At 71.6% G+C, this 56,230-nt stretch carries 51 protein-coding genes and 4 pseudogenes (2 of these 55 cut by a window edge); 24 read left to right on the forward strand and 31 right to left on the reverse strand.

Going from position 1 to position 56,230, the window contains the following annotated elements; translation table 11 throughout:
• The 7 genes from ACXKR8_RS04770 to ACXKR8_RS04800 form a co-directional block, all read left to right on the forward strand.
• Window positions 1-180: the end of a radical SAM protein gene (locus ACXKR8_RS04770; RefSeq protein WP_458271644.1), read on the forward strand. 837 nt of this gene lie to the left of the window's left edge; the window shows 180 of its 1,017 coding nt (coding positions 838-1,017); its start codon lies beyond the left edge, outside the window; it ends in the stop codon at window positions 178-180.
• On the forward strand, window positions 168-1,124 hold the full coding sequence (locus ACXKR8_RS04775) for a hypothetical protein (RefSeq protein WP_458271645.1): 957 nt from the start codon (window positions 168-170) through the stop codon (window positions 1,122-1,124). The genes ACXKR8_RS04770 and ACXKR8_RS04775 overlap by 13 nt, the downstream gene beginning before the upstream one ends.
• The gene (locus ACXKR8_RS04780; RefSeq protein WP_458271646.1) at window positions 1,121-1,837 is read left to right on the forward strand and encodes an iron-containing redox enzyme family protein; all 717 of its coding nucleotides are present in this window, start codon (window positions 1,121-1,123) and stop codon (window positions 1,835-1,837) included. Before ACXKR8_RS04775 ends, ACXKR8_RS04780 begins: the two co-directional genes overlap by 4 nt.
• Complete coding sequence (locus tag ACXKR8_RS04785) at window positions 1,827-2,027, forward strand: aroma-sacti cluster domain-containing protein (protein ID WP_458271647.1); 201 nt, start codon at window positions 1,827-1,829, stop codon at window positions 2,025-2,027. Before ACXKR8_RS04780 ends, ACXKR8_RS04785 begins: the two co-directional genes overlap by 11 nt.
• Before the next feature lie 46 nt (window positions 2,028-2,073).
• Window positions 2,074-5,202 carry an adenylate/guanylate cyclase domain-containing protein gene (locus ACXKR8_RS04790; RefSeq protein WP_458271648.1) on the forward strand — a complete coding sequence of 1,043 codons (3,129 nt, stop codon included), beginning with the start codon at window positions 2,074-2,076 and terminating at the stop codon, window positions 5,200-5,202.
• Between the two features lie 72 nt (window positions 5,203-5,274).
• Complete coding sequence (locus ACXKR8_RS04795) at window positions 5,275-6,033, forward strand: S8 family peptidase (RefSeq protein ID WP_458274899.1); 759 nt, start codon at window positions 5,275-5,277, stop codon at window positions 6,031-6,033.
• On the forward strand, window positions 6,030-6,689 hold the full coding sequence (locus ACXKR8_RS04800) for a GAF domain-containing protein (RefSeq protein ID WP_458271649.1): 660 nt from the start codon (window positions 6,030-6,032) through the stop codon (window positions 6,687-6,689). The genes ACXKR8_RS04795 and ACXKR8_RS04800 overlap by 4 nt, the downstream gene beginning before the upstream one ends.
• Before the next feature lie 66 nt (window positions 6,690-6,755).
• On the opposite strand, the gene ACXKR8_RS04805 is transcribed toward ACXKR8_RS04800, so the two are convergent.
• From ACXKR8_RS04805 to ACXKR8_RS04815, 3 genes are all read right to left on the reverse strand, one after another.
• Window positions 6,756-8,528, reverse strand: coding sequence for an AfsR/SARP family transcriptional regulator (locus ACXKR8_RS04805; RefSeq protein WP_458271650.1), 1,773 nt, complete (start codon window positions 8,526-8,528; stop codon window positions 6,756-6,758).
• Between the two features lie 342 nt (window positions 8,529-8,870).
• Entirely contained in the window at window positions 8,871-10,946 is a 2,076-nt protein-coding gene (locus ACXKR8_RS04810; protein ID WP_458271651.1) for a hypothetical protein, read from the reverse strand.
• A 97-nt stretch (window positions 10,947-11,043) separates the two neighbouring features.
• Window positions 11,044-11,418, reverse strand: a complete 375-nt coding sequence (locus tag ACXKR8_RS04815; protein WP_458271652.1) for a hypothetical protein — start codon at window positions 11,416-11,418, stop codon at window positions 11,044-11,046.
• A 397-nt stretch (window positions 11,419-11,815) separates the two neighbouring features.
• Between ACXKR8_RS04815 and ACXKR8_RS04820 the strand changes: the two genes are divergently transcribed.
• The 9 genes and pseudogenes from ACXKR8_RS04820 to ACXKR8_RS04860 all read left to right on the forward strand — a co-directional run bounded on the left by ACXKR8_RS04820 (window position 11,816) and on the right by ACXKR8_RS04860 (window position 16,772).
• On the forward strand, window positions 11,816-12,142 hold the full coding sequence (locus tag ACXKR8_RS04820; RefSeq protein WP_458271653.1) for a hypothetical protein: 327 nt from the start codon (window positions 11,816-11,818) through the stop codon (window positions 12,140-12,142).
• Between the two features lie 78 nt (window positions 12,143-12,220).
• A pseudogene (locus tag ACXKR8_RS04825) lies at window positions 12,221-12,349 on the forward strand (DUF4331 family protein); the annotation flags it as partial.
• Window positions 12,307-12,963 (forward strand): annotated as a pseudogene (locus tag ACXKR8_RS04830) (DUF4331 domain-containing protein); the annotation flags it as partial. The pseudogenes ACXKR8_RS04825 and ACXKR8_RS04830, both read left to right, overlap by 43 nt.
• Window positions 12,964-13,030: 67 nt before the next feature.
• A complete protein-coding gene (locus ACXKR8_RS04835) occupies window positions 13,031-13,618 on the forward strand; it encodes a DUF4331 family protein (protein WP_462100330.1) in 588 nt (195 codons plus the stop codon).
• 138 nt (window positions 13,619-13,756) lie between these two features.
• Window positions 13,757-14,113, forward strand: coding sequence for a hypothetical protein (locus ACXKR8_RS04840; RefSeq protein WP_462100331.1), 357 nt, complete (start codon window positions 13,757-13,759; stop codon window positions 14,111-14,113).
• Window positions 14,114-14,144: 31 nt separating this feature from the next.
• The gene (locus ACXKR8_RS04845) at window positions 14,145-14,867 is read left to right on the forward strand and encodes an alpha/beta fold hydrolase (protein WP_458271656.1); all 723 of its coding nucleotides are present in this window, start codon (window positions 14,145-14,147) and stop codon (window positions 14,865-14,867) included.
• A 35-nt stretch (window positions 14,868-14,902) separates the two neighbouring features.
• A complete protein-coding gene (locus ACXKR8_RS04850; RefSeq protein ID WP_458271657.1) occupies window positions 14,903-15,682 on the forward strand; it encodes an NRDE family protein in 780 nt (259 codons plus the stop codon).
• Window positions 15,683-15,733: 51 nt separating this feature from the next.
• Window positions 15,734-16,321: an alpha/beta fold hydrolase gene (locus ACXKR8_RS04855; protein WP_458271658.1), complete on the forward strand. Its 588-nt coding sequence runs from the start codon at window positions 15,734-15,736 to the stop codon at window positions 16,319-16,321.
• Window positions 16,322-16,430: 109 nt separating this feature from the next.
• The gene (locus tag ACXKR8_RS04860) at window positions 16,431-16,772 is read left to right on the forward strand and encodes a hypothetical protein (protein ID WP_458271659.1); all 342 of its coding nucleotides are present in this window, start codon (window positions 16,431-16,433) and stop codon (window positions 16,770-16,772) included.
• 26 nt (window positions 16,773-16,798) lie between these two features.
• Here ACXKR8_RS04860 and ACXKR8_RS04865 read toward each other — a convergent pair whose 3' ends face one another.
• From ACXKR8_RS04865 to ACXKR8_RS04920, 12 genes are all read right to left on the reverse strand, one after another.
• Window positions 16,799-18,163: a cryptochrome/photolyase family protein gene (locus ACXKR8_RS04865; protein WP_458271660.1), complete on the reverse strand. Its 1,365-nt coding sequence runs from the start codon at window positions 18,161-18,163 to the stop codon at window positions 16,799-16,801.
• Window positions 18,164-18,225: 62 nt separating this feature from the next.
• Window positions 18,226-19,041 (reverse strand): DUF1295 domain-containing protein, encoded by an 816-nt coding sequence (locus ACXKR8_RS04870; protein ID WP_458271661.1) that lies wholly within the window; start codon window positions 19,039-19,041, stop codon window positions 18,226-18,228.
• Window positions 19,038-20,408, reverse strand: a complete 1,371-nt coding sequence (locus ACXKR8_RS04875; protein ID WP_458271662.1) for a class I SAM-dependent methyltransferase — start codon at window positions 20,406-20,408, stop codon at window positions 19,038-19,040. Before ACXKR8_RS04875 ends, ACXKR8_RS04870 begins: the two co-directional genes overlap by 4 nt.
• The gene (locus ACXKR8_RS04880) at window positions 20,405-21,751 is read right to left on the reverse strand and encodes a class I SAM-dependent methyltransferase (protein WP_458271663.1); all 1,347 of its coding nucleotides are present in this window, start codon (window positions 21,749-21,751) and stop codon (window positions 20,405-20,407) included. Before ACXKR8_RS04880 ends, ACXKR8_RS04875 begins: the two co-directional genes overlap by 4 nt.
• Window positions 21,748-22,524, reverse strand: coding sequence for a DUF1365 domain-containing protein (locus ACXKR8_RS04885; protein ID WP_458274900.1), 777 nt, complete (start codon window positions 22,522-22,524; stop codon window positions 21,748-21,750). The genes ACXKR8_RS04880 and ACXKR8_RS04885 overlap by 4 nt, the downstream gene beginning before the upstream one ends.
• 32 nt (window positions 22,525-22,556) lie before the next feature.
• Window positions 22,557-23,915 carry an NAD(P)/FAD-dependent oxidoreductase gene (locus ACXKR8_RS04890; RefSeq protein ID WP_458271664.1) on the reverse strand — a complete coding sequence of 453 codons (1,359 nt, stop codon included), beginning with the start codon at window positions 23,913-23,915 and terminating at the stop codon, window positions 22,557-22,559.
• Window positions 23,916-24,197: 282 nt separating this feature from the next.
• Window positions 24,198-25,058, reverse strand: a complete 861-nt coding sequence (locus ACXKR8_RS04895) for a trypsin-like serine peptidase (protein ID WP_458271665.1) — start codon at window positions 25,056-25,058, stop codon at window positions 24,198-24,200.
• A 128-nt stretch (window positions 25,059-25,186) separates the two neighbouring features.
• Entirely contained in the window at window positions 25,187-26,026 is an 840-nt protein-coding gene (locus ACXKR8_RS04900) for a class I SAM-dependent methyltransferase (protein ID WP_458271666.1), read from the reverse strand.
• Between the two features lie 55 nt (window positions 26,027-26,081).
• Window positions 26,082-27,221 (reverse strand): ABC transporter ATP-binding protein, encoded by a 1,140-nt coding sequence (locus ACXKR8_RS04905; RefSeq protein ID WP_458271667.1) that lies wholly within the window; start codon window positions 27,219-27,221, stop codon window positions 26,082-26,084.
• A complete protein-coding gene (locus ACXKR8_RS04910) occupies window positions 27,218-28,087 on the reverse strand; it encodes an ABC transporter permease (RefSeq protein ID WP_458271668.1) in 870 nt (289 codons plus the stop codon). Before ACXKR8_RS04910 ends, ACXKR8_RS04905 begins: the two co-directional genes overlap by 4 nt.
• 11 nt (window positions 28,088-28,098) lie before the next feature.
• On the reverse strand, window positions 28,099-28,938 hold the full coding sequence (gene modA, locus ACXKR8_RS04915; protein ID WP_458271669.1) for a molybdate ABC transporter substrate-binding protein: 840 nt from the start codon (window positions 28,936-28,938) through the stop codon (window positions 28,099-28,101).
• A 32-nt stretch (window positions 28,939-28,970) separates the two neighbouring features.
• Complete coding sequence (locus tag ACXKR8_RS04920; protein WP_462100659.1) at window positions 28,971-29,351, reverse strand: TOBE domain-containing protein; 381 nt, start codon at window positions 29,349-29,351, stop codon at window positions 28,971-28,973.
• A 179-nt stretch (window positions 29,352-29,530) separates the two neighbouring features.
• Between ACXKR8_RS04920 and ACXKR8_RS04925 the strand changes: the two genes are divergently transcribed.
• From ACXKR8_RS04925 to ACXKR8_RS04950, 6 genes are all read left to right on the forward strand, one after another.
• Window positions 29,531-30,721, forward strand: coding sequence for an MFS transporter (locus tag ACXKR8_RS04925; protein WP_458271671.1), 1,191 nt, complete (start codon window positions 29,531-29,533; stop codon window positions 30,719-30,721).
• A gap of 467 nt (window positions 30,722-31,188) precedes the next feature.
• Window positions 31,189-31,608, forward strand: coding sequence for a cell division protein SepF (locus tag ACXKR8_RS04930; RefSeq protein WP_462100332.1), 420 nt, complete (start codon window positions 31,189-31,191; stop codon window positions 31,606-31,608).
• Window positions 31,609-31,682: 74 nt separating this feature from the next.
• Window positions 31,683-34,955: a DEAD/DEAH box helicase gene (locus ACXKR8_RS04935; protein WP_458271673.1), complete on the forward strand. Its 3,273-nt coding sequence runs from the start codon at window positions 31,683-31,685 to the stop codon at window positions 34,953-34,955.
• On the forward strand, window positions 34,952-35,584 hold the full coding sequence (locus ACXKR8_RS04940) for a hypothetical protein (RefSeq protein WP_462100333.1): 633 nt from the start codon (window positions 34,952-34,954) through the stop codon (window positions 35,582-35,584). Before ACXKR8_RS04935 ends, ACXKR8_RS04940 begins: the two co-directional genes overlap by 4 nt.
• A 177-nt stretch (window positions 35,585-35,761) precedes the next feature.
• Window positions 35,762-36,313 carry a TetR/AcrR family transcriptional regulator gene (locus ACXKR8_RS04945; RefSeq protein WP_458271675.1) on the forward strand — a complete coding sequence of 184 codons (552 nt, stop codon included), beginning with the start codon at window positions 35,762-35,764 and terminating at the stop codon, window positions 36,311-36,313.
• Entirely contained in the window at window positions 36,313-37,887 is a 1,575-nt protein-coding gene (locus tag ACXKR8_RS04950; RefSeq protein WP_458271676.1) for an MFS transporter, read from the forward strand. The genes ACXKR8_RS04945 and ACXKR8_RS04950 overlap by 1 nt, the downstream gene beginning before the upstream one ends.
• 28 nt (window positions 37,888-37,915) lie before the next feature.
• Here ACXKR8_RS04950 and ACXKR8_RS04955 read toward each other — a convergent pair whose 3' ends face one another.
• From ACXKR8_RS04955 to ACXKR8_RS04970, 4 genes are all read right to left on the reverse strand, one after another.
• Window positions 37,916-38,710 (reverse strand): PIG-L deacetylase family protein, encoded by a 795-nt coding sequence (locus ACXKR8_RS04955; RefSeq protein ID WP_458271677.1) that lies wholly within the window; start codon window positions 38,708-38,710, stop codon window positions 37,916-37,918.
• A 130-nt stretch (window positions 38,711-38,840) separates the two neighbouring features.
• On the reverse strand, window positions 38,841-40,175 hold the full coding sequence (dacB, locus tag ACXKR8_RS04960) for a D-alanyl-D-alanine carboxypeptidase/D-alanyl-D-alanine endopeptidase (RefSeq protein WP_458271678.1): 1,335 nt from the start codon (window positions 40,173-40,175) through the stop codon (window positions 38,841-38,843).
• Window positions 40,176-40,233: 58 nt separating this feature from the next.
• Window positions 40,234-41,130 (reverse strand): Gfo/Idh/MocA family protein, encoded by an 897-nt coding sequence (locus ACXKR8_RS04965; RefSeq protein WP_458274901.1) that lies wholly within the window; start codon window positions 41,128-41,130, stop codon window positions 40,234-40,236.
• Between the two features lie 8 nt (window positions 41,131-41,138).
• Window positions 41,139-41,756, reverse strand: coding sequence for a flavin reductase family protein (locus ACXKR8_RS04970; protein ID WP_458274902.1), 618 nt, complete (start codon window positions 41,754-41,756; stop codon window positions 41,139-41,141).
• A 124-nt stretch (window positions 41,757-41,880) separates the two neighbouring features.
• On the opposite strand from ACXKR8_RS04970, the gene ACXKR8_RS04975 reads away from it, so the two are divergent.
• On the forward strand, window positions 41,881-43,482 hold the full coding sequence (locus tag ACXKR8_RS04975) for a recombinase family protein (RefSeq protein ID WP_458271679.1): 1,602 nt from the start codon (window positions 41,881-41,883) through the stop codon (window positions 43,480-43,482).
• 481 nt (window positions 43,483-43,963) lie between these two features.
• On the opposite strand, the pseudogene ACXKR8_RS04980 reads toward ACXKR8_RS04975, so the two are convergent.
• The 3 genes and pseudogenes from ACXKR8_RS04980 to ACXKR8_RS04990 form a co-directional block, all read right to left on the reverse strand.
• A pseudogene (locus tag ACXKR8_RS04980) lies at window positions 43,964-44,089 on the reverse strand (IS701 family transposase); the annotation flags it as partial.
• 302 nt (window positions 44,090-44,391) lie between these two features.
• Window positions 44,392-44,730: a P-II family nitrogen regulator gene (locus tag ACXKR8_RS04985; RefSeq protein WP_380518281.1), complete on the reverse strand. Its 339-nt coding sequence runs from the start codon at window positions 44,728-44,730 to the stop codon at window positions 44,392-44,394.
• Window positions 44,727-46,086, reverse strand: a pseudogene (locus ACXKR8_RS04990) (ammonium transporter). The gene ACXKR8_RS04985 and the pseudogene ACXKR8_RS04990 overlap by 4 nt, the downstream one beginning before the upstream one ends.
• 456 nt (window positions 46,087-46,542) lie before the next feature.
• Here ACXKR8_RS04990 and ACXKR8_RS04995 point away from each other — a divergent pair.
• A complete protein-coding gene (locus ACXKR8_RS04995; protein ID WP_458271681.1) occupies window positions 46,543-47,943 on the forward strand; it encodes an IS1380 family transposase in 1,401 nt (466 codons plus the stop codon).
• A gap of 200 nt (window positions 47,944-48,143) precedes the next feature.
• On the opposite strand, the gene ACXKR8_RS05000 is transcribed toward ACXKR8_RS04995, so the two are convergent.
• From ACXKR8_RS05000 to ACXKR8_RS05040, 9 genes are all read right to left on the reverse strand, one after another.
• The gene (locus tag ACXKR8_RS05000; RefSeq protein ID WP_458271682.1) at window positions 48,144-48,566 is read right to left on the reverse strand and encodes a helix-turn-helix domain-containing protein; all 423 of its coding nucleotides are present in this window, start codon (window positions 48,564-48,566) and stop codon (window positions 48,144-48,146) included.
• A 124-nt stretch (window positions 48,567-48,690) separates the two neighbouring features.
• Complete coding sequence (locus tag ACXKR8_RS05005; protein ID WP_458271683.1) at window positions 48,691-49,149, reverse strand: DUF1877 family protein; 459 nt, start codon at window positions 49,147-49,149, stop codon at window positions 48,691-48,693.
• Between the two features lie 425 nt (window positions 49,150-49,574).
• The gene (locus tag ACXKR8_RS05010) at window positions 49,575-50,948 is read right to left on the reverse strand and encodes a M1 family metallopeptidase (RefSeq protein WP_458271684.1); all 1,374 of its coding nucleotides are present in this window, start codon (window positions 50,946-50,948) and stop codon (window positions 49,575-49,577) included.
• Window positions 50,945-52,333: a M1 family metallopeptidase gene (locus tag ACXKR8_RS05015; protein WP_458271685.1), complete on the reverse strand. Its 1,389-nt coding sequence runs from the start codon at window positions 52,331-52,333 to the stop codon at window positions 50,945-50,947. The genes ACXKR8_RS05010 and ACXKR8_RS05015 overlap by 4 nt, the downstream gene beginning before the upstream one ends.
• Window positions 52,334-52,396: 63 nt before the next feature.
• A complete protein-coding gene (locus tag ACXKR8_RS05020) occupies window positions 52,397-52,627 on the reverse strand; it encodes a hypothetical protein (RefSeq protein ID WP_458271686.1) in 231 nt (76 codons plus the stop codon).
• 35 nt (window positions 52,628-52,662) lie between these two features.
• On the reverse strand, window positions 52,663-53,073 hold the full coding sequence (locus ACXKR8_RS05025) for a VOC family protein (RefSeq protein ID WP_458271687.1): 411 nt from the start codon (window positions 53,071-53,073) through the stop codon (window positions 52,663-52,665).
• Between the two features lie 146 nt (window positions 53,074-53,219).
• On the reverse strand, window positions 53,220-54,242 hold the full coding sequence (gene glnII / locus ACXKR8_RS05030) for a glutamine synthetase GlnII (protein WP_458271688.1): 1,023 nt from the start codon (window positions 54,240-54,242) through the stop codon (window positions 53,220-53,222).
• 63 nt (window positions 54,243-54,305) lie between these two features.
• Window positions 54,306-55,796, reverse strand: coding sequence for a glutaminase A (gene glsA, locus ACXKR8_RS05035; protein ID WP_458271689.1), 1,491 nt, complete (start codon window positions 55,794-55,796; stop codon window positions 54,306-54,308).
• 123 nt (window positions 55,797-55,919) lie between these two features.
• Window positions 55,920-56,230, reverse strand: the 3' end of a protein-coding gene (locus ACXKR8_RS05040) for an ISAs1 family transposase (protein ID WP_458266617.1). The gene runs 784 nt beyond the window's last position; the window shows 311 of its 1,095 coding nt (coding positions 785-1,095); the start codon falls outside the window, past its right edge; the stop codon is at window positions 55,920-55,922.

Genomic DNA, 56,230 nt, shown 5'->3' on the forward strand with positions numbered 1-56,230 from the left:
CACGGCTGCCGGGCCCTGCGCAGCGAACCGGGTCCGCGGTTGCTGGCCACCGTGGCCGCACTGGAGGCCCCCGTGGCACTGCTCCAGGCGCAGGCCGGCGCCACCGGTTTCGCCCGTCGCTACGGCTCCGCACCGCACGCCGAGCTGGTCACGCTGGGGAGGGCCGCGTGCGACAGCTGACACTGACCGAGATCGACGGCTACCGGCAGGCCCGTGGCCGCTCTGCCCTGCTCTACCTCACCGACCGCTGCCCAGTGGGCTGCGACCACTGCTCGGTGGACGCCCGGCCGCTGGGGCCGAGGATCACCGACCGGGCCCAGTTCGCCCGCGTGCTCGACCTGCTCTGCGGGACGGCGGCGCTGACGGTCGTCGGCATCTCCGGCGGCGAGCCCTTCATCGAACGGCAGGGGCTGGTCCTCGCCGCCCGCCGCCTCACCGCAGCGGGAAAGCTCATCGTGCCCTACACCAGCGGCAGTTGGGGCAGGAATCCGCCCGCCTGGATCGACGAGATACTCCGGCTCAGCAGTTGCATCGTTCTCAGCACCGACGCCTTCCACGCCGCCCGGCTGCCCACGGCGAGTGTCATCAACGCCGCCCGGACCATCGCCGCGGCGGGCGTCTGGATCGGCTGCCAGGTCCTGGCCGGTGAGCACCAACAAGCCGCTGCCACCGCACTGTTGGTGGAAGCCTTCGGCCCCGACTGGACCTCGTACGCGGAGCTCCGCCCGATCCCGCTGCTCCCCCACGGCCGGGCCGCCGGGCGTGCCGCCGCCCCACCGACCGCACGGGGCCGCTGCACCGTGGCCGGCACACCAGTCGTCCGCTACGACGGTCATATCAGCGCCTGCTGCAACGAGGTCGTCGCCACCGGCGGCGGACCGGCCGGACTCCGCCACCATGCCGACACCCCAGGGGTGTTGGAACACCTGGCGGCCGACCCGTACCTCACCGCGCTCGGCACCGCCGGAGCAACCGCGCTCACCCGGCTGCCCGAGTACCGCGATCTGGCGCAGACCCCGGTCAGCGACCTCTGCGCCCTCTGCTGGCGCATGGTCGAACGGGGCACGACCGGACCAGCCCTCCAAGCCCTCGTCCACCTCATGGCCCCGGGGCCCCGCGCATGACCGGCCACGCGGCCGCGCTGCGGGTCCGTACCGAGGCCGGTCTGCCGCTGCTGCTGCGCGCCACCGGCCGGGTCTGGCAGGGCCTGGCCCAGGATCCCGACCCGGCCGGCCGCTACGGCGAGTACCTGTGCCTGATGCACGCGATCGTCCGGTCCGGCGTCCCGCTGATGGACCTCGCTGTCGCACGCTGCGCCACGCTCGGCGCGGCCGACCCTGAGGCCCGCGCCCTGACCGAACCGCTGGCCGCCTACCTGGACGCGCACACCGCCGAGGAGCGCGACCACGACCTCTGGCTGCTGGAGGACCTCCGGGCGATCGGCTGGGACCGGGACGAGCCGCTGCGGCGGATCCCGCCGCCGGTGGTGGCCGACCTGGTCGGCGCGCAGTACTACTGGCTGCTGCACCACCACCCGGTCGGCCTGCTCGGCTATATCGCGGTGCTGGAGGAGCAGCCGGGACCACCGGGGCTGCCGGACCGGCTGGCCCGGCTGACCGGCCTGCCCTCCGCTGGCTTCGGCACCCTCCGCGCCCATGTCGACGCCGACCCGGACCACCGCACCGCGCTGGACCGGGTCCTGGACGGCCTGCCGCTGGCGCCCGAGCACACGGCCCTGGTCGGCCTCAGTGCCCTGCACACGATTTCCGCCGCGACCCGGCTCTTCGAATGGCTGGCTGACCGCCGGCCGGTTGGGGTGAACGCCCATGCATGGTGACGACACATTGGACGCGCTGGAACGGGCCGGCTTCCCGGTCCCCGAGCTGTCCGAGGAGCAGCGGGACGTGCTGCGCGCGCTGACGCCCGCCGAGGCCGAACTGCTGCTGGACGTCCGACAGCGGCTGAACGAGGCGGAGCCCGAGGTGACCGCGCACGAGGCCGGCCTCATCGGCGGCCTGTTCTTCTGACCAGCTGCTGACCCCTGCCCGATCCGACCCCGTGGAAGGAGTAGCCGTGAGGCAAACCGAGGTGACCTGCGAACGCTGCGCGGCAAGCGTCCCGGCCCTGGCCCGGTTCTGCCCGGCCTGCGGCACCCCGACCGCCGCGGACGGGGTGCCCGCGCTCGAGGCGCGCAAGCTGGTCACCGTGGTGTTCTGCGACCTGACCGGCTCGACCGAGCTGTCCGGACGGCTGGACGCCGAGTCGCTGCGCACCGCGACCCTGCGCTACTTCGCCCTGATGCGGGACCGCCTGGAGCGGCACGGCGGCACGGTCGAGAAGTTCATCGGCGACGCGGTGATGGCCGTCTTCGGCGTGCCGGTGCTGCACGAGGACGACGCCCAGCGGGCGGTCAGGGCCGGACTGGACATGCTGACCGCCCTGGACGGGCTGAACGAGGAGCTGCAGCGCACCCACGGGGTCAGGCTGAGGGTCAGGATCGGCATCAACACGGGTGAGGTAGTAGCCACCGGCGACCCCTTCGCCCAGCAGGTGCTGGTGTCCGGCGAGGTGGTGAACGTGGCCGCCCGGCTGGAGCAGAACGCCCGCCCCGGCGAGATCCTGATCGGCCCGCAGACCTTCCGCTCGGTGGAGCGGCTTGTGGTCACCGAGGTGGTCGGCCCGTTGCAGCTCAAGGGCAAGACCGACACCGTGCTGGCCCGGCGGCTGATCGACCTCCGCGGCGACGACCCGGCCGTGCTGCGCCGCTTCGACTCGGCCTTCGTCGGCCGGCACAGCGAACTGCGGGAGATGCAGCTGACCGCCGACCGCGCCGTCCAGCAGCGGCAGTGCCAGCTGCTGACCCTGTTCGGCGAGGCCGGCATCGGCAAGACCCGCCTGGCCCGGCAGTGGCTGGCCCAGACCGCGGCCTCCGGCATGCTGGTCGGCACCGGACGCTGTCGCCCCTACGGCGAGGGCGGCTCGCTGCTCCCGCTGGCGGACGCGCTGCGCCCGATCATCGCCGAGGCCGCGGCCGGCCCACCCGACTCCGACTCGGACCTCTCCGATGCGCTGGCCGTGCTGCAGGCCGGACTCCTGCTGGACGGAGCCCCCAGCCCGTCCCTGGAGGACACCTGCTGGGCCGTCACCTGCCTGCTGGAGGCCGTAGGCACCCGCCGGCCGCTGGTGCTCACCATCGACGACTGCCAGTGGGCCTCCGACCCGCTCTTCGAGGTGCTCGACCATATCGTCGCGGATCTGCACGACACCCCGGCCGTGCTGCTCTGCACCGCCCGTCCCGACCTGCTGGACCGCCGCCCCGGCTGGGGCAGCGGAGTGCTCAACGCCGGCGCGCTGGTCGTCCCACCGCTGCTGCCGGAGGAGGCGCGGCTGCTCGCCGGAAGCCTGGACGAGGTGGCGGCGCACTCCGCGGACCACAGCGGCGTGCTGGACCGCGCCGAGGGCAATCCCCTCTACCTGGAGCAGCTGCTGGCGATGCTGGCCGAGGCGCCGGACGGTCCCGGGGTCCGCGACCCGGCCGAGCTGCCGCCCACCATGCACGCGCTGATCGCCGCCAGGATCGAGGCGCTGAACCCGGGGCAGCGGGCCGCGCTGGACGTGGCGGCCATCGCCGGCCGGGACTTCACCCTGGACGAGGTCGGCGCCACCCTGCCGCCCGAACCGGACCGGGATCCGTTGGAGCCACTGGTCCACTCGTTGGTGCGGCGCCGGCTGGTCGAGCCCTCGCGCTCGTCCCGGCGCGGCCGGGGCACCCCGTACCGCTTCGCCAGCGCGCTGATCCGCGAGGTGGCCTACGGCGGGATGGCCAAACGCACCCGCGCCGAACGCCATGAGCGCCTGGCCGACCACCTGCTGCAACGCGGAAGTGACGACGAGTCGGTCGGCGCCCACCTGGAACGCGCCTTCCGGCACCGCTCCGAGCTGGGCCCGCTGGACGAGGCCGCCGAGCGGCTGCGCTCCCGCACCGCGCGGCATCTGGGCGCAGCCGGGGTGACCGCGATGGAGCGCTGCGACCTGGTCCGGGCGGCCGACCTGCTGGAACGCACGGTCACCCTGCACGGGACCGACTCCGCGGCCGGCCTTCCGGTGGCGCAGCGCCTGGGCGAGGTCCTGTTCGCCCTCGGCCGGGCCGAGCAGGGGCGGCAGCTACTGGACGAGGTCCGCGCGACCGCGCTGCGGACCGGCGCGGTACGGATCGCCGCCCACGCGGAGCTGTATCTGGCCTGTATGGACCCCACCGCCGGGTTTGCTGCCTCGGTCACCACGGCCCGAGCCACCGCCCCGGTGTTCGAGGCGGCCGGGGACGCGCTGGGGCTGGCCAGGGTGGAGCTGCGACTGGGGCAGTTCGAGCAGCTCAGCGGCCATTTCGCAGTCAGCCGGGACCTGCTCGAACGCGCGCTGGCCCACGCCGCATCGGTGGCTGCCGGGCCGGAGTGCGCGACCGCGCTGGGGGCGCTGGCGGTGTCGCTGTGGCTGGGGCCGACCGAGGCCGGCACCGCGATCGGCCTGTGCCGAGGGCTGCTCGCGGAGCACGCCGAACGCCGGGCGGTTCGAGCCACCGTCAGCTACCCGCTGGCGGTGCTGCACGCCCTGCGCGGGGAGGAGCCGCAGGCCCGTGCCTGTCTGGCGCTGGCCGACCCGATCATGCGCGAGCTGGGCATCGGCCACGCGGCGGCGTTCACCCCGCTGTTCACGGCCGCCGTGGACGCCCTGGCCGGACGCCCGGAGGCTGCCGCCAAGAACCTGCGCGAGGCGCATACCGCCGCCACCGGCCTCGGCGACTCCGCACTCGCGTCCACCGCCGCGCTCAGCCTCAGCCGCGTTCTACTGACCCTCCGTCACTTCGATTCAGCAGCAAGCGAACTGGACCGCCTGGATGCCACACCGGCCGGCTCCCCGGTCGACGACGCCGAACGGGACGGGGTGCGGGCCCGGGTGCTGGCCGCGACCGGCCGCGCCGAGGCCGCGCTGCCGCCGGCGGACCGGGCGGTGGCCTCGGCCCAACTGGCCGACTGCACCGCAGGACTGGCCACCGCCCACCTGGACCGGGCCCATGTCCTGCGCGCCCTGGGCCGACCGCACGAGGCCCGCGCAGCCGCAACCGAGGCCCGGGCGGGCTTCCTCCGCAAGGACCACCGCGTCGGCCGCAGCTGGGCCGACACCTTCCTCAGCGACTCGGAGTGATGCACGGTGCCCGAATCAGCTCAGAAACCCCTGACCTGGAGCCTCCTCACCCGCGGCAACACCGCCGCGACCATCGCGGCGACCGGTGCGTCCGCGGTCACCCCGGAGTGGGCCTGGGGCGGCTCGACCGGCCGGGGCGTCCGGGTCTGCGTCGTGGACAGCGGCGTGGAACGCGACCATCCGCAGGTGGGCCGGGTCGACAGCTCCCATGTGGTGACCATGGTCGACGGCGAGATCCAGGTGGTCGAGACCGACACCGGCGACGTCTGCGGCCATGGCACCGCCTGCGCCGGCATCGTCCGCTCGGTCGCCCCCGACTGCGAACTGCACAGCGTCCGGGTGCTCGGCGAGAGCTTCGGCGGGGCCGGTGACGTCTTTGTGGCCGGGCTGCGCTGGGCGGTCGAGCAGGGCTTCGACGTGATCAACCTCAGCCTGTCCACGGCTCGCCCCAAATTCACCCAACCGCTGCGCGAACTCGCCGACGACGCCTTCTTCGGACGCAGCGTCATCGTCGCCTCTGCTCACAACCAGCGGGTGGAGAGCTTCCCCTGGCGCTTCTCCTCGGTGATCTCGGTCGGCAGCCACGACGTCGAGAACCCCGACCTGCTGCTCTACAACCCGCGTCCGCCGGTCGAATTCTTCGCTCAGGGGCAGAACGTCGAAGTCGCTTGGCTGCGGGGGGCGTTGACCCGCAGCACCGGCAACAGCTTCGCCACGCCCCATGTCGCGGGACTGTGTGCGCGGATCCTCAGCAAGCATCCGCAGCTGACCGCGTTCCAGCTCAAGAACATCCTCTACCTGACCGCAGCGAACGTCCGAGGAGTGTCATGACCCACAGCAACGTACTCGCAGCGGTGTCCGCGGCGATGGCGGACTCCGGCGCGGAGAGCCGCCGGCTTCTGCAGTCGATCGTGGACGCCGCCCGCGCCATCTTCGGGGCCGAGGCCAGCTCGATCTTCCTGCTGGACGACGAGAACGGCACCGGTGGTGAGCTGGTCTTCGAGGCCGTCGCCGGGCAGGGCGAGGAGTTCCTGGTGGGCCGCCGGTTCCCGAGCGACCGGGGCATCGCCGGCTGGGTGGCCAGCACCGGCGAGGCGCTGGTGATCGACGATCTGACGACCAGTTCGGCCTTCGCCCGGGACATCGCCGAGTCGACCCGCTATGTGCCGCAGTCGCTGATGGCGGTGCCGCTGAGCTACGACGGCCAGGTGCTCGGGGTTTTGGAGGTCCTCGACCCCAGCCCGCAGGCGCGGTCCAGCCTGGCCGAGCTGGAGCTGCTGGGGCTGTTCGCCAACCAGGCCGGCGTGGCGCTGCAGATCGTGTCACGGACCCGGGCCGCCCGCAGCGCGCTGATCGGCTCGGGCGAGGACTACACCGAACTGGTCGGCCTGGTGCAGACCCTGCAACGGCTGGACGGGGACCGCCGCGACTCGGGCTTCCGGCTGATCGACTCGCTCCGCGACGTGCTCGACCCGATGGCCCGCTGAATCGGTCCCGAATCGGCGGGGGCGGCCGGGGGACAGCTCCCCCGGCCGCCCCCGCCTCCGCTCCGCTCACACCGCCGCTTCCAACTCCCCCGCCCTGGCCCGTTCCCGCGCGTAGGCGCGTATCGGCAGCGGCAGCCGGTAGCACGCGCCCTCGCTGCCGCCGTTGCCAGCGGCCACCAGCACCAGATGCGCCGCGATCAGCCGCTCCACGGCCTTCTCCGCCCTCGGCAGCCCGACGCCCAGGGCCTCCGCCGCCTCGGGCAGGCCGAACTCCGCGTCGGCCAGCGAGCCGATGCCGCAGAGCGTGGCCCGGTCGGCCACCGAGAGGTCCTGGTAGGAGCTGTCCAGCAGCGGGCGCACCTGCAGGTCGCCGGCCACCAGCTCGTCCAGCAGCTGGCGTTCGTCGTCCAGCCGGTCCGCGTAGTGGCTGAGCGTCAGATGGCGCAGTCCCGCCAGATTGGCGCCGACGATGCGGATCGGCAGCGGGAGCAGGCCGCAGGTCTCCACGAGTCTTCGGGCGGTGCCCGGTTCGGCGGCGACCCGGTCCGGACCGATCAGCCGGGACAGCAGGTCGGTCGCGTCCCCCGGTGTCATCGGGCGCAGCACCACATGTTCGGCGGCTTCCAGGCCGGCCAGGTGCCGTCGGCTGGTCACCAGCACCCGGCTCTCCCCCGCGCCCGGGAACAGCGGTCTGACCTGGGTCTCGTCCACCGCGCCGTCGAGGATGACCAGCATTCTGCGGTCGGCCAGCTGGGCCCGGTGCAGCGCGCCGCGCTCGTCCAGGCCGCGTGGCAGCGGGCCGGTGAAGCCGGTGCCCCTCAGCAGTTCCGCGAGCACCTCGGCGGCCGCTCTGGGCCGGTCGGCCGGGGTGCGCAGCCGCACCAGGATCCGGCCGTCCGGGAACTGCTCCCCCAACTGGTGGGCGCAGTGCACGGCGAGTGCGGTCTTCCCGGCGCCGGGCAGGCCGCTGACCACCGCCGTCCGGTGCGCGGCACCGCCCCCGCCCGCACCCCCCACCGCGCCGCCGTCGAGGGCGCCGAGGAGTTGCCCGACCTCGGCCGAGCGGCCGGTGAAGTCGGCCACGTCGCGCGGGAGTTGGGTGCGGTCGACATGGATGACGACCGGGGCGGCCCGGGCCGCCGGTCGCGGGTCCAGGGCCGGGTCCCCGGCCAGGATGGCCTCGTAGAGGCGGCCGAGCACGGGACTGGGGCGCATCCCGAGCTCCCGCACCAGTAACTGCCGCATGGACTCGAACTGGGCCAGCGCCTCGGCCTGCCGGCCCGACTGGTAGAGCGCCAGCATCTGGGCGTGGCGCAGGCGTTCGCGGTAGGGGTGGCGGCGGGCCAGCTCGTCGATGTCGTCGACCCGCTGGGCGTGGTGGCCGAGGGCCAACTCGGCCTCGCTCCAGTCCTCGTAGACGGTGAGGTAGCGGTCCTCCAGCTGTTCGGCCTCCCCGGCCAGGGCCGGGACCGAGGCCAGGTCGGACAGGGCCGGGCCGCGCCACATGCCGACCGCCGAGCCGAGCAGGTGCGCCGCCTGGGTGCTGTCGCCGTTGCGCGCGGCGAGCCGTCCGCCGCGGGCGAGCTCCTCGAACCGCAGCACGTCCAGCTGCTCGGCCTGCACGTGCATCAGATAGCCGGGCGGGCGGCGGACCAGGACCTGCGACGGGGAGCAGCCGCCCGAGCCGAGTGCCTTGCGCAGGGCCGAGACATAGACCTGGAGGTTCTTGTGCGCGGTGCGGGGCGGCCGGTCGGACCACAGCGCCTCGCAGAAGGCGTCCACCGAGACGATCCGGTTGGCCCGACAGAGCAGCAGTCCGAGGACGATGCGCTGCTTCAACGGGCCCAGCTGCAAGGGGTGTTCCGCGGTGTGAGCTTCCAGTGCCCCGAGTATTCCGAAACGCAGGTCCGTCCCGGCCAAGGGGAGATCCTGAACAGTCCGATCACCCACTGACCCTCCTGAGGTGTGCCGCCGGTTCAGGTACAAACAGGGTTTCCACCCGCATGTTGGCACCTTGTAGCCACCCGGGTCCACAGCGTGTTCTGCGTCAGCGGTCGATGCACAACCATTAATTAACAAATCCACAAGGCCTGGCCGCGGGGTCGTCGCAGCCACGGCCCGGTGTCCGCCGCGCGGACCCCTGGTTCCGCGCGGCGTCACTTTGGCCGGATTGTCATTGCCTCACTTCAGCGTCCGCGCCGTCTGCCCGGTGTCCAGCGTGCCGGTGACGGTGACGGCAGAGCGCGGCCGGGCTGCCGCAAGGGTCAGTGTCTGCTTCGGGGTGGCCCTGGACGGGGTGTCGAGCCCGCCCTGGGTGCCCAGCTGGGTGACATGGCGGCTGCCGGCCGCGAGCAGGTAGCCGTGGCCGCTGCCGGGGGCCTGCCACCAGGTGCCGGCCACCACGTACTGCTCGTAGCGGCTGCAGGCACGGCCCTGCGGCTGGACCGCGGTGGTCAGCGCCGGAGTGGTGGGGTCCTTGGCCGGGGCCAGGAACTGGGTGGCGGCCGATCCTGACCCGTCCCAGCGGTCGGCCCTGGTGCAGGTCCAGATCGCGGTGCCCTGGTTCTCGGGCAGCGGCTGCTGGGCGAACTCCCAGGCGTTCACCGACTTCACGTCCTGGCCGCGCAGCGCGGGCAGTCCGCAGCCGAGCCGGGCCCAGGCCAGCAGGGCGTCCGTGCCGGTGGCCTCCCTCGGGTAGTTGGCGGGGCCGGTGCTGGGCGGCGGGGTGAAGGTGAGGTGGGCGGCGGTGATCCCGCCGAGGTCGGTCAGCAGATAGGCGTGGTGCTCGGCGATCACCGAGGAGGACCGCAGCTGCAGCACCGGCCAGCTGGCGCAGCCACTGCGCGGCGGCGCCGGCACGGCGGCGGTCACTCCGCCGCTCGGGACCAGGTCCCGGGCCGGGGTGTCCGGGGCGCGCAGGTCGCGGAGAGCCACGGTGTCGACCCAGGGCGCCAGCAGGAAGCGGTCACCCGCCTGGCTGGTGCGCAGCAGCACCGCGCCCGCCGTGGTGACATCGGACTCGTCGCTGCGGGTCAGTTCGAGCTGCTCGGGGTCGGCGGCGTCGGGCCGGTCCGGACGGGTGTAGCGGGCCAGGTCGGCGCCGTCGTCGAGCAGCACCACGTCGGCGCCGTCCAGGTGTCCGGACCAGAGCAGCCGCGGCGCCTGGGCCGGCGGGGCCGGCACGGTGCCGGGGGTGGCGCTGACCAGGTCGGCGCCGACCGGGGCGGCGGACCGCTGCCCGGCCGTGGACCAGAGTGTCAGCGCCCGGGTGAGCAGCGCCTGGTCGGTGAGCCGGTCGCCCCGCGCGGGCCAGGCGGTGAAGTCGATCCTGGCGGTGTGCCGCCAGGTGTCCGCGGGCACTTTGACCAGGTCGGCCGCGGTGAACGCGGTCGCGGCGGCGGCCACGGACGACGACTCCGGGGTGGGCGCGACCGTCGCCGCGGCCGAGGTCCCGGGCCCGGAACCGGGCAGCGCCAGCAGCACCACGGCGGCGACCGCCAGCGCGGCGACCGAGGCGCCGGCGATCCGGCTGCGCCGGCGGCGGCGCAGCAGGTCGGTGGGGCGGGCGTGCACGGTGCAGGGGTCGAAGTCGGCCGCGGCGAGGGCGTTCGCCGGGTGCTGGCTGCCCAGCCGCGCGGCCCGGCGCAGAGCCGGTCCGGGGTTGCCGACGCCGACCGCGACCAGCAGTTGGCCGGCCGCCTCCGGGGACAGCCCCTCCAGGGCGAGCAGCGCGTAGGCGGCGCGCTCGGGGGCGTCCAGGTCGATCAGCGCCCGCTCCAGGGCGAGGCTCTCCGGGCCGCCGCTGGAGGGGAAGAGGGTGAGCCCCCAGGTGCGGGGCAGCAGTCCGGAACGCCGCTTGGCGCTGCTGCGCAGGGCCGCGGTCAGCACGGCGGCCCGCAGGTGCACATAGGCGGGGTCGACCGGCGCGGGGGTGACCGCCGCCGCCGCCTCCGGCGAGCGCCGGGGCACCGGGACGGCGGGGTGGCTGCTCACCAGCAGGTCCGGCAGCCGGCTCGGCAGCGACTGCTGCACCAGGGCGTGCGCGGCGAGCACCCGCCGGTGCCGGTCCAGGGTGCCGGGCAGGACCGTGTAGGCGAGGCGGGCCAGCCGGGTGTAGTGCAGGACCAGGACCGCTTCGGCGGTGGCGACCTGGGGGCGTCCGTGCCGGGCGGGCGGGCGCCGCTCGTCGGAACCGCGGGGGGCGGTGGAGGTGCTGCCGGATCGACCGTTCCTTGGCTGGGGGGTTTCACGGGCCATGCGCTGCACTTCCTCGTCGGCTTGTCGGCGTGATCGAGGCGCCGCCGGGGCAACCCGGTGACGCGGCACTCCGCTCAACGAGTGATTGATGCGATGGTCACTCTTTCCGATCCGGGGCCAGCAGCCCGGCGATCGACAGCGCACCCCAACCCACGGACACCGCAACGGCCTTGATCCTGGTACTGCGGCCGGGCAGGGTGGCGCCGAGGAGGACCGCGTCACCGAGGTCGGCGGCGATCCGGAGCAGGGCCGCGGTGGCCAGCGGGGCGCCGGTCGGCGCGGTCATCATCGCGATCCCGCTGGCGGCGTCGCGCCAGCCGAGCGGGCGCAGCGAGACCGCGGTGGCGGGCGCGGTACGGCCGTCCGGGTCCACCAGGCCGGAGGGCCGGGCGAGCAGGGCGGGGCGGGCGGCGACCAGGAGGCCGTAGACAGCGGTGGCGGCACCCACACCGCGAAGCAGGTCGACCCGCACAGGGAATCTCCGATCGTCGTATTAATTCGTATAGAAAGGAATTCCATCGACACTACCCCGCCGCAGACCTTTCAATTGGGTATTCGGAGCCGACGGCCCCTTGGATTGGTCGCCCCGCTGGAAAACTGAATTTTCCACCGTATGGATCAATGACGGGCCCGTGAGCTGCACTTATTCCATTCGGATGGCAACCGCGGGGGATGACCCACGGTGCGGTGCCTTGACGTGGGGCAGTGACGGCGATTCACTTCCCTTGGCCGCATTACCTCTGCTCGAATTCCCTGAACCCGGTGACATCAGCCGCACTGCGACGCATTGTGTCGCGTCCCGCTGCGAATCCCGTCGGACAGGTTCGGGCCCAGCGGCTCCCATCCCCACTTTCGGCCAAGGAGCACACATGTCCCTCGACACCTCCCTCCCCGACTCCGAATCCGACACCCCGTCAGGGATGTCACGGCGTGGCCTGATCCGGAACGCGGCGGGCGCCGGCGCGGCCACGCTGGCCGCCGGAGCACTGCTCTCCGCCGCCACCGGCATCGCTGCGGCGGCCGAGCCCAGCAGCACGGCCGCCGCCGAGCACCACGCTCCGGCGAGCGCCGAGGAGACGCTGATCGTCCATGTGCGGAACGCGCGGACCGGGGAGATCGACATCTTCCACGGCCACCACCACCGCACCGTCAAGGACCGCGCCCTGACCGCGGCCCTGCTGCGCGCAGCCAACTGAGCGACTGCCCTTCCCCGTAACGCGTACCGCGCTCCACCCCTCCTGCCCCACCCGTGACAGCACTTGTGAGGACCCTTCATGTCGTCCCACCGCGAAGCCCCCGAGATCTCCAAGGACCCGGTGGCGGACAGCACCGACGTCTACGCCTTCGTCAGCCCCGACGCCTGCGACACCGTCACCCTGATCGCCAACTACATCCCGCTCCAGGGTGCGGCGTCCGGAGACCGAACTTCTTCGAGTTCGGCGACGACGTGCGCTACGAGATCCACATCGACAACAACGGCGACGGCCGCCCCGATGTCACCTACCAGTTCGACTTCACCACTCACGTGCGGAACCCGGACACCTTCCTCTACAACACCGGGCCGATCACCTCGCTGGACTCCACCAGCTGGAACCGGCACCAGACCTACACCCTGACCCGGGTGGAGGCCGGTGGCCGCAGCACCGTCCTGGGGAAGAACCTGGCCAGCCCGCCCTGCAACATCGGGCCGCTGTCCACCCCCGACTACGACGCGCTCGCGGTCGCCGCGGTGCACACGGTCGGCAAGGGCCGCAAGGTCTTCGCGGGCCAGCGCGCCGAGGGCTTCTACGTCGACCTGGGGTCGATCTTCGACCTGGGCAACCTGCGCCCGTTCCAGGAGCTGCACAACCAGTTCGGCATGAGCGCGTTCACCCAGAACGCCCCCGGGGTCAACTCCACCAACGAGTTGAACGTGCACAGCCTGGCCATCCAGGTGCCGATCACCGAGCTGACCCACCGCGGCTGGCACGGCACCGACGTCAACAACGCCGCGGCCACCATCGGCGTGTGGACCACCGCCAGCCGCCGCCAGGCCCGCGTCATCGCGCCGCGCACCGGGCAACGACCACGAGTCCGGCCCGTACGTGCAGGTCTCCCGACTGGGCAACCCGCTGTTCAACGAGGTCCTGGTGCCGATGGCCAAGAAGGACCTGTGGAACTCGCTCACCCCGGCGGACGACAAGCAGTTCGCCAAGTACGTCTCCAAGCCTGAGCTGGCGAACCTGCTGCCGGTGCTCTACCCGGGCGTCTTCCCCAAGCTGGACGCGCTCAACAAGTCCGGCAAGGCCCGCGCCGACCTGGTGGCGATCCTGCTCACCGGCCTCCCGGCGGGAATCGTGCCCGGCTTCCAGAACCACACCGGCTCGGTCCAGGCGGACATGCTGCGCCTGAACGTGGCCGTACCGCCGGCCACCAGCCCCAACATCCTGGGCCTGGTCGGCGGCGACCCGGCCGGCTTCCCGAACGGGCGCCGGGTGTACGACGACGTGGTGACGGTGGAGCTGCGGGCGCTGGCCGGGGCCACCTACGGCCTGGTCGACAGCACCTTCACCGCCGACGCCGCCTCCGGGGCGATCACCGACGGGCTCACCCCCGCCGACGTCAAGAACCCCTACCTGGACCACTTCCCGTACCTGGGCGTGCCCTACGACGGCTACCACAACCCGTCCTGACCCCAGCGGTCGCGCGGTCCGGCCGTTCGATCGGCCGGGCCGCGCGGTCCCGTCCCCCCTGCGGAAAGAAACCCGGAGGTCCACCCATGTCCCAGACACACGCCCACCCGCACCCGCACCCCCACCCGCACCCCCACCATGAGCACCCCCACGACGAGCCGCACGCCCACCAGGAAGCGCCGCTGCCCGCGCCCCTCCCGCGAGGGCAGCGTGGTGCTGGAGATCGGCGGCGACCTCGGCGCGCTGATCCTGCACACCGGCCCGGAGCAGGACGGCCTGGAGATCGAGGTCAGCCTCGTCGGCGCGGTCGACGACGGCACGGTCCGCCGCACCCACGCCGCCGTCCGCCCCCGGCACCTGGCAGGACGTACGGTGTACTGCGCGGTGATCTCGCCGCTGCCGGCCGGCCAGTACACGGTGTGGCGCGACGCCACCACCCCGGACGCGACCGTGCAGGTCCCGGCGGGCGGCGTGGCCGAGCACCGCTGGGCCTAGCGCCTGGCCGACTTTGGGGAGGGAACAACGCATGCTGGACACGCAGGTCGCCGACCGGGCGGCGATCCACTGGCGCGGGACGCCGGAGCAGCCGCGGGCCGCGGTGCTGGTGCTGCACGGGGGCCGGTCGCAGGGGCAGGGGCGGCTGCCGCGCTGGAGCCTGGCCCGGCTGCGGATGCGCCCGTTCGTCTCGGCCCTGGTCGGAGCCACCCGCGGCGAGGGGATCGCCGTCGGCGAGGTCGCCTACCGGGTCCGCGGCTGGAACGGCGACCGCGCGGACGCGGCGGTGGACGCCGCAGCGGCGATCGCCCAGGTCAAGCAGGCGTACGGGCCGGTCCCGGTGGTGCTGGTGGGCCACTCGATGGGCGGCCGGGCCGCGCTGCGGGTCGCGGGCGCGGCCGAGGTCACCGGCGTGGTGGCGCTGGCCCCCTGGTGCGAACCGGGCGAGCCGTACGCCCAGCTGGCCGGCAAGCAGCTGGTGACCCTCCATGACGTCTCCGACCGGGTGACCAGCCCGGCCGGCACCCGTGCCCTGGCCGCCAACGCCCGCCGGGTGGGCGCGCAGGTCTGCGGCTTCGCGGTCCGCGGCAGCAACCACGCGATGCTGGGCCGCACCCGCGACTGGCACGCCGCCGCCACCGGCCTGGCCACCGCGATGCTCGGGCTGCGCCCGTTCCCGGCCCCGGTCGCCGCCGCGCTGGCCCGCACCGGCGACGACCCGCACGGCCTGGACCTGGAACTGCCGCCCCGGTGATCGACTGTGGACCCCGCTGATGCTGTAATCGGGCCATGTGCACTGCCGTGATCAGCGTCGACCCGGCCGCCTCGTGCCCCGTGCTGCTGGTGGGGATCCGCGACGAGTTCCACGACCGGAGCTGGCTGCCGCCGGGGCGGCACTGGCCCGACCGGCCGAACGTCGTCGGCGGCCAGGACCTGCTGGCCGGCGGCACCTGGCTGGCGGTCGATCCGGGCGAACCACGGGCCGCGGCGGTGCTCAACAGCACGCCGACGGGTCGTCGGACCGACCACGGGCCGACGGTCCCGGACGACGTCCGGCTGTCCCGCGGCGACCTCCCGCTCCGCTTCGCCGCGGACGGCCGGCTCGGCGCCCTCGACACCGCGCGCTACGAGCCCTTCTACCTCGTCTGCGCCACGCTCGACGAGGTGCGCATGGTCGGTTGGGACGGGGAGACGCTCACGGACCGGGCCCTGGGTCCTGGCCTGCACATCGTCACCAACCTCGGGCTGGCGGGCCCGGAGCTGCGGCAGGGGCCCGGCATGGAGGAGATCAACGCCAGGATCGCCCACTTCCAGCCCCGCCTCGCCGCGGCCCAGCGTCCCACCCCGGGAGCCGGGACCACCGCGGCCGCCTGGGGCGACTGGCTCCCGCTGGTCGAGGGTGACGGGCTCGACCCGAGCGACCCGCGCGCACTCCTGCTCCGCCAGGACGTCGACGGCCGCGCGGCGGGCACCACGTCCATGACCATGGTCGCCCTGGGCCGCGACACGCTCCGCTACGACTTCCACGGCACGCCGGTGACGTCCGGCCCATGGGCGAACATCCTGTAGAAGACCTGCGGTTGGGCCCCCGAATGTTCCTCCCGGAGCCATACTGCCGGGATGCGCATAGCTGTTGATGAGGTGAACCTCTACTTCGACGTGGACGGTTGCGGCCTGGTGGCCCGGGGCGAGGCGATGGTGCCGCAGCCGACCCTGGTGCTGCTGCACGGCGGCCCGGGTGCGGACCACAGCCTGTTCAAGCCGGAGTTCGAGCGCCGGGGTGGGCCGGTGGCCCGCGAGGCCGCCGCCCGCTTTCTGGGCGGGGACACCAGCCCGGCCGCGGCCGAGGCCTGGGCGGAGCACGGGCTGCCGCTCTATGCCGGGGCCAAGGACGGCGGCATGGCCGCGCGCCGCGCCCGGGCCCTGATCAACGAGGAGGTGCAGACGCACTTCCGCGCGGCCGGATGCGGCCCGGCAGAGATCACCGAAGCCCAAGCAGCGTCCGTGGTCTCGCCGACGCTGATCCTGGCCGGCGAGGACGATCCGGTCTCCCCCGCCGCCGGCGCCCGCCGCCTGGCCGCAGCCCTGACCGGCGCCGCCGTCCAGTTGGAGATCCTGCCCGGCGTGGGCCACGGAGTCTTCCGACAGGCACCACAAGAAGCGTTCACCCTGCTGCGCGCCTTCCTCTCCGGGACAGGTCCGGGCTGACGTCCTTTCGTCTTTTCCGTCCGTGGGGGATGCTGGGACGGGGAGGGGTCTGATGATGTGGGTCGGTCCGAGCAGTGCCGAGAGAGTCGAGGTCCCCGACCTCGTGGGGTTGGCTGTTTCCGTCGCGCGGGACGTCGCCTGGGATGCGGGCCTGGTGATCGCCTCGGCGGACCCGGACGGGCCACCGCTGGGCGCCTTGACCTGGCCCGGCGTCTGGATCGTCACCGCCCAACACCCCGTACCCGGCACGGCCATGCGCCGACGGGGATCGGTCGTGGTCGACTTCGAGGAGCGGGGTCGCGGTGGCGACGACGGGGACCGGGAGCCCCGGAACCCACTGCCCCCTCTGGACGCCCTCCACGCCGAACGAGACCCCGACGAGGAAACGGACCCCGACCCCGACCCGGTGAACGTCGAACACCGGGGCACCGAGGGAAAACCCAGCGCCTGACGGTGCGTCGGCGCCCTCGCCGTTCGTCAGAGTTCGCGGGCGAGGCGGAAGCGGGCCAGGCCGTCGTTGAGGTCGACGATCGGTTCCGGGTAGTCGAGTTCGGCGCGGACGGCCTCCGGGAGGAGCCAGGGGCGGTGGACGGCGGAGCCTTCGACCGTGGCCAGTTCGGGCACCCAGCGGCGGACGTACGCGCCGTCCGGGTCGAAGCGCTGGGCCTGGCGCAGCGGGTTGAGGACCCGGTTGGGGCGGGTGTCGGTGCCGGTGCCGGCCACCCACTGCCAGTTGAGCTGGTTGTTGGCCACGTCCGCGTCCAGCAGGTGCTGGTTGAAGTGGGCGGCGCCGACCCGCCAGTCCTGGTAGAGGGTCTTCGTGAGGAAGCTGGCGGTGAACATCCGGGCCCGGTTGTGCATCCAGCCCTGGTGCAGCAGTTGGCGCATGCCCGCGTCGACGATCGGGTAGCCGGTGCGGCCCCGGCGCCAGGCCTCCAGTTCCGCCTCGTCGTGGCGCCAGTGGTCGCCGCGGGTGCGGTAGTCGTGGACGGCGGCGTCGGGGCGGGCGGCCAGCAGCTGGTGGTGGAAGTCGCGCCAGGCGAGCTGCCTCAGAAAGGGCTCGGATCCGGGCGAGTGCGCCGTGGTCGCGAGGTGGGCGAGCTCGGTCGCCGAGACGCAGCCGAAGTGCAGGTAGGGCGAGAGCTTGGAGGTCTGGTCCCCGGCCAGGTCGTCCTGGATGTCGGGGTAGCTGTCGAGTCCGGTCTCCACCCAGCTCCAGAGCCGGCGTCGGCCCTCGGTCTCGCCGCCGGGGGCGAGGCCCGGCGCGGCGCCGCCGCCCGCGGTCAGCTGCTTGCGGACCTCGTCCAGGTCGAGGCCGCCGACCTTCGCGGTGTTCAGCCGCACCGGGGCGGGCAGCGGCTCGCGTCGCGGGACCAGGGACCACTGGCGGAAGTAGGCGCCGAAGACGGCGTAGTGGTCCTTGCCGGCCGGCAGCACCTCGCCGGGGGCGACCGTGGTGGCCACCGTGTCGTGCACGGTCAGCCGGTCGCCGAGGGCCTCCCGCAGCCGGGCCTCGCGGCGCTGGCCGAAGGCGCTGCCGGCGGCGGCGACATGGACCGTGCCGGCCCCGCTGCGGTACGCGAGCCGTGCCATCTCGGTGGCGGTGTCGCCGCGCAGCACCACCAGCCGGCTGCCGAGGGCGCGCAGTGAGGCGTCCAGGTCGGCCAGCGACTCGGCGAGGAACGCCGAGCGGTTGGGCGGGGCCAGCCCGCGCCCGTGGATGGCGTCGTCCAGGACGAACGCCGGCACCGTCCCCGGGTGCGCGGCGGCGGCGTGCAGCACGGGGTTGTCGTGCACCCGCAGGTCGCAGGTGAGCAGGGCGATGGCGATGCCTTCGGGCACTGCTGGTCCTTTCATCAACGGCGGCTCATCAACGGCGGCCCGCAGGGCCCAGGGCGGATCGGTCAGACGCGGTGGCTGCCGCGCGGCGGCAGCGGGAAGAAGCCGCTGGTCCTGGCGACGTATTGGGCATAGCCCGGCTTGCTGGAACTGAGCTGCTTCTCGAGCATCGGCTTCCCGCTGCCGTTGATCAGCAAATAGCACATGACCAGCGGGGACACCACGGTCGCCCAGCCGATCGGGGTGTCGGCGACCTGGAGGAACAGGCCCACCCAGACACAGGCGTCGCCGAAGTAGTTGGGGTGCCGGGTGTAGCGCCACAGCCCGGTGTCGAGGACGTGGCCGCGGTTGGCCGGGTCGGCGCGGAAGCGGGTGAGCTGGCGGTCGCCGACCGCCTCGAAGAACAGCCCGACCGCCCAGAGCCCCGCACCCGTCCAGGCCAGGACACCGGGCGGATGCGGGACGAACAGGGCGACCTGGACCGGCAGCGACACCAGCCAGACCAGCCCCGCCTGCAACCCGTAGACGATCCGCAACGCGTAGCCGTTGCGGCGCTCGGGAGGCACTTTGGACAGCAGTTTCTGGTAGCGCGGATCCTCCGGGTGGCCCCGGCCGCGCCACCAGATGTGCGCCGCCAGCCGCAGCCCCCAGACCAGCACGAGCAGCAGCACCAGCAGCCGGCGGCCCGGGTCGCCGTGTCCGGAGGAGAGGACGTAGCCGGTGACCGCGACGGCGCAGAAGGCCAGGCCCCAGGCGACGTCCACGACCCGGTGCAGCCCGAGCCTGACCCCGATGGCGAAGGTCACCAGCAGCACCAGCACGGCCGCGCCGAGGCCGGCCGCCAGGGCGACCAGCAGCGCGGAGCCGTCGATACCGCTCATTCCGCGGGCCCGGCGTCGGCGCCGGTGTCGGCGGCGATCGGCGCGTACCAGGCCACCGGTGTGGCCGGGGCGCCGCTGAGGCCGTCCCGGGTGGGGCGGACGGCGAGGATCTGGTCCACACCCATCCGCCGCTCCTCGAACGCCAGCGCGCCGCCGACCAGGTAGAGCCGCCAGACCCGCGCGGTCTCCTCGCCGACCAGCGCGGAGAACTCGTCCCAGCGCTGCTCCAGGGTGTCCCGCCAGGCGGCGCAGGTAAGAACGTAGTGCTCGCGCATGGCCTCGACCTGGCGCACCTCCAGACCGGCGTCCTCGATCAGCGCCGCGGTCTCGCCGACCGGGCGCATGTGCATGTCGGGGGCGATGTAGGTCTCGATGAACGCTCCCCCGCCGGGGGCGGTCCGGCGCCGGGACATCTGCTGGACCAGCAGCCGTCCCTCCGGGCGCAGCCGGTCGTGCAGCACCTTGGTGAAGGCCGGGTACTCGGCCTCGCCGACGTGCTCGCCCATCTCGATGGTGCTGACCGCGTCGAAGCCGCTCTCGGTGACGTCGCGGTAGTCCCGCAGCAGTACGTCCACCTGCCCGTCCAGGCCCAATTCGGCGGCGCGGGCCGTCACATGGGCGTGCTGCTGGGCGGACAGGGTGACCGCGGTGACCTTGGCGCCGTAGTGCCGGGCGGCGTGCAGGGTCAGCGAGCCCCAGCCGCAGCCGATGTCCAGCAGCCGGGCGCCGGGGGTGAGCCCGAGCTTGCGGCAGATCAGATCGAGCTTGTCGCGCTGGGCGTCGGCCAGGGTGTAGTCGGGCCGGTCCGAGGTCCAGTACGCGCAGGAGTACGCCATCGACGGGTCCAGCAGCAGGCCGTAGAACTCGTTGGAGAGGTCGTAGTGGTGGTGGATCGCGGCCCGGTCGCGGTCCTTGCTGTGCAGGGCGCCGGTGAGGGCGGCGCGTCCGGCCGGGGGCGCCGGACGCGGGCCGAGGGTGCCCAGCCGGGCGGCCAGCGCGGCGGCCCTGGCCCGGTCGCCGAGGGTAACGGCGGGTGCGGCGCCGCGTTCCCTGACGGTCCGCCAGACCCGGCCCAGGCCCTCGCCGAGATCGCCCTCGATGTCGATCTCGCCGGCGATGTAGGCCTCGGCCAGGCCGAGTTCGCCCGGGTACCAGAGCAGCCGGCGCAGCGCCTTGCGGGAGCGGACGACCACGGTGGGGGCGTCGTCCGGGCCGCTCTCGCTGCCGTCCCAGGCGCGGATCCGCAGCGGCAGCGGGTCGCCGAGGAAGGGCCGCAGCAGGGCGGCGAGCCGGCTGGCGGCGGTGGCAGCTCCGCCGCCAGGGGTCTTCCGTCCGGGCGCGCTGCGCTGGGGTGCGGTGGTGGTCATCGCTGGTGGTCCTCTCCGGGCCTGGTGAGCAGCAGTTGCTGGACGTCGAGGTAGCCGCTGCGGAAGCCGGCCTCGGAGTAGCCCAGGTAGAGCGTCCACATCCGGCGGAAGACGCCGTCGAAGCCGAGCGCGTCCACGGCGGCGGCGCGGTCGGTGAAGCGCTCACGCCAGAGTCGCAGGGTCTCCGCGTAGTGGATGCCGTACCCCTGACGCTCGGTCAGCCGCAGCCCGGTGTGGGCGGCGAGGGTCTGCTCCACCGCCTCGACCGAGGGCAGCAGCCCGCCGGGGAAGATGTACTTCTGGATCCAGGTGAAGGTGTGCTCGCTGGCGAGCATCCGGTCGTGCGGCATGGTGATGGCCTGCAGCGCGACCCGGCCGCCGGGGGCGAGCACCCGGTCCAGGGTGGCGAAGTAGGTGGGCCAGTAGGAGCGGCCCACCGCCTCGACCATCTCCACGCTGAGCACCGCGTCGTAGCTGCCGGTGGCCGAGCGGTAGTCGCACAGCCGCACCTCGACCAGGTCCGCGTAGCCGGCTTCGGCGATCCGCTGCTCGGCGAGCTGCTTCTGCTCCTCGGACAGGGTGAGGGTGACCACGGTGGCCCCGCGCGCGGCAGCGCGCAGCGCCAACTCGCCCCAGCCGGTGCCGATCTCCAGCACCCGGGTGCCGCGGCGGACCCCGGCGAGGTCCAGCAGCCGGTCGATCTTCCGGTGCTGGGCCCGCTCCAGCAGGTCCCAGGAGGCCAGCGGCACGCCGTGGCTGTCGCTGGGGAAGACCGCGGAGGAGTAGGTCATGGTCGGGTCGAGGAACAGCGCGAAGAGGTCGTTGGAGAGGTCGTAGTGGGACTGGATGTTGCGGCGCGCGTTCTCCGGCGTGCCCAGCTGCTCCAGCGGCTGCCGCGAGGTGAACCAGCGGCGGAGCCACTGCAGCCGCGGCGGGACCAGGGTCTGCGGCGAACGGGCGAGGGCGGTGAGCAGCTCGATCAGGTCGGGTGAGTCCCACTCCCCCGCCTGGTAGGACTCGCCGAAGCCGATCAGGCCGCCGCTGCCGACCCGGTGGAAGAAGGCGTCGGGCGCCGCGAGACGCAGCACCGGGGCGCCCTCGGGCGGCGGCGTGCGGTTGAGCAGCGCGCCGCCGGGGAGCTCCACCCGCAGCCCGAGCCGCCGGGCGACACTGCGCAGCAGGGCCCTGGCCACGGCCGCGCGGGCGGCGGAGGTCGGCACGGTGGCCACGTCCGGCCAGCGCTGCGGGTCGGCGCGGTGCTGGGCGTCGGCGCGGTGCTGCGGGGAGCCGTCCACGGCTCGCGTCGAGTTCCGCGTGGACGGGCGAGTGCTCGGCTGGGTCATGGTGCGGAGACTCCTTCCTGGTGGGGGTGGACCGGGCGCGGCTGGACCGGCAGGCCGCGCAGATAGAGCCGAATACCCTGGATCCTGATGTGGACACTCACCGCGAGCGTCGACAACGGGTGGTGCAGGGCGGCCCGCAGCAGTCCGCCGGGGCCTGCCGTCCGGCGTATGCCCTGCACCGTCGCGGTGAACGGGCGTCCGCCCGCGCGCTCCAGGTGCATGGTCAGCCGCAACCGCCGGTCCGGTGGCGGGACGGCCATCCGGTAGCGGCCGTCGACCGGGAAGAACGGCGAGACGTAGAAGTCCTTGGCGGTGTCCGCGCGGCCGTCGGGACCGGGCCGGAGCAGGTAGCAGTGCCGTTCGCCGTAGGTGTTGCAGACCTCGGCGACGGTGCACACCGGCGTCCCGTCCCGGTCGTGGCACCAGTACAGCGTCAGCGGGTTGAACACATGGCCGAGCGAGCGGGCGTGGGCCAGCATCAGCACCTGGCCGCCGGCCAGGTCGACGCCCTGGGCGGCGAGGTAGCGGTCCAGGTTGTCGCGCAGGCTGCGGGCGGGGTCGCCGAGGTGGTCGGCGGCCCGGAACCGGGCCAGCGGCCGGAGCAGGGCCGGCAGCCGCGGCAGCCGGTCCAGGTCGACCAGCCAGAGGTAGGTGCGGTGGGTGAAGGCGTGCCGCTTGGGGCTGGTCCGGACATGGGCGATCCGGCAGTCGTAGAGGGACGCGCCCCAGGGGCCGGGCAGCTCCTCCCGCACGGCAGGAGCGGTGGCGGTCATCCCGGCCGCCCCGGTCGCGGCGGTGGGCGGCGTCATGCTCTGACCAGCGCGGCGAGGGAGCCGGCGGCCTGGACCCCGGAGCGGCAGCCGTCCTCGTGGAAGCCCCAGCCGTGGTAGGCGCCGGCGAAGGCGGTGCGTCCGGTGTTCAGGCCCGGCAGCTGCAGCTGGGCGGCGCGGGAGGCACTGGTGTAGAGCGGGTGCTGGTAGACGGTGCGGGAGACCACGTGCTCGTCCGGGATCGGGTTGGCCGGGTCCTCGTTCAGGGTGACCAGGTAGTCCTCGGGGGTGTCCAGCCGCAGCAGCCGGTTCAGGTGGTAGCTCACCCTGACCTGGTCGGAGCGGTCCACGCAGGAGGCCATCTGGTAGTTCCAGGAGGCCCGGGCCCGGGGGGCGCGCGGGAGCACCGAGGGGTCGCGGTGCAGCACGCTGGGGTTGAAGGAGTAGCTGAACGCGCCGAGCGCCTCGCGCTCGGCCTCGGTCGGGTCGGCGAGCAGCCGCAGCGTCTGGTCCGGGTGGGTGGCCAGCACCACGGCGTCGAACTCGGCCGGGGCCCGGTCCGCCGCGGTGACGGTGACGCCGTCGGCGTGCCGGGTGACCGCGCGGACCGGGGCCTCGGTGTGGACCGCCGTCAGCCGGGCGGCGATGCGCTCCACATAGGTGCGCGAGCCGCCGGTGACGGTGCGCCAGGTCGGCGAGCCGGTGACCGAGAGCATGCCGTGGTTGGCCAGGAAGGCGAACAGGTACCGGGCCGGGTACTCCTGGGCCAGGTCCGGGGCGCAGGACCAGACCGCGGACACCACCGGGGTCATGAAGTGGGCGACGAAGTAGCCGGAGAACTTCCCCCGGGCCAGGAACTCGCGCAGGGTCAGCTCGTCGGCCAGGGGGTCGGCGGAGGCCAGCAGGGCGCGGGCGGCGCGGTGGAACCTGGGCACCTCGGCCAGCATCCGCAGGTAGCGTGGCCGGACCAGGGCGCCGTACTGGGCGGCGAGGCCGGACAGGCCGCGGGCCCCCGCGTATTCCAGGCCGCAGCTGGCACAGCTCACGGACATGCTCATCTCGGAGTCCTGGGTCTCGATCCCCAGTTCCGCGAAGAGCCGCAGCAGATGCGGGTAGGTGCGCTCGTTGTGCACCAGGAAGGCGGTGTCCAGGGCCAGCTCGCCGCCGGCAGCGGTGCGGACGTCCTGGGTGTGGGCGTGGCCGCCGAGCCGCGGGTCGGCCTCGTAGAGGGTGACCCGCGCCCCTGACTTGGTGAGCTCGTACGCGGCGGTCAGCCCGGCGACGCCGCTGCCGACCACGGCCACGGTCGCGGCCGTCCCGGGACGGGCCCGGCGGCGGCCGTTACCGGGCCCGCCCTGCTGCCCCGGCACCACCAGTTCGACGTTCTCGGTCATTCCCGCCACACCCCTGCGCTCCCGGCGGGCGGCCTCTGCACCACCCGCGTCTCGTCCCCCGGACATGGGGCATTCGAGGCCCGAGAGCTCGCGGATTGGTCCGATCGGGTGCGAGTGGATCTCAGACTGACCGGCACATGGGGGGTGGGGGAAGGAGGGGGTCGAGGGCCGAGTCTGGGCGGGGCGGAGGAGGGAGCCATTGCGGAGCACTGGCGACCGACGACAACCCGGTCAGGCGAGAGCCATCGGCACCCGACGCCGCCCCCCATGTGCCGGTCAGTCTCAGCTTGATTTGGTGGCGGCCTGGTCGTAGAGGCTCTGCACGTCGGCGTCGAAGTAGACGCTGTAGGAGACGTCCTCGGTGTCGCCGCCCTGCTGGTAGCCGCCGATGACGCCGATGACCGTGCCGGTGCGGGTGGTCCGGTCGAAGCCGCTGAGCCAGGGGCTGCCGCTGGTGCCGCCGGGGTAGCCGGTGCAGGCGATCCGCATCTGGTAGGTGCTCTGCTGGGTGGTCTTGTTGACGCAGGAGATCGGGGCGCTGGCGGTGGAGGGGTAGCCGGTGATCTGGACCACCTTGCCGAACCCCTGGTCGATCCCCAGGGTGTTGCCGCCGAGGACGTCCTCGATGTCCTTGCCGCCGACCTGGCCCAGGGTCACGAAGGCCACGTCCAGGTCGGGATCGCTGGAGTCGATCCAGCGCTGGTCGACGACGACGCCGGTGACCGGCCACTGCCCCTCGGGCGCGGTGCCGTCGCGGTAGTCGGGGACGAACACCATGTCCGCCCGGTAGCTGCCGCCCTTGCCCGCGTGGACGCAGTGCGCGGCGGTGACCAGCATGCTCTTCCCGGCGCTGTGGACCACGCTGGCGGTGCAGAAGTGGTTGCCGTTGACGTCCTGGTCGAACAGCGCGCCGACCCGGGCGTTGCTCGCGGTGGCCTTGGCCGGGCGCGAGGTGCCGCCGTGCTGGGCCAGGGCGGCCTTGAACCGCTCCTTGGTCCAGCCGCTGGGGTGGGAGTCGATCCGATGCGCAATGGCGTGGCCGGAGACGGCGGCTCTGGTGTCCGTGGAGCTGCCGCAGGCGGTCGCCGCCGCCAGCACGGCCAAGCCGAGCACCGCCGCCGCGCCCCGGTTGCCACGCCGCATCGCCGTCCGCCTCACCTTGCTCGCCCGACCGTTCACCAGGATCCTCCCCGGCCCGGGGCCGGGCCGCGCCCGCGGCGGACCGTACGGGTGAGATCGGGCCGGGGCCGGGGCCGGGACCCGACGGGTCGTCAGCGGTCGGCGAAGCGCAGCAGGGTGACCGAGGGGCGCTTGTTCCGCGCCACCGGGATCCGGTCCCGCTGCTGGGCGAGCAGCCCCCAGAGCGGGCCCCGTCCGGGCGGCAGCGGGACGTCCCTGATCTCGACCACGGCGGGGTGCGCCGTGGCCAGCCGGGGGCGGTCGGCGACGTCCATCCGCCAGGGCATCGGCGGCAGCCGGTAGGCCCCGTTCACTCGCCGGGGACGGGCCCGGCGCGGCGGGCCCGTCCGCAGCCGCGGCATCGCGTCGAACACCAGGGCGCCGCCGGGAAAGGCCTCGGCGCAGCCGGCGATCAGGTCGCGGACCTCGGGCGGCCGCAGATACATCAGCAGGCCCTGCGCCAGCACCAGCACCCCGTGTCTGCGGTCCACCTCGGCGGTCCAGGCGGGATCGCGGGCGTCGGCGGCGAGGGTGCGCTGCCGGGGGCCCTGCGGCAGCAGCGCCCGGCGCAGCGCGAGCGGCTCCGGGAGGTCGACGGTGAGCCAGCGCACCGAGCCGTTGTCGACCCGCCAGAACGCGGTCTCCAGGCCCTCGCCCAGCGACACCACCGTGCCCGCCGGATGGACTGCGAGGAACTCCCGCACCACCGCGTCGAAGCAGGCCGCGCGCAGGGCGATGGCCTGGGCCAGGACCGCCCGGGGATGGCCGAAGCGCTCCACGAAGGGGAAGTCCACGGCCTCGACCAGTTCCACCGCGAGCGGGTCGGCCAGCACCGTGTCCGGGCGGCGGGCCTCGGCGGCGCGGTGGTGCAGCGTCCACAGCATGGTCTCGGGGACGCCCTTCAGCGCGCTGGCCCTGCTGTCGTCCGCCATGGGCTTTTGCTCCTCCGGGGGTCCTTCCCTCCATCCTGCGGGATGTCGGCGCCGGTCACCCGGGATAGGCGTGCGTCTGGGTGGCCTTCACCGCCGCCCAGACCGTGCTGCCCTCGACCAGGCCCAGCTCGGCGACGGCGCCCTGGGTGAGGTCGGCGGTGAGCCGCAGCGGGCCGGCCAGGTCCAGCCGGACCTGGTCGCCGTGCAGCTCCATCCCGTCCACGCTGGCCTGCCAGACATTGCGGGCGCTGGTGTCGGGGCGGCTGCGGTGGACCGTGACGGCGGACGGCGGGAAGGCGACGAAGACCGGCCCGGTCAGCGGGTCGGCCGTGGTGATCCGGATCCCCTCCGCCGAAGCCGCCGCGTCCGGGCTGTCGACGGTCACCTCGTGGCCGTCCGCCACCCCGCGGAACAGGTTGAGGCCGACCAGCCGGGCGATGTAGTCGCTGCGCGGATGCCGGGCGATCTCGGCGGGCGGGCCGTGCTGGACCACCCGTCCGTCCTCGATCACGGTCAGCCGGTCGGCGAGCACCATCGCGTCCAGCGGGTCGTGGGTGACCAGGACCGCCACCGCCTCGAAGTCGGCGAGGTGGCGCCGCAGCTGGGCCCGGACGTCCAGCCGGGTACGGGCGTCCAAGGCGGCCATCGGCTCGTCCAGCAGCAGCAGTCGCGGGCGCGGGGCCAGCGCCCTGGCCAGGGCGACCCGCTGCTGCTGGCCGCCGGAGAGGGCACGGGGGCGGGCGGTGGCGTGGTCGGCGAGGCCGACCCGCTCCAGCCAGCCGGCCGCCTCGGCCCGGGCTGCGGCCTTGCGGGCGCCCTTGGTGCGCAGCCCGAAGGCGACGTTGTCCAGGGCGCTGAGGTGCGGGAACAGCAGGTAGTCCTGGAAGACCACGCCGACCGGGCGCTCCTCGGGGGCGATCCGCAGCCGGGCCTCGGGCTGCTCCAGGGTGCGGCCGTCCAGGGTGAGCTGCCCGGCGGTCAACGGGGTGAGGCCGGCCAGCGCGCGCAGGGCGGTGGTCTTGCCCGAGCCGTTGGGCCCGAGCAGGGCGAGCACCTCGCCGGGGCGGGCGGTCAGCGTGACGTCGAGCCGGAAGCCCTGCTTGGACCCGCTGCCGGGGCGCGGCGCCCGGTCCACCACCAGGTGGGCCCGCAGGCCGTCCCCGACCGGGTCGGTGTGTTCCGGAGTGGTGGTCATGCCGGGCCTCCGGTCCAGCGTCCGCGCAGGCCGATCAGGACCAGCACGGAGACGGCGAGCAGCACCAGGCTGAGCGCGATCGCGGTGGCCGGGTCGTCCTGCAGCGCCAGGTACACCGCGAGCGGCATGGTCTGGGTGGTGCCGGGGAAGTTCCCGGCGAAGGTGATGGTGGCGCCGAACTCGCCCAGCGCGCGGGCCCAGGCCAGCACGCTGCCGGCGGCGATGCCGGGGGCGACCAGCGGCAGGGTGACCCGGCGGAACGCGGTGAAGCGGGACGCGCCGAGGGTGGCGGCGGCCTCCTCGTAGCGGGCGTCGGCGCCGCTGAGCGCGCCCTCGACGCTGAGCACCAGGAACGGCATGGCGACGAAGGCCTCGGCGAGCACCACGCCCGCCGTGGTGAAGGGCAGGGTGACCCCGAAGGCGGAGTCCAGCCAGCGTCCGACCAGCCCGTTGCGGCCGAAGACCAGCAGCAGCGCGACGCCGCCGACCACCGGCGGCATTACCAGCGGGACGGTGACCAGGGTGCGCAGCAGCCGCAGCCCGGGGAACTCGGTCCGGGCCAGCAGCCAGGCGACCGGCACCCCGAGCAGCAGCGAGACCGCGGTGGCGGCGGTCGCGGTGAACAGCGAGAGCCGCAGCGCGGGCCAGACCGTGCCGTCCGAGAGGACCGTGGTCATGCTGCCCCAGGGCGCCTTGACCAGCAGTCCGACCAGCGGCAGCACCAGGAAGGCGAAGCCGAGCAGGGCCGGCAGCAGCAGCGCGGCCGGGACCGCGCCGGAGCGGCGCCGACCCCGCCGCGCCCTCCCGGCGGCCGGAGCGGACGCCAGGAGGTCGGGGCCGGAGCCCGGGGCGGAGCCTTCGGTCATGGAGCCTCCGGTCACGGAGCCTGGAAGCCCGCGGCGGCCAGCTCTGCCTGGGCCGGGGCGGACAGGATGAACGCGGTGAACGCCTGGGCCGCGGCGCTGTTGGTGCCGTGGGTGAGCGGGGCGATCGGGTAGCTGGTGATGGCCTGCGCGGCGGCCGGGAAGTCCACGCCGACGACCTTGCCCTTGGCGCCCTGGACGTCGGTGCGGTAGACCAGCGCCGCGTCGACCTCCTTCAGCTCCACCTTGGTCAGGGCGCTGGTGACGTCCTGCTCGTAGGTGACCGGGGTGACGTTGATCTTGGCAGCGGCCAGCGCCTTCACGGCCGCGGCGCCGCAGGGCACGGTCTTGGCGCAGAGGGCCACCTTGGTGGACTTGGCGGCCAGCTGGTCCAGGGTGGTGATGTGCTTGGGGTTGCCGGGCACGACGGCGATCTCCAGGCTGTTCTTCGCGAAGTTCACCGGCGCCGCGGCGTTGTCGTTCGCCTTGGTGACGGTGTCCATGGTCGCGGTGCTCGCGGAGGCGAAGACGTCGGCCGGGGCGCCCGAGACGATGCTCGCGGCCAGGGTGTCACTGCCGCCGAAGTTGAAGGTGACCTTGACGCCCGGGTGGGCCGCCTCGAACTCCGTGCCGAACTTGGTGAAGGTGTTCTTCAGCGAGGCCGCGGCGAAGACCGTCAGCTTGCCGGTGACCGCGCCGCTCGCCGAGGCGGAGGCGGAGGCCCCGCCGGTCGAGGCGCTCGGGGCGGCGGAGGAGGCCGAACTGGAACTGCTGGAGCCACAGGCGGTGAGGGCGACCAGGGCGGCAGAGGCAGTAGCGGCGGCAGCGAGCGAACGGCGCAGAGAGGTGGTCATGACAGGGGTACCCCCAGGAAGGTGGACAGTGGTCAGGAGAGCTCGACGACCACGTTGGTCGACTTGATCACAGCCACCGCGGGGACCCCCGGCTCCAGCCCCAGCTCCACGGCCGACTCGCGGCTGATGAGTGAGACGACCCGGAACGGGCCCGCCTGGATCTCCACCTGCGCGGCGACGTCGCCGAGGGTGACCTCGGTGACGATGCCCCGGAATCGATTGCGCGCGGACGAGGGCATCCCCTCGGCGGCGGCGTTCTCGGGTCGGGCCAGCTCCCGGGCGAAGGCCGCGAGCTGGGCACCGGGCACGATGCGGTGGCCGTGCTCGTCGCGTTCGGCGACGAGTCGTCCAGCGTCGACCCAGCGGCGCATGGTGTCGGAGCTGACGCCGAGCAGCGCTGCGGCCTCTCCGATTCGGTAAACTGTTCACATGACGATCATCATGTCGCATTTGCTATCTCCTCGTCACTCGTAGCATCGCACAGGCCAGGGCAGAGCCATACAGCGCCGCGCATGTGCGAGGCACCAGGGGGGACATGACGGCGGCCCGGCTCCAGCGATAGGTTGATCATCTCAACTCCGGGGGGATCCGAGTGATCGACCAGCCAGCCGCCCGCCGCGCACGCCGTGCCGTGGCCGTGGTGTTCGCGGTGCACGGCGCGGCCGCCGGCACCTTCGCCACCCGGATCCCCTGGATCAAGGACCATCTGCATCTCAGCGCCGGCGCCCTGGGCCTGGCCCTGGTCGGCCCGGCCCTCGGCTCCATGCTGGCGATGCCGCTGGCCGGACGCGTCGTGCACGCGCTCGGGCACAAGGCGGCGATCCGGCTGCTGCTCGGCCTCTGGTCCGCCTCACTGGCGCTGCCCGCGCTCGCCCCCGACCTGCCGCTGTTCGCGCTCAGCCTGTTCGTCTACGGGGCCTGCGCCGGGATGGCGGACGTCGCCATGAACGCCCAGGGCGTGGAGGTGGAGGAGCAGTACGGACGGTCCATCATGTCCGGGCTGCACGGGATGTGGTGCGTGGGCGGGCTGCTGGCCTCCGGCGTCGGCGTGCTCGCGGCCGGGCTGGGCTGGGACGCCAGGATCCACCTCGGCGCCATGGCCGTGGTGCTGATCGGGATCGGACTGTTCGTCTGCCGGGGCCTGATCGACGTCCGCGCCGAGCCGGAGCAGGAGGCCCCGCCGCGGTTCACCCTGCCGCCGAGGTCGGCGCTGGCGATCGGCCTGGTCGGTTTCTGCGCGGTGTTCGCCGAGGGGGCCAGCGCCGACTGGAGCGGCGTCTATCTACGTGGGCCGGCACACGCCTCGGCGGCCCTGGCCGCGGTCAGCTACACCGCCTTCGCCGCCACCATGGCGGCCAGCCGGCTGAGCGGGGACATGGTGGTGCGCCGGCTCGGACCGGTGCTCACGGTGCGCCTCGGCGGCGTGGTCGCGCTGACCGGCGGACTGCTGATCGTGTTCGCCCGCTCCCCGTGGCCGGCCGTCGCCGGATTCGGACTGCTCGGCATCGGCATCGCCGTGGTGGTCCCGCTCTGCTTCGCCGCGGCCGGGCACGGCGGCGAGAACCCCAGCCGGGCCATCGCCGGCGTGGCGACCGTCACCTACACCTCGGGCCTGATCGCACCGGCCACGGTCGGCACCATCGCCCAGGCGACCTCGCTGCCGGTCTCCTTCGCCGTGATCACCGCGCTGACCGTGGGCCTGATCGTCGGCGCGGGGGTGCTGGCGCCGGCCAGGAACCCCACCCGGAGCGAGCAGCTGAGCAGCTCCGACCGGGTCGGCTGAAGGTACGTATTCATCCGGTTCTCGTTACAGCCGAGCAACAGCTTCGGGAAAGTATGAAATCCAGTGGCTTCAGATTGTCAAAACCGGCAATGATGGTGTGCAGGGGGAAGCAGAAGCAGGCGGAAAAAGGGTTTCGATCGAAGCCGATTGGACGATACTGCCCGCAACCGGCAGGTCAAAACGGGCCTGATGGGAACTCAGCAGATCCAGTGAACGGTTATTCGTATAGCTGTTCGAATGTCGGCTGACGATTCGACACCCTGTCCGAACCGCATGTCAGATGGGCTGAACCAAACGGCGCGCCGACGCGTCCGTACGGGTGCTATGTCGGTGATCAATGCGATACTCGGACAGCACGGTGGGACAGTCCAGAATCACCAGGCGCACAAACGCACGAAAGAACAGCACGCACGCACGAACACCATCGTGCGAAACACGGGGCAGCAGTACGGATGGGGAGGCACGGCATGGGAGCAGCACTGCGTGACGACTACCGCGGATGGCTGGCGCCCTCCGGTACGTATCCGGTGGCGGTACCCGACTACGAAGAGCCCTGGGACTCCCCCGAGCTCGTTCCCGCACCGCACGCACCGCAGATCACCTCGGTGCGCCCGACGGGATTCGAGTCGGCCCGGATCATCGGCGAGCACGTACGGGTCGGTACCCCAGTGATCATGGACCTCACCGAGATGTCGGACGGCGACGCCAAGCGGCTGGTGGACTTCGCCTCCGGGCTCACCTTCGGCACCCGGGGCAGCAATCGAGCGGATCGCCCGCCGGGTGTTCCTGCTGGCGCCGCCCGAGGTCGAGGTCCTCGTGATCGACAGCTCCGACGACGGGTCGGGGTTCTACAACCAGAGCTGACGGTTGTCAGTGCTGCTCCGTAGGCTGGTGGTCCAGGGCGTTTGCCCTGGACAACCAGCCTTTTTGCCGTCCAGCGGAGTAGGGGTGACCAGCGTTCATGTGGGTTCTGCACGGCCTGTGGCAGGCGGACCGGCGGCTCGCCCTCTGGGCCGAGGACGGCTTGGCCCATGAGAGCCGAGGCCGTCGGTACGGGGCGGATGCGGCGGTGGTGCGGGAGCTGCTGAGCGCGGTCGGCCCTGGGCTGGAGTGGCTCGCGGGCGGGGCGGCGGAAGCCTGGACCACGCTGCTGCTGCCCACCGCGGAGGGGGGTGCGGTGGGGGTGGGTGCGGTCGGGGTGGCGGGCGCGGTGGTGGCCTCGCCCGAGCTGGTCGGTCCGGCCGAACGTGGGGCAGCGGTCGGGCTGGAGGCCTGGCGGGTGCCGGTGCTGGTGTTCACCGCCGCTCAGGCGGGGCAGCTGCTGGGCGAGTTGTACGACCCGCAGCAGGCGGTGCTTCCCGGGGCGGGCTTGACCGAGGTCCCGTACGGAGCCTCGCTGCGCTGGCTGACCCTGGTGCACGACCTGGCCTGGCGGTTGGTCGGCCGGGGGCGAGTGCTGCCTGCGGTGGCCTCGCCGGGCGGGGAGGACGGCGCTGCCTGGGCGCGTTGGGTGCCGGCGCCGGACCGGGCGGCGCGGCGGGAGGCGGCGGCCCTCGCGGCCGACTGCCCTCCGATCTGCCGCGCCGAGGTCCGGGCTGAGGCTGAGGCTGTGGCCTTGAGCGGCGCAGAGCTGGTGCGGGAGCTGCTTGCCGCGCTGGTGGACTGCGAGGTGCGGGCGGTGCTCGCCGAGCGGCCCCCGCTGCTGCCGCAGACCCGTGGTCGGATCCGGCCCGCGGCCACCACCGCGGAGCGCTGGCTGGCCGCGCTGACCAGCGAGAACGACCGGTTCACCGGCACCGACCCGACCGAGCTGACGGTGCTTCAAGCCCGCCTCGCCGACTGGCACCGCTCGGCCACCGACGTACGCGGGCCGCTGCGGCTCGGCTTCCGCCTGGTCGAGCCCTTCGGCGACGAGAACCTCGCCCCCGACACCGGCGACTCGGCTGGAGGTCCTGACGCCGACCGCTGGCGGCTGGAGTTCAGCCTGCAGGTGGTCGACGAACCCTCCGTCCTGGTCGAGGCCGCCGACCTCTGGAACGACCGGCCTGCCGCAGGCCCGCTGCGGCGGCTGGTCGACCGGCCCGAGGCCGCGTTCCTGGCCGAGTTGGAACGGGCAGCCCGCTGCTGCCCCGAGTTGGAGCCCGCCCTGCTGACCAACCGTCCCCACGGCCTGGATCTGGACCGGGCCGGAGCCCTGGCCTTTCTGCGGGACGCCGCCCCGGTCCTGGCCGGGGCCGGCTTCGGCGTCCTGCTGCCCGGTTGGTGGAGCCGGCCGCCCGGCCTGGGGCTGGCTCTCACCGCCCGTACCGCCGACACCGGGCAGGCCGGGGTGGTCGGGCAGCAGAGCCTGGTCGGCCGGGAGGACATGGTCGAGTTCCGCTGGCAGGCGGCGCTCGGCGGCGTGCCGCTGACCGGCGCCGAGATGCTGGCGCTGGCCGAGAGCAAGCAGGCGCTGGTCCGGGTCAGGGGCCAGTGGTTCGAGGCGGACGCCGCCAGGATCGCGGCCGCCGCCGCTTTCCTGGCCGAGCAGGACCAGCAGGTCGCGGGCCAGATGTCGGCCGGGGAGCTGTTGCGGCTGGCCCTGGACGGCCGGGAGCCGGGCACCGGTCTGCCGATCATGGTCGCGGAGGCGGACGGGCGGCTCGGCGAGCTGCTGCGACGGGTCCGCGCCAACGCCGCTCTCGTCGACGAGGTCGACGGCGCGGACGGTGCGGGGGTGCTTGAGCCCGTCGCCGTCCCGCCGGGGTTCCGGGCCGAGTTGCGTCCGTACCAGCAGCGCGGTCTGTCCTGGCTGGTGTTCCTGAGCCGGCTGGGGCTCGGCGGGGTGCTCGCCGACGACATGGGGCTGGGCAAGACCGTGCAGACCCTCGCCCTGCTCGCGGTCGAACACGCCGCACAGCAGCAGGCCGGACGGCCCTCCCCCGGCCCTACCCTGGTGGTCTGCCCGATGTCGCTGGTGGGCAACTGGACCAGGGAGTGCGAGCGCTTCGCGCCGATGCTGCGGGTCTACGTGCACCATGGCGCGGGCCGCTCGGACGGGGCCGAACTGCGCCGCGCCGCGGCCGGCGCCGATGTGGTGATCACCACCTACGGCCTGGTGCAGCGCGACTTCACGGTGCTGCGCACCGTGGCCTGGTACCGGGTGGTGGCGGACGAGGCGCACCACATCAAGAACAGCGCGACGCTGCAGTCCCGCGCGGTGCGGGCGCTGCCGGCCGCCCAGCGGCTGGCGCTGACCGGCACGCCGGTGGAGAACCGGCTGGCCGAGCTGCACTCGGTGCTGGACTTCGCCAACCCCGGGCTGTTCGGTTCGACGGAGGGCTTCAAGGAGCGCTACTCGGTGCCGATCGAGCGCAATGCCAGCGTCCGGGCCACCGCCGAACTGCGGCAGCGCACCCGCCCGTTCGTGCTGCGCCGGGTCAAGACCGACCCGCTGGTCGCGGCGGAGCTGCCGCGCAAGCAGGAGATGACCGTGCTCTGCAATCTGACGGCGGAGCAGGCCGCGCTCTACCAGGCGGTGGTCACCGATCTGCTGGCCAGGATCGCCCAGGCCAAGCAGGACCGGGCCTCCCTCATGCAGCGCCGGGGCCTGGTGCTGGCCGCGCTCACCCGGCTCAAGCAGATCTGCAACCACCCGGCGCACTACTCCGCCGAGCGCGGCCCGCTGGGCCGGCCGCGGCTGGCCGGGCGCTCCGGGAAGCTGGCCCGGCTGGAGGAGATCCTGGAGGAGACCGTCCCGGTCGGCGACCGCACCCTGCTCTTCACCCAGTACACCGAGTTCGGCGCGCTGCTCCAGCCCTACCTCGCGGAGCGGCTCGACAGCGAGGTGCTGTTCCTGCACGGCGGTATGACCCGCCGTCAGCGGGACCAGGCGGTGGACCGGTTCCAGGAGCCGGACGGGCCCTCGGTGTTCCTGCTGTCGCTGCGGGCCGGCGGGGTCGGGCTGAATCTGACGGCGGCCAACCAGGTGGTCCACCTGGACCGCTGGTGGAATCCGGCGGTCGAGGACCAGGCCACCGACCGGGCCTTCCGGCTGGGGCAGCTGCGCGACGTCCAGGTCCGCCGCTTCGTCTGCGTGGGAACGGTGGAGGAGCGGGTGGACCAGATGATCGAGGGCAAGCGGGCGCTGGCGGACGCGGTGGTGGACTCGGGCGAGAGCTGGCTCGGCGATCTGTCGACGGACTCGCTGCGCGAGGTGCTGGCGCTGACCGGGGACGCGGTGAGCGAGGTATGAGCGAGGCGCAGCGAGGGAGGAGCGAGGCGCTGTGGTCCACCCGCTTCCTGGACCGGCTGGCGGCCCTCGGGGTGCTCCGGGCGGAGTCGTTGGAGCCGCCGCTGCCCTCGGTGTCCCAGCTCACCGTCACCGCCGGCTCGGTCGGCGCCCGGGCCGCGGACGCCGACGGCGGACGCGGCTACGACGTGTGGGTGGAGCTGGCGGCCTTCGACGCCCGGCAGTGGACCAGGGCCGAGCAGGCGCTGGCCGCCCACCGCGGCGCCCGGGAGGCGCTGCTCGACGGCGAGCTGCCGCTGCGGGTGGACGGCGTGCTGGCCAGGGCGGGCCTGTCGCTGCTGCCGGTCCGGGCCGAGGACCTCACCCTGGAGTGCTCCTGCCCGAAGTGGTCCAGCTGCGACCACCTCGCCGCGGTCCTGGCCGCGCTCGCGCGGCCGCCTTCGACGCCGACCCCTTTCTGCTGGCCGCCTGGCGCGGCCGCAGCCGGGAGCGGCTGCTGCGCCACCTCGAGGAGCTGCATGCCGCCGGGGACCCGGCCGGGGCCGGCGACGCGCTGCCGGAGGAGGACGCCCGTCCGCTCAGCGAGCGGTTGGAGGACTTCTGGTCCGAGGGCGACCAGCACCGGGCGCTGACGGCGGGCGAGGCCGGCGCGGGCGCCGTGGGGTATTGAGGCGGCGCCGGCCCAGCTGAGCGAGTCCGGCGTGGTGATCCGGGGGGCGCAGCCTGGAATCGCTGCTCCAGCCCGCCTACGACGCGCTGGTCGACTAAATAATGAGACATTGATGTCTCATATGAGCTATCGTTGACTCATGACCACGGATCGCGACTCAGTTCTCATGGCAGCCGTCGGCGTCCTGTCCCGGGCGCCCTCCGCCGCCATGGACGAGATCGCCCGCGCCGCCGGGATCAGCCGCGCCACCCTGCACCGGATGTTCCCCGGCCGCGACTCCCTGCTGCGCGAGGTCGCCGCGCTCGCGCTGCGCCGGATGTCCGCCGCGCTGGACTCGGCCGCCATCGACGAGGGCGACCCGGTAGCGGCGGTCCGCCGGCTCGCCGACGCCGTGGTCCCCGATGCCGCCACCGCCGCCTTCCTCACCGGGGAGAACCGGCTGTTCGACGACATCGAGCTCTGCGCGGCCTGGGAGCGGATGGACGCCCGGGTCGCCGCGCTGTTCCTGCGCGGCCAGCAGTCCGGCGCGTTCCGCGTCGAGCTCCCGGCCGCCTGGCTCAGCGAGGCCTTCTTCGACCTGCTCGCGGGCGTGGGCTGGGCCGTCCAGGAAGGACGGCTGGCCCCCCGCGACAGCACCCTCGCGCTGACCGAGCTCTTCCTCGGCGGCGCCCTCAGAAAAGACCACCCCTGATGAACAGCAATCCGCGCACCCGTTGGGTCGCGCTGTCCGTGCTGGTGCTCGCCGTCCTGCTGGTGGCCGTCGACGCCACCGTCCTCTTCCTTGCCATCCCCTTCATCAGCCGGAGCCTGGATCCGTCCGCCACCCAGCTGCTGTGGATCGGTGACAGCTACTCCTTCGTCCTGGCCGGGCTGCTGGTCAGCATGGGCTCGCTCAGCGACCGGATCGGCCGCAAGAAGCTGCTGCTGATCGGCACCGCCGCCTTCGGCGCGGCCTCGCTGCTCGCCGCCTACGCGCCGGGCGCCGGCTGGCTGATCGCCGCCCGCGGGCTGCTGGGCGTCGCCGGGGCGACCATCATGCCGTCCACCCTGTCGCTGATCCGCAGCCTGTTCCCGGACGACCGCGAGCGGGCCAGGGCCATCGGCATCTGGGGCGCCGCCGCGACCGCGGGTGCGGCGGTCGGGCCGCTGCTGGGCGGGCTGCTGCTGGAGCACTTCTGGTGGGGCTCGGTCTTCCTGATCAACCTGCCGATCGTGGCGCTGATGCTGGTCCTCGGCTGGCGGCTGCTGCCGGAGTCGCGCGACCCCGGCGCGGGCGCCTGGGACGTGCCCAGCGTCGCCCTGTCCCTGGTCGGCATCATCGGCCTGGTCTACGGGATCAAGGAGGCCGCGGTCGGCAACGCCCTGAACCCGGCCGTGCTGGCCGCGACCGTGCTCGGCGTGGTCTGCCTGGTCTGGTTCGTCCGGCGGCAGCTGCGGCTGCCGGTGCCGCTGCTGGACGTGCGGCTGTTCAGCGACCGCCGGTTCACCGCGGCGACGCTGGGCGCGCTGATCGCACTGATCGGCCTGGCCGGGGTGGTGTTCTTCCTGTCCCAGTACTTCCAGCTGGTGCGCGGCTACTCACCGCTGCAGGCCGGTCTGGCCGACCTGCCGGCCTTCGCCGGCTCGGTCATCGGCGGTCTGGGCGCCGCCTACCTGGCCCGGCGCTGCGGCCACCGCGCCGCCCTGGCCGGCGGGCTGCTGGCGATGGGCCTCGGCCTGGGCGCGCTGGGCTGGGTCCACGCGGACACCTCCTACACGCTGATCGCGGTGGCGTTCATGGCCACCGGTCTCGCCGAGGGCGTGGTCTACGCCCTGTCCACGACGATGGTGCTGGGCGCGGCCCCGGCCGAGAAGGCCGGGGCGGCCGGCGCCGTCTCGGAGACCGCGTACGAGCTGGGCACCGCCCTGGGGATCGCCCTGGTCGGCTCGGTGCTGGCGGCGGTCTACCGGTCCGGGATGGTGCTGCCGACCGGTGTCACCGGCCCGGCGGCGGCCGAGGCGGAGAACTCGCTCGGCGGAGCGGTGCAGGTGGCCGGCACCCTGCCGTCCGCGACCGGGGACGCGCTGGTGCGCAGCGCGCAGCACTCGTTCGTCCACGGGATGAACCTGGCGGCGGTCCTGTCCGGACTGCTGCTGGTCGGTGCGGCGGCACTGGTCTGGGTTCTGCTGCGCCGCAGGAGCGTCGACGCGGTCGCGGTGACGCTCGACGACGCAGTTGCCGACGACGCGTCAGACCACCGCCATCGACTGCACCACGCCGCTTGACGGCTCTCAGCGGGCGTCTTAGCAGCTCTCAGTGGGCGTCCGCCAGCAGGCGGGCGCCCACGGCCGCGCCGCCGACCCTCGCCCCTGGTCCCGACCGGTGCAGGAACCACTCGGTGCCCAGGCAGAGCGTGCGCAGCTGCGGCTCCTCGAAGGCCGCGATCCGCGCGCCCCGCGCGAACTCGGAGGCGTGCGCCCGCACCGCCTCCCATTTGACGTCCAGCCAGGGCCGGACGTCCACCGCGGCGGCGATGCTGTGGTCCGGGCTGCACGGCAGCGGGGATTCCAGGCCGAGGCCGGTCAGGGTGCGGATCAGGGACTCCGGGACGGTGGACAGCCAGAGTGACTCGACCGCCCAGGCCGCCCCGGCCTGCGGCCACTGGTAGGGGCTGGCCGCCGCCTCGACCGCGGCCAGGACGGCGCGGTGCACCCGTACGTGGTCCGGGTGCCCGAACATGCCGTTGGCGTCGTAGGTGGTGACCGCGGAAGGACGGAACGAGCGGATCCGGGCCACCAGGTCGCCGACCACCTCGTCGAACGGCGCCTCACAGAGGGTTCCCCGGCCCAGGCCGAGATGCCCCGAGTCACGGTAGGGCAGCACCCCGGACTCGGCGACGCCGAGCACCTTCAGCGCCTGGCCCAGCTCCTTCACCCGGGTGCCCGGCCCGGCGAACGAGGCGTTGTCGGGCAGCTCGCCGTCGGTGCAGGTCAGCACGGCAGTGGGGCGTCCCTGGGCGGCGTGCTGGGCGAGGACGCCACCCGTCCACAGGGCCTCGTCGTCGGGGTGGGCATGAATGGCCATCAGGCCCCGTGGCCGGTCCGTCATCACCCTCCCCTGGGTCGCGCTGCCGCACCACGCGACGGTGCAGACCCCTCAGCCTAACGAACCGCACCGACACGGACGGTACGGATCACCGTAGTGCCGCGATCCGCCGAGGTTTCTGTGCACCTTCCGTTCACCAGCAGCCGGTGACCGTGGCGGCGAGCCGGTCCACCCCGTCCCGGGCGCGGCTGAGCGGCACCGGGCCGTTCTCGACGAAGGCGAACGCCTTCCAGCGCCCGTCGTGCCCCCGGGCCACCCCGGCCAGCGCCACCGTGTCGTGCAGGGTGCCGGTCTTGGCGTGGACCAGGCCCGCCGCACAGCGGCTCGGCCCGATGCTGAAGCGGTGCAGCCGGGCGGCCAGGGTGCCGTCCTGGCCGGCGATCGGCAGCCCGGGGAACAGCGGCCAGAGCTGCTTGCCGGCCCGTGGATCCACGGCCAGGGCGGCCAGGGCGCTGAGCGCCGCCGCCGTCATCCGGTCCCGGCGGGACAGGCCGCTGCCGTCGAACATCGCCACCCCGCGCAGCGGGATCCGGTACCCGGTGAGGATCTCCCGGACGGCGGCGGTGCCGTCCTGCCAGGTCGGCGGGCGGTGGCGGGCCAGCGCGGTGAGCCGCAGCAGCCCCTCGGCGATGTTGTTGTCGCTCACCTTCAGCATGTACTCGACGGCCTCCCAGAGCGGCTTCGAGGTGTGCGCCGCCAGCTCCACCGCGGTCGCCGGGGCGGCCGCCCGCGTCGGCTGCCCGGCGGTGAGCCGGACGCCGGAGGCGGTGAGCCGGACGCCGGAGGCGGTGAGCCGGACGCCGGAGGCGGTGAGCCGGACGCCGGAGGCGGTGAGCTGCTGGGCGAGCTGTCCGGCGAACAGCTTCCCTGCCGCCAGTGCGGTGTCGTTCACCCGCGCCCCGCACAGCGCGAGGGCGCGGACCGGGGCGAGTTCACTCGGGTAGTAGCCGGGCAGCCAGCCGGGTGAGGCGGTGGCGGCGGTCGGCGCCGGGAACAGCGAGTCGTCCACGCGAAGTGCTGTGACCGGGAGCTGCTGCCGGATCAGCGCCTTGGCGGTGGCGGCGGCCAGCGCGCCGAGGTCGGCTGAGGTCAGCCGCTGGTCCCCGCCGCCGACCAGGTAGAGCGTGCCGGTCGCGGCGGCGTAGCGGGTGCTGGTCTGCTCGGTGCGGTCCGGGCCGAGGGCGGTGAGTGCGGCCACCGCGACGGCCAGCTTGTTGGTGGAGGCAGGCATCCGCCCCGTCCCCGCGCCGGACGCCCACACCGTCCGCCCGGAGGCGACGTCCACCACCTGCCCCACCGCGCCGGCGCCGAGGCCGGCCCCGGCGAAGCGGACCTGCAGCCGCGCGGCGACGGTACGGTCCGCGGCGGTGGGGCCGCCCGCGGCGCTGGCCCTGGTCCCGCCCGTCGCCGAGACGGCAGCCGGGACCAGGGTGAGGAGCGTGGCGAGGAGGGCGACGCGTGCCGTCATGATCACCCAAGGATGATGACAGTGGGTCACCGCGGATGACGGTGCAACGCGCCCTGGGTCAGCCCGACTCCTCCACCCGGCGGACGATCCACTCGCACAGCTCATGGGTGAGCAGCGGATCCCTGGCGGAGACGGTGCGGCCCTTGCGCAGCGCGTCCAGGAACTGGTGGCAGGCCTGCTCGATCCCGCGCTGCCGGGCCACCGGCACCCAGTCCCCGCGTCGCCGTACCGTGGGCTGGCCCCGCTGGTCGATCACCTCGGCGAGGTTGACGACCTGGCGCTTGGAGTTGCGCCCGGAGACCTCGAGGATCTCCTCCACCGAGCCGCTGACCCGGTTCATGATCCCGAGAGCGGTGAAGCCGTCCCCGGACAGCTCCAGCACCAGGTGCTCCAGCAGACCGTCGCGCACCCTCGACCGCAGATGCCGATGGGTGATCTCCCCTGGCACCAGGAAGCGCAGGGTGTCCACCACATGGATGAAGTCGTCGAAGACAAAGCTGCGCGGCGCCTCGGGCAGGCTCTCCCGGTTCTTCTGCAGCAGGATCAGATCGCGCGGCCGCTCCACGGCCTGGGCGTAGCCGGGGGCGAGGCGGCGGTTGAAGCCGACCATCAGCGAACGCCCGGTCGCCTCGGCGAGCTCGACCAGCTTGCGCGCGCCCTCGTAGGAATAGTCAAGCGGCTTGTCCACATAGACGTCCACGCCGGCGTTGAGCAGCGCCTCGACGATCGGCACATGCGCGCTGGTGGCGGCATGCACAAAGGCCGCCGCGGGGGCTGCCGCGAGCAGCGACTCCAGCGAGTCATGGCGGTTCGCCAGCCGGTACTGGTCGCCGATCCGGTCCAGCTTGACACGGTCCCGGGTCATCAGATGCAGGTCGAGCCCGGGCTCTGCGGTCAGTACCGGCAGATAGGCCTTCTGCGCGATGTCACCGAGCCCGATCACTCCGACCCTCAGCAGGTTCGTCACCGCTGCTCCCACTCCTGGTAGCTGATCCGGGCCAGGTCCCGGATCCCGTCCGTGGCGGTGGTCCCCCACTCGTTCCTCCCCAGCCGGGACAGCGGCCGCAGCAGCCCGACCTCGGGATGCCCGTCCACCAGGACCTCCTCGTTTACGGCCGCGTGCAGCACCTCGCCGAACACCACCGTCGAGTTCCCCAGCGTCAGCGTGCTGTGCAGCCGGCACTCCAACGCCACCGGCACCCCCGCCACCCTGGGCGGCTTCACCCGCAACGCCGCCTCCCGCGCGACACCGACCGCCTCGAACTCGTCGACCTCGCGCGGAAAGTCCGTCGCGGTCTCATTGATCTGCTCGAACATCGGCTCGGACGCGAAGTTCACCACGAACTCCCGAGTCGCCTCCACGTTCACCAGCGTGTCCTTCCGCCCCACCGAGGTGAACTGCACGATCGGCGGGTCGACACAGGCAACGGTGAAGAACGAGTGCGGGGCAAGGTTTGCTCGGAATGGGGGTCCTGCCGACACGGTGGAGACCCAGGCGATCGGCCTGGGCACTACCACTGCCGTCAGGAGCCTGTAGAAGGCAGACGAGTCCATCACCCGCGGGTCGAAATCGATTCGCATGTTGATCAGTATCCCGCGTGCGGGCCGGCACCGTAGCAGCAGGTGGCGGCACGGACTAACCGCGAAGTACGACGGATGGTAACCGGCGTCGGAGAGATTCGAATCGCTGGAGCTGGTGTCACTCATGTCAACGCTGTCCGCCTGGGACGACTTCGAGGTTCCTCCCATGGCCCGTCGCGGCCAGGTCACCCTCAACCTCCACGACCACCTCACTGCCTACGTCCCGAAGCGCCCCGCCGCCTATCTCCGCATCTCCTCCGACCGCTTCGGCCTGGAAGCGGGCGTGGACCGCCAACAGGTGGATGCCGACGACACACGCAAGCGGCTGCGCTGGCCAGAGTTCACGAAGGTCTACAAGGAGAACGACACTTCCGCCTTCAAGAAGAAGAAAATGGTCAAGGACGACGGCACGATCGATTGGGTGGTGGTGCGCCCGCAGTTCCGCCAGCTCCTTGCCGACCTCGCCGCCGGGATCATCGACGGAGTGATCTTCTACGATCTGGACCGCCTCGTCCGCGGCGCCACTGGCGGTCACATGAACCTGATCAACGACAGCGACCGCCACATGGCCCGGATCATGTGCGTGATGGCGCTCAAGTCCTCCGAGGGCACCTCGCGCCGCGCCGCCCGCATGCACCTCGCCAGCGCCCAGGACGGCAAGATCCAGGGACGCATCGCCTACGGTTGGGTGCGTAAGGGGCTGGACAAGGGAAAGCGCATTGCCAGCGAGGCCGAGCTGGTGACGCGCATATACCTGGACTGCCTCTCCGGGAAGACCTCCTATGCCATCGCAACCGATCTCAATCGCAAGGGTGTGCAGGCACCTGCCGCGAAGCTGTGGTCCTCCACCATGGTCAACAAGATGCTGCGCAACCCGCGCTACGCAGGAATGGTGTCGTACGCGGGCCAGCACCGTGTCGATGCGGCGACGGACTGGGACGGCTGGTCCAAGGTTCTCTTCGACGATGCCGGCCGCCCGCTCCTGGGCTGTTGGGAGCAGATCATCGCGCCCAAGGACTGGTCCCAGGTCCAGTTCGAACTCCAGCTCCGTCGGCAGAAGCGTGGGCTGGGCCCAGAGCAGAGCCGTCCAGCTGTGGCCCTGAAATACCTCATGTCAGGCATCTTCGAGTGCGGCAGGTGCGGGCGGGGCCTCGTCGGGGGCTGGCCTGGCCGGAAGGCAGATCCGAATCGACGGGAGTACTACTGTCCACCCTCAGCGCGAGGCGGCTGCAATGGCACATCCATCGCGGCCGAGACTGCAGAGGGGGCAGTCGACGAGGCAATAGTCGCGTACCTGTCGAAACTGTTCGAGCAGCCGACCTTCGATGACTACCGCGACCCGGCCCGTATTCAGGCCCTCAACATCACCCTCGAAGAGGAGTCGACTCGAAAGCATGAACTCATCCGCCGCTGGACCGAGGGAGCGCTGGCTGACGTCGGCCTCGCGGAAGACGACTACTTCCAGATGCTGGGCGGGGTGAACCGGAAGATCAGTGCGCTGCGGGTAGAGATTGCCGGTGCGGAGGGCGAAGGTCCCAGCCAGGCCTCGCTGGAGGAGATTCTCCACGGCTGGCACAACGGCACATTGCAACAGCGTCGCGCGATCCTCAAGCGCTACCTGCACGGCATAGTCATCGTGGCGCCCGCCCCGACCGGCGACCGAAGCGCGGGCATCAAGGACCGGCTCAAGCCGCGCTGGAAGACCATGGCCGAGTTGGCCGCGTAGCCGGGTGGGGCCCTCGCCGCGCTGCGAGGGCCCCACCCAACTTCACCTCAGCGCCCCATGTGCTGGAGGACCGACCTCAGTCGGAGTAGCTCCTCCTGATCCAACTGCGGTGCGCCGGTGAGGAAGGAATCCAACCAACTGGTTGCGCCCTCGTGACGCTGCTCCTCCCCCTGATGGGTCCTCAGTCCGCACCGGTCGGTGTACGTGGATTCGGACTGCTCGTGCATGGCGTACCTCCCGGTTGGGCACTCGCCACACGCACCGTCATATGAGTTCGGTCGACTCACTGAACACGGGCCCGCGGCTGTTGTGGACGAGACCACATTCCGGAAATAGGTCAGCTTGGAACGGCCGGGACAGAGTGATAGGTCGATAGGTGGTGGAGCCCAGCGGGCCTCAGCCTGGATAGGCGCAGGAGTTGGCTGATCACCCCCGCGTCGGCGGGGAGCAGGGGGTCGGTCGTGCTGCAGATGCCTGCTGCCAACATCAATCCGCGCAGGTAGCAGTCCCCCCACCCACGCGTATCCCGACGCCGCACCGACCTGAACACCTCAGCAACGTACTCCGCCAACTCACCACGAAGTTGATCGATCTCCCCTAAATCCACACCCCGGCCCCTCCGTTGGAGTCGAAACCCGCCTGATTTCACCACCACCGGCACGCGCTGCACGCCGATCACCGGGGTCACGGCGTGGGAGTCGAACCGTCCAGTCCCTGTGCTCGCTCGGACTCGGACGGCCTGCGGCTGCACCGCATCTGGGCCGCCCACGCCCTCTCAACGAGGCGTCAGCAAAGTTCCTGGTCAAGGCAGGAATGACCAAGGAGAGACACATCCGCGCCCACGTCCAACTGGAAGGGGAAGCCGGGTCAAATCCCAACTTCCCCGTTCCCTGCGAGATTGTTTCTTCTTTACAGAGCGTCGGGTCCGCGTTCGCCGGTGCGCACCCGGACGGTGGTCTCCACCGGGACGCTCCAGACCTTGCCGTCACCGATCTTGCCAGTACGGGCGGCCTTGACCAGGACATCGATCAGGCCTTCCGCGTCGTCGTCCTCGACCAGGATCTCAACCCGGACCTTCGGCACCAGGTCGACGGTGTACTCCGCGCCCCGGTAGACCTCGGTGTGCCCGCGCTGCCGACCGTAGCCGCTGGCCTCGGTGACCGTGAGTCCGTGGACTCCGAAGGCCTGCAGGGCCTCCTTCACGTCGTCCAGGCGGTGGGGCTTGATGACTGCGGTGATGAGCTTCATGCCTCGACCTTCGTTCCCGCGTCGGCCGCGTCGGCCTCCGCCTCATCCTGGGCCACCGCACCTGACGGCACCAGAGCCTTCGACAGGGCGGCGCCCACCGCGCTGAAGTCGTAGGCCGACTCGGCGTGCTCCGCCTGGTCGATCCCGGCGACCTCGACGTCCTCGGAGACCCGGAAGCCCATGGTCTTGTCGATCGCCTTGCCGATGATGTAGGCGAGGACGAAGGAGTAGACACCGACCACCGCGACGCCCAGGGCCTGACGGCCGAGCTGGGTGAAGCCGCCGCCGTAGAACAGGCCGGCGTAGGAGGAGCCGGCGTGGCCGGTGGAGAGCAGGCCGATCAGCAGGGCGCCGGAGGCACCGCCGACCGCGTGCACGCCGACCACGTCGAGCGAGTCGTCGAAACCGAAGCGGTACTTCAGGCTGACGGCCCAGGCGCAGAGCGCGCCACAGACCAGGCCCAGGCCGATCGAGCCGAGCGGGCTGATGTAGGCACAGGCGGGGGTGATCGCGACCAGGCCGGTGACGGCGCCGGAGGCGGCGCCCAGCGTGGTGAACGAGCCGTGCCTAATCTTCTCGTAGGCCAGCCAGCCGAGCATGCCCGCCGCCGTGGCGATCTGGGTGTTCATGAAGGCGATGCCGGCCAGGCCGTTCGCCGCCAGGGCGGAGCCGGCGTTGAAGCCGAACCAGCCGAACCACAGCAGACCGGAGCCCAGCATCACCAGCGGGAGGCTGTGCGGACGCATCGGGTCCTTCTTGAACCCGATCCGCTTGCCGAGGACCAGGCACAGGGCCAGGCCCGCCATACCGGCGTTGAGGTGGACCGCGGTACCACCGGCGAAGTCGAGCACGTGCATCCGGTCGCCGAGCCAGCCACCCTTGGGGGTGCCACTGCCGTCATCGAACATGAACACCCAGTGCGCGACCGGGAAGTACACGATGGTGACCCAGAGCGCGAGGAAGAGCGCCCAGGCCGAGAACTTGGCCCGGTCGGCGATCGCGCCGCTGATCAGGGCCGGGGTGATGACCGCGAACATCAGCTGGAAGGCCGCGAAAGCGAAGACCGGGATGGTCCCGCTCAGCTCATTCATCCCGATGTTGCGCATGCCGAACATGTGCAGATTACCGATGAGACCGTGGAACGAGTCCGTTCCGAAGCTCAGCGAGTAGCCGTACAGCACCCACAGGACCGTGACGATCCCGAGTGCGATGAAGCTCATGATCAGCATGTTGAGGGCGCTCTTGACCCTGACCATGCCGCCGTAGAAGAACGCAAGGCCCGGCGTCATCAAACATGACCAGTGCCGCGCTTATGAGTACAAAAGCGGTGTCCCCGCCGCTGAAGCCGCTAGGCATTCGGCGTCTCCTCGAGTGTTGAGCTGCTCCGTCCTCCGGGTATCCGTCCCGTGCCCCCGGAAGAGCTGGTTGCGATCAGAGGCTTAGAGCGGGACTGAGGGTTCGGTCTGGTACTGTCCGGCCAGATGTATTCGGATTTGATCGCCATGGTGTTCTCCAATGGTGGTGGTGATGTCGGTCAGGTTCTGCCGACAAGGCCGAGCGTGGGTCGGCCGGGGGATTTGGATTCTGCGCGAACAAAGGAACATGTGAGAGTCAACGCCATCCGTCCCATAGCTGTCCAAGACCCATTAGGTCTATTTCCATAGCGGAAATGCATGCATCAGGGACCTCAGCCCGAATCCACCGATGAATGACCTGTCCGAGGCCTGGACATAACGACGCGGATGCCCTCTGACCTGGGACGATGGGACTTCCTACAGAACCAAGTCGCCAGAACGAGAGAACATCCGCGAGATGCAATCCTGCCATGCCGCCACAGCGGTTTCCGCCGTCTTCGACGAGCCGGACCTGATCGCCGATGCCGGGCTGCTGTCGCTGGTCCGGCTGGCCGAGCGGGCCGGCCTGCGGCAACTGGCCGCGTCCGCGCTCCGCATCGAGGGCGCCGACAACAGCGGCGGAGCCAACCCGGCCGCCAAAGTGATGTCGCTGATCAGCGCGATGTGCGCGGGCGCGGACAGCATCGACGACGCGGCGCGGCTGCGGCACGGCGCGATGGACCGCGCCTTCACCTCGGTCCGCGCGCCCTCCACCCTGGGCACCTTCCTGCGCTCCTTCACCCACGGCCACAACCGCCAGCTCCACCGCGTTCACCGCGACTTCCTGGCCCGACTGGCCCGCAGCACCCCACTGCTGCCCGGCGCCGACACACTGATGTTCATCGACATCGACCCCACCCACCGCCGCGTGTACGGCCACGCCAAGCAGGGCGCGCAGGTCGGCCGCCTCAAGGGCCAGCGCACCCTGCACCCGATCCTGGCCACCCTGTCCACCCCGATCGCCCGGCCCGTGATCGGCGCGGTCCGCCTGCGCCGCGGCAAGGCCGCCGACGTCCGCGGAGCCGAGAGCTTCGTGAGCGAGGCCCTGGCCATAGCGAAGGAGACCGGCGGCACCGGGATCCGCCTGGTCCGCGCGGACAGCAAGTTCTACACCGCCGACGTGGTCGCCGCCTGCCGCCGGGCCGGCGCCCGATTCTCCCTGACCACCGGCATGAACCCCTCCATCGCGGGCGCGATCTCCCGCATCCCGCAGGAGTCCTGGACGGCGATCCGCTACCCGGACGCCTTCGTCGACCCCGACACCGGCGAGATGGTCTCCGACGCCGAGGTCGCCGAGATCCCCTACACCGCCTTCACCGGCCGAAGGAAGTCCGAGCACGTCACCGCCCGGCTGATCGTGCGCCGGGTCCGCCGATTGAACGCCGAAGTGGCCCAGGGTCAGGGCGAGTTGTTCACCGCCTGGCGTTACCACCCCGTCTTCACCGACAGCTCCTTCGCGGTGCTGCAGGCGGAACTGCACCACCGGCAGCACGCCGTGGTGGAGCAGGTGATCGCGGACGGGAAGTCCGGGCCTCTGGCCCACCTGCCGTCCGGGAACTTCCAGGCCAACGCCGCGTGGCTGACCCTGTGGGCGATGTCGCACAACCTGCTGCGGGCCGCCGGTGCGCTGACCTCGGTCTTCCACGCCAAGGCCACCACAGCGACCCTGCGCGCCCACCTGGTCCACGTCCCGGCCCGGCTCGCGCGCACCGCGCGCACCAAATTGACGGTGCATCTGCCCGAGCACTGGCCCTGGCGCGACGCCTTCACCGCCCTGTTCGAGGCCGTCCACTCCCCACCGCCGCGCCCGGCGGCCTGACCGCCACAAGATCCCGCACCGCGACGGCCCGACGGCCACCGGCGACAGCGCCACCAACCGCTCCCGACCCCGCACAACCCCTCGGACAGGCCGCGACCCGCGCACGGCGGCTACCGCACACCCTCAACCTGTTGCCCCCAGCGGCCGACCGTCCACGGGCAGGAGAGCAACCCCGAAATGATCAGCCGGTGGATTCGGGCTCAGGTAGCCAGGGCCGATAGGTTCCCGCCTGAGGCCAGGTAATCGCCAGCCGGTTTGCCCTGGTGCGCGCGGCGGAACTTGAGGAATTCGGCGAAGTTCAGCACTTCCTTCAGGTCACCGTCGGTCAGGTCCGTCAGGGCGCGCGGGATCTCGGCGCCAGCCAGGGCGGCGGGGTCGGTATTGTCCTGGTCGGACAGGAAATAGCTGACGGGAAGGCTGTAGAGCCGGGCCAGCTTCTTCAGCTCCAGGCTATCCACCTGGCGCAGTCCGCGCTCGATGTTGCTGATCGCCGAACGCGGGATCCCGATGGCGTGGCTGACATACTGCTGGGACATGCCCTGGTAGTCGCGGGTCCTGCGGAGCCGCTCGCAGAGCCTTTCCAACTCGGGGTCAAGGCCACGGCGTTCGGAGGAGGGGGTCATGGCTGCTGCTTCTCCTAGAGGCCGTCCACAATGACGCGGGCGAAGGTGTAGGCGGAGGCGGAGCGGGCCGCCTGCGCGGCTACGGGGACAGTGGTGGGCACCACCGTGACGGAATGCCGGCTCCTCACCAGAAGGCTTTGACGACAGACTGCTGTGCCTGCGTCGCGGCCCGGTAGAAGGCGGTCAGACCTTCGTGGTGAGCGAGGAAGGCCGATCTGGCGATGGTGGAGTCTTCCCAGGACTCGGAGATCGCCCCGCCCACGTTCCCCCAGAGCGCCTCGAAGTGGACCTTGTCAAGGAAGGCCGAGGCCTTCCTCACCTGTTCCGGCTTCATGATCAGGAACGGCGGGTTGATCTGGCAGGTGACAGGATCACCACCATAGATGGGCAGACTGCTCGGGCTGCCAGCTACGGTGTAAAGACGGTTGACGGCTGCGAAGTCCTTCTTAATCGAGTAGGCGATGCCTGCAGCATATTCCTCCTGACGGTTGGACCAGGCTGCCAGCATGAATTCCTCGAGCCACTCGTTGGTCGGCTTGATTTCCGCCGCCGGGACAGCCCGAAGATGCAATTGATAGCTCACTGGGATCCGCCTTCGAGGAATGTGCGCCCATCCGATTTCCTGGACCTGACAGTGGCGTGGACACGTGCCCTGTCGGCTGAATCCGTAAGCGTCACAGCCATTCTTTGTCTCCTCGAAATTGGTAGCCTCGTCCATGCACTGCAGAACAAGCGCAAAGGCAATAGTGCCGGGGGTCGAAGGCTGTACTCCCGGCGGCAGGGCCATGTAGGGACCAGCGCCAAAGGCGAAGGCCGGTCGCCACGAGGGCAAGCACACGCTACCGGCTAACGGCTACGAGATACTGCGACACGGCCTCGCCGAAGATCAGAGAATCGGCGAGGCTGCCAGCCTCCTGCTCCGGTCGTGGTCGCTGATGGGTCCTGACCGGGCCCGGCCAGGTCTCCACCCGGGATGCGCCAGGGCTCAACGGGTGGAAGGCCGATCGGCTACGGCTTCAGCGCCCCTGGGTAGAGGTACTGGTCGGGCGGGATTGTGGTGCTGTGCGCCCAGGCCTGGAAGAACCCGGTCAGGTCCTTTCCGGAAACCTGCTGGGCGAGCCGTTCGAAGTCCGGCCAGGACGCGTTGGCGTACTTGTACGTCGCGGTCCAGGTCCTCAGGGTGGTGAAGAACAGGTCGTCGCCCACCGTGGCCCGCAGTGCCTGAAGCATCAACGGCCCCTTGTCGTAGAGTCCTTCGGCCAGCGGCTGGTCGGCTCCGGGGTCGTAGAGCTTGACGTTCCAGAACGTCGGGGTGTCCTTGTACTGCGCGATCTGGTCCAGGTAGTCCTGGTTGAGGTCGGCTCCCAAGTCGGCCTCGTACCAGAGCTGTGTGGCGTATTGCGCGAAGCACTCCGCGATGCAGCCGTCCCGCCAGTCGCTGAACGATACGCTGTCGCCGAACCACTCGTGGGCCAGCTCGTGCGAGGCCGACGCGTCGTAGAAGGCCTCGTCATAGGTCGGCTTGGTCTGGGTCTCCAGGGCGAGGCTGCCGCCTGACAGTGCGGCATTCACCACGATCGAACCGGTCGACTCGAAGGGATAGGGACCGAAGTCCGCGGTCAGTACCTTCATGATCTTCGGCAGCACCGCCTCCGAGTCCGGAACGATGTCGGTGTTGGTGCCGTAGGCGTTGATCACTGGCGTGCCGTCAGCCAGCTTCGAGGTGTGCACGGTGAACTTGTCGATGGCCACCGTGCTCGCATAGGAGGTCATCGGGTGCTCTTCGTTCCAGCGGAACGTCTTCCAGCCCTTGTTCTCCGTGGTGCGCCCCGGCAGTCCGTCGCCGATGGCCGTCCAGCCGTCGGGCACGGTGGCCGTCAGGTGGAACGTCGCCTTGTCCGAGGGGTGGTCGTTGACCGGGTACCAGGCGGTGGCCGAGTGCGGTTCGCCGGTCACGTCGACGCCGCCGTTCTGCAGCAGGTGCCAGCTGGCGCCGACCGGTTTGCCGGCGTAGACCACCCGCACCCTCATCGGGCTGCCCTTGGGCACCGGCACACGCGGGGTGATCACCAGCTCGTGCGGGTCGGACCAGGCGATCTTCCGTGCGGGCAGTCCGTCGACGGTCACGGCCGTGACGTCGAACCCTTCGAGGTCGAGGTCGAACCGACTGAGGGTCTGGGTGGCGGTCGCGGTGACCGTGGTGTCCCCGGCCAGGAACTCCGGCTTTGCCGGATCATAGGTGATGTGCACGTTGTAGTCCGACACGCGGTATCCGCCGTTGCCGTCCAGGGGGAAGTACGGGTCCCCGATGCCCGGCGCACCGATGGTGCTGCCCAGTGCCGCCGCCAACGTGCCGACGGCGGTTGCCCATGCCACGCTCATTTCCTGTCCTTCACCACGTAGAGGTACTTGTCCGCAGGCACGGTCGTGCTGTGTGCCCAGGCCTGGAAGAATCCGGCCAGGTCCTGCCCCGACTCCTTGTGCGCCAGCTGCTCGAAGTCCGACCAGGAAGCGTTGCCGTACGTGTGCTCGCGCAGGAAGTCCCGCAGTGTCCTGAAGAAGACGGCGTCACCGACCGTGCGCCGCAACGCGTGCAGCATCAGCGGGCCAACCGTGTAGGCGCCGCCGTAGAAGCTGTCGGCGCCGGGGTCGTACAGGGGGTCCTTCCAGAAGGCCGGGTCGTCCTTCTCCGCCGCGACGGTCTTCAGATAGTCGGCATCGAGGTCGTTTCCCTGCTTGGCTTCGTTCCACAGCCATTCCGCGTAGGTGGCGAAGCACTCCTTGACGCAGATGTCCTTCCAGCCCTTGACCGACACGCTGTCGCCGAACCACTGGTGGGCGTTCTCGTGCACGATGTCGGTGAACCGCTGCGGGGCGATTCCGTCCGGGTACACGGGCCGGTCCTGCAGTTCGAACCCGCCGCCGTTGTTGCTCGGATCATCGGGGTCGCCCGGATAGAAGATGCCGCCGGCCGAGGAGAACGGGTACCTGCCGAATTTCGAGGACAGGAAGTCCAGCACCTCGGGCAGCTTGTCCTCGTACGGCTTGGCCGCGTCACCGCCGTCGGGCAGGTAGGCGTCGTACACCGGAGTGCCGTCCGCCAGGTGTGAGGTGACCAGGGTGAACTTGTCGATCACCACACCGGTCAGGTACGAGGCGACCGGGTGCTTCTCGTTCCACACGAAGGTGGTCGCGCCGTTGCGGGTGACCGGCGCCTCGGGCTCGCCGTTGCCCACCACGCTCCAGCCGGTGGGCACCGTGGTGGTCAGTGTGAAGCTCGCCTTGTTCGAGGGGTGGTCGTCGACCGGGTACCAGCTCGTCGCCGAATGCGGCTCGGCAAAGGCGTGGACCGCGCCTTTGGCGTCGGCTGTCATCCAGTAGAGGCCCGGCTTGCCGGAGTAGGTGACCCGAACCTGCAGCGGCCTGCCGCGATCGATCGGGTGGGCCGGGGTGATGACCAGTTCGTGTTCGCCGGTGCGGGTGAATCCGGCGGCTGGCTTGTTGTTCACGGTGACCGAGTCGACGGTGAATCCGTCCAGGTCCAGGTCGAACCTGTCGAGGTGCTGGGTGGTGACGGCGTCGATTCTGGTGTCACCACGGAGGAAGTCCGGCTTCGCCGGGTCGTAGTTCAGCCGGACGTCGTAGTGCGAGACCCGGTAGCCGCCGTTGCCGTCCTGCGGGTAGTACGGGTCACCGACCCCGTCAGCCCCGGGACTTGGCCCTGTTCCACCGGCCAGCAGGCTCGCTGCCGCGGCGATCGTTGACATTGTTTTCCACATGGGAGGAGCCTATAAATCGCATATCGTGAAATTGTGGGCAAAGGATTTCTTCTAGGTAATGTCGATCGACGCCGAATCGTCCGTGCGCGCAGTGGCCCCACCGGCGAACTCCAGCGGGACGACGGCAGCCGCGCGCTTTCCCTTTCGCGTGATGTAGGTGACCCGGTTGTCCGCCTGCGCAGCGTTGATCATCCTTCCGAGCAGAGTTCTCGCCTCGATGACGCTCACCTCTTCAGGAAGCGGATCCATGATTTCCAAAACTTTGTCCCGGTTCTTTTCCATAGGGATGACAGCCCACCGGACGATCGCCCGGTCTCCTACGCCGGCAGGTCGAGCTGCCAGGAGACGCCGAAGCGATCGGTGACCCAGCCGAACTTGCGGCTGAAGCCGTAGGAACCCAGCGGCATCACCTCATCGCCCTGCTCGGCAAGAGCCGCGTACAGGCGGTCGATCTCGGCCTCGGCCTCGCACTGGACGAACAGCGAGATCCCCGAGCTGAAACCGGCCTCGCGCTTCACATAGCTGTCGATGCACATGAACCGCTGTCCGGCGAGCGAGAACGTGGCGCGCTGTACGGTGCCCTCCTCCCCCCGTGCGTCGGCGCGGTAGCGGGTGATGTCGCCGACCTCGTCGCCGTTGAACAGGGAGGTGTAATACGTGATCGCTTCCTCCGCCCGACCCTGGAGCATCAGGAACGGGGTGATCTTCTGCGGTGCTGCGGTGGCCATTCTCTTTGCTCTCTCGGTCGTGGCGTGTGCCGTTCCGCACGCGCCGGGCGGTCAGTCCCGCGCATGCGGCACGACTGACCGCCCGGCGACGCCGGCCCGGACAGGCACGGCGGTGACTCGTCGTCAGTGGGGGGTCGACGAGCGGGTCAGACCTGTTCGGCTTCCTGGAGTGCCGAGCAGCAGGTGTTGACGAGGAGGCGGGTCACCACGTACGGGTCGACGTTGGCGTTGGGCCGGCGGTCCTCGATGTAGCCCTTCTTGTCGATTTCGACCTGCCAGGGGATGCGGACAGAGGCGCCGCGGTCGGAAACGCCGTAGCTGTAGACGTTCCAGAGGGCGGTCTCGTGCTGGCCGGTCAGTCGGGACTGGATGTCGGGGCCGTACTGCTCGACGTGCTCCAGGATCTTGTCCTGGCTGGTGCCGAGGGACTCGCAGGCGGTGATGATCGCGTCCCAGCCCTCACGCATGGCCCTGGTGGAGAAGTTGGTGTGGGCACCGGCGCCGTTCCAGTCGCCGCTGGCCGGCTTGGCGTCCAGGGTGGCGTGCACACCGAACTCCTCAGCAGTGCGGTACAGGAGGTAGCGGGCGAGCCACAGGTCGTCGGCGACGGTCAGGGGATCGACGGGTCCGATCTGGAACTCCCACTGGCCGGGCATGACTTCGGCGTTGATACCGCAGATCGCCAGGCCAGCGGCCAGGCAGCGGTCCAGGTGCAGTTCGACGATCTCGCGTCCGAACACGTCTTGGGCGCCCACACCGCAGTAGTAGCCGCCCTGCGGGGCCGGGAAGCCGCCTTCGGGGAACCCGAGCGGGCGGGCGCCCTTGAAGAAGGTGTACTCCTGCTCGATGCCGAAGATCGGCTCCTGAGGGGCGAACCGTTCAGCGATCGGACGGAGCAGGGCGCGGGTGTTTGAGTCATGCGCGCGGCCGTTGGTCTCGTTGACCTCGCACAGGACGAGGATGTGGTCGCCGCCGCGGATCGGGTCCGGCACCACCTTGACCGGCTCCAGCACCCGGTCCGAGGCGTACCCCTCTGCCTGGCCGGTCGAGGATCCGTCGAATCCCCAGGTGGGAGTGGTGTCCGGGTCGGTGAGGATACGGGTCTTGGAGCGGAGCTGCGGGGTCGGCCTGGTGCCGTCCAGCCAGATGTACTCGGCTTTGATCGCCATGGTGTTCTCCTGTGGTGGTGTGGATCGGGTGCTATTGGCCGGGCCGGGTGCGGGCCGGCCTGGTCATAGGGTTGGTGGTGCGGCTGGTGGGGAGGTGGGTAGCTGCCCTGATGCTTGCCGCAGGGCGGCGACGACCGAGGCGTGACCCGCGCGCTCGGCGTCGGACAGGGGTGTGCCGCCCCACCGGTCAGTGGCAGTGATGTCGGCCCCGTGCTCCAGGAGGTAGCCGACGATATCGAGATGGCCTTCGGAGGCAGCGAGATGCAGGGGGGTGCGACCGTCGTAGTCACTCGCGCGGGTGGAGGCACCGCGGGCCAGCAATGCCCGGACACCCGTGAGGTCGCCCTCGCTCGCCGACCAGAGCAGACGGACCGTGGCGTCAATGGCGCTCTGGTTCCACTTGCGGCGCGGGTCGCGTTTGGCTTCGGGCCCGCTGCCGACCAGGGAATCATACATGTGGAGCGTGTACTTCTCGACCAATTGCCGACAGAATTCTATACCACGAACCGAATTACCCAGCGGGTCCAGGCGCGGCGACCAGATTGCGATTCCCATCACCTGCGGAATGACGACCATGAGTCCGCCCGAAACACCGCTCTTGGCTGGCAGGCCGATGGTGAAGGCGAATTCCCCGGAGTAGTCGTACATGCCGCAGGAAGACATGAGGGAAAGGCACTTCTGCACCGAACCCGTAGCGAATACGCGTTCATTGGTGAGCGGGACGACTCCGCCGTTGGCGAGGGTGGACGCTGTTGAGGCGAGGTCCTGGGTATTGACTTCGAGCGAGCAGCACTGGAAATAGAGTTCCAGGGTCTCGATCAGGTCCGTGCTGTCCGGGAAAGCCCTGTGCTCGCGCATGAAGTAGCCGAGGGCGAAGTTGCGGTCGGCCGTCTGCCGCTCGGACAAGTAGACGGAGTTGTTGAACCCGACCGGGTTCCCTCCCGCCAACCGCCGCCAGGTGTCCGCGATGTAGTCGAACCGGTCGGCGATCGCGAGCGACGGCTTGATGAGCGAGCAACTCATGATGGCACCCGAGTTGATCATCGGATTGTGCGGGAGCCCGTCGCCGTTGAGCGACAGCTCGTTGAAGCCGCGTCCGCTCGGCTCGCGTCCGACGTGCTGGTGGACCACGTCGGCATTGAACTCCTCTAGCGTGAGGCAGTAGTTGATCGGTTTGCAGACCGACTGGACGCAGAATCCCACCCCCGCGTCGCCGATGGAGAACCGCTGCCCGTCCACGGTGCAGACCGAGACCGCGAACTGGTCCGGCAAGACCCGCTTCAGCTGGGGAATGTAGTCCGCGACCTCGCCGCCCCGTCCCGGCAGCAGGTCCTGGTAGATCTCGGCGACGGCGGCCGTGAAGGACGGGAAGTCGGGAATGGCGAGATCACCGGTGATCGCGCGCGCGACCAGCCCACTTCCCCGCCGGCAGAGCTCGGAGAATTCCGCGAGGCCGAGTCGGGAGCTGTCGGCGTCGGAGCCGCTGCCCGGACCGCTCGGGCCACTGATGCGCGGGTCGCCCGCGGAAATTCCGGACAGTTCCAGGCGCGCCATGACCTCCGCCCGCGCTATGGTCCCCCGGTCGTCCTCCTTGAACGTTTCGAAGAGCTTCCGATGCGCGTTGAAGTCCCCGGATGTGCCGGTCTCGCCTCCTCAGGGCTGTTGCAAGGTCGGATTTCATGGGTGAACGTGCAGGTCAGTAGGGATGCCGAAGAGTTCGAGCGGGGCTGTGTGGGGCGCGAGGGCCATGGCTCGACGTGCATCGGCGATGGAACTCCCGCTCCTGCGGAGGAAGTTCATGGCGACTGACCTCAAGGTGGCCATGTTCTGGGCTCCGTGGCGGGTGCGGATGCGGGAGGCGTCCTCGCCGAAGGCAACATCACGAACGTAATGGATCTTGTTCTCCACTCCCCAGTGGCCGCGGACGTAAGCCCCGATCATCTGCGGGTCGGCCTGCGCCGACGACAGGTCCGTGATCACGTACACCG

This window comes from Streptacidiphilus sp. PAMC 29251, from assembly GCF_054208735.2.

Excerpts from the sequence above, each read along its gene's own strand:
- ACXKR8_RS04780 (WP_458271646.1), top strand. The coding sequence starts at position 1,121 with ATGACCGGCCACGCGGCCGCGCTGCGGGTCCGTACCGAGGCCGGTCTG.
- ACXKR8_RS04785 (WP_458271647.1), top strand. The coding sequence starts at position 1,827 with ATGCATGGTGACGACACATTGGACGCGCTGGAACGGGCCGGCTTCCCG.
- ACXKR8_RS04800 (WP_458271649.1), top strand. The coding sequence starts at position 6,030 with ATGACCCACAGCAACGTACTCGCAGCGGTGTCCGCGGCGATGGCGGAC.
- ACXKR8_RS04810 (WP_458271651.1), bottom strand. The coding sequence starts at position 10,946 with ATGGCCCGTGAAACCCCCCAGCCAAGGAACGGTCGATCCGGCAGCACC.
- ACXKR8_RS04820 (WP_458271653.1), top strand. The coding sequence starts at position 11,816 with ATGTCCCTCGACACCTCCCTCCCCGACTCCGAATCCGACACCCCGTCA.
- ACXKR8_RS04840 (WP_462100331.1), top strand. The coding sequence starts at position 13,757 with ATGAGCACCCCCACGACGAGCCGCACGCCCACCAGGAAGCGCCGCTGC.
- ACXKR8_RS04845 (WP_458271656.1), top strand. The coding sequence starts at position 14,145 with ATGCTGGACACGCAGGTCGCCGACCGGGCGGCGATCCACTGGCGCGGG.
- ACXKR8_RS04850 (WP_458271657.1), top strand. The coding sequence starts at position 14,903 with ATGTGCACTGCCGTGATCAGCGTCGACCCGGCCGCCTCGTGCCCCGTG.
- ACXKR8_RS04855 (WP_458271658.1), top strand. The coding sequence starts at position 15,734 with ATGCGCATAGCTGTTGATGAGGTGAACCTCTACTTCGACGTGGACGGT.
- ACXKR8_RS04870 (WP_458271661.1), bottom strand. The coding sequence starts at position 19,041 with ATGAGCGGTATCGACGGCTCCGCGCTGCTGGTCGCCCTGGCGGCCGGC.
- ACXKR8_RS04875 (WP_458271662.1), bottom strand. The coding sequence starts at position 20,408 with ATGACCACCACCGCACCCCAGCGCAGCGCGCCCGGACGGAAGACCCCT.
- ACXKR8_RS04880 (WP_458271663.1), bottom strand. The coding sequence starts at position 21,751 with ATGACCCAGCCGAGCACTCGCCCGTCCACGCGGAACTCGACGCGAGCC.
- ACXKR8_RS04885 (WP_458274900.1), bottom strand. The coding sequence starts at position 22,524 with ATGACCGCCACCGCTCCTGCCGTGCGGGAGGAGCTGCCCGGCCCCTGG.
- ACXKR8_RS04890 (WP_458271664.1), bottom strand. The coding sequence starts at position 23,915 with ATGACCGAGAACGTCGAACTGGTGGTGCCGGGGCAGCAGGGCGGGCCC.
- ACXKR8_RS04895 (WP_458271665.1), bottom strand. The coding sequence starts at position 25,058 with ATGCGGCGTGGCAACCGGGGCGCGGCGGCGGTGCTCGGCTTGGCCGTG.
- ACXKR8_RS04900 (WP_458271666.1), bottom strand. The coding sequence starts at position 26,026 with ATGGCGGACGACAGCAGGGCCAGCGCGCTGAAGGGCGTCCCCGAGACC.
- ACXKR8_RS04905 (WP_458271667.1), bottom strand. The coding sequence starts at position 27,221 with ATGACCACCACTCCGGAACACACCGACCCGGTCGGGGACGGCCTGCGG.
- ACXKR8_RS04910 (WP_458271668.1), bottom strand. The coding sequence starts at position 28,087 with ATGACCGAAGGCTCCGCCCCGGGCTCCGGCCCCGACCTCCTGGCGTCC.
- modA (WP_458271669.1), bottom strand. The coding sequence starts at position 28,938 with ATGACCACCTCTCTGCGCCGTTCGCTCGCTGCCGCCGCTACTGCCTCT.
- ACXKR8_RS04930 (WP_462100332.1), top strand. The coding sequence starts at position 31,189 with ATGGGAGCAGCACTGCGTGACGACTACCGCGGATGGCTGGCGCCCTCC.
- ACXKR8_RS04935 (WP_458271673.1), top strand. The coding sequence starts at position 31,683 with ATGTGGGTTCTGCACGGCCTGTGGCAGGCGGACCGGCGGCTCGCCCTC.
- ACXKR8_RS04940 (WP_462100333.1), top strand. The coding sequence starts at position 34,952 with ATGAGCGAGGCGCAGCGAGGGAGGAGCGAGGCGCTGTGGTCCACCCGC.
- ACXKR8_RS04945 (WP_458271675.1), top strand. The coding sequence starts at position 35,762 with ATGACCACGGATCGCGACTCAGTTCTCATGGCAGCCGTCGGCGTCCTG.
- ACXKR8_RS04950 (WP_458271676.1), top strand. The coding sequence starts at position 36,313 with ATGAACAGCAATCCGCGCACCCGTTGGGTCGCGCTGTCCGTGCTGGTG.
- ACXKR8_RS04955 (WP_458271677.1), bottom strand. The coding sequence starts at position 38,710 with ATGACGGACCGGCCACGGGGCCTGATGGCCATTCATGCCCACCCCGAC.
- dacB (WP_458271678.1), bottom strand. The coding sequence starts at position 40,175 with ATGACGGCACGCGTCGCCCTCCTCGCCACGCTCCTCACCCTGGTCCCG.
- ACXKR8_RS04970 (WP_458274902.1), bottom strand. The coding sequence starts at position 41,756 with ATGCGAATCGATTTCGACCCGCGGGTGATGGACTCGTCTGCCTTCTAC.
- ACXKR8_RS04975 (WP_458271679.1), top strand. The coding sequence starts at position 41,881 with ATGTCAACGCTGTCCGCCTGGGACGACTTCGAGGTTCCTCCCATGGCC.
- ACXKR8_RS04985 (WP_380518281.1), bottom strand. The coding sequence starts at position 44,730 with ATGAAGCTCATCACCGCAGTCATCAAGCCCCACCGCCTGGACGACGTG.
- ACXKR8_RS04995 (WP_458271681.1), top strand. The coding sequence starts at position 46,543 with ATGCAATCCTGCCATGCCGCCACAGCGGTTTCCGCCGTCTTCGACGAG.
- ACXKR8_RS05000 (WP_458271682.1), bottom strand. The coding sequence starts at position 48,566 with ATGACCCCCTCCTCCGAACGCCGTGGCCTTGACCCCGAGTTGGAAAGG.
- ACXKR8_RS05010 (WP_458271684.1), bottom strand. The coding sequence starts at position 50,948 with ATGAGCGTGGCATGGGCAACCGCCGTCGGCACGTTGGCGGCGGCACTG.
- ACXKR8_RS05015 (WP_458271685.1), bottom strand. The coding sequence starts at position 52,333 with ATGTCAACGATCGCCGCGGCAGCGAGCCTGCTGGCCGGTGGAACAGGG.
- ACXKR8_RS05020 (WP_458271686.1), bottom strand. The coding sequence starts at position 52,627 with ATGGAAAAGAACCGGGACAAAGTTTTGGAAATCATGGATCCGCTTCCT.
- ACXKR8_RS05025 (WP_458271687.1), bottom strand. The coding sequence starts at position 53,073 with ATGGCCACCGCAGCACCGCAGAAGATCACCCCGTTCCTGATGCTCCAG.
- glnII (WP_458271688.1), bottom strand. The coding sequence starts at position 54,242 with ATGGCGATCAAAGCCGAGTACATCTGGCTGGACGGCACCAGGCCGACC.
- glsA (WP_458271689.1), bottom strand. The coding sequence starts at position 55,796 with ATGGCGCGCCTGGAACTGTCCGGAATTTCCGCGGGCGACCCGCGCATC.